The 57,671-nt window shown below is 35.9% G+C and carries 47 protein-coding genes and 2 tRNA genes (2 of these 49 cut by a window edge); 20 read left to right on the top strand and 29 right to left on the bottom strand.

Annotation, left to right across the window (positions count from 1 at the left end):
* From clpP to serB, 4 genes are all read left to right on the top strand, one after another.
* Positions 1-120, top strand: the 3' end of a protein-coding gene (gene clpP / locus ACXX8U_RS10860) for an ATP-dependent Clp endopeptidase proteolytic subunit ClpP (protein WP_166133171.1). Its footprint begins 555 nt before the window's first position; 120 of the gene's 675 nt are visible here — the last part of the coding sequence; the start codon falls outside the window, past its left edge; the stop codon is at positions 118-120.
* A 77-nt stretch (positions 121-197) separates the two neighbouring features.
* Positions 198-1,430: an ATP-dependent Clp protease ATP-binding subunit ClpX gene (gene clpX, locus ACXX8U_RS10855; RefSeq protein WP_458565860.1), complete on the top strand. Its 1,233-nt coding sequence runs from the start codon at positions 198-200 to the stop codon at positions 1,428-1,430.
* Positions 1,431-1,563: 133 nt separating this feature from the next.
* Positions 1,564-1,974 (top strand): SRPBCC family protein, encoded by a 411-nt coding sequence (locus ACXX8U_RS10850; RefSeq protein ID WP_458565859.1) that lies wholly within the window; start codon positions 1,564-1,566, stop codon positions 1,972-1,974.
* Between the two features lie 239 nt (positions 1,975-2,213).
* On the top strand, positions 2,214-3,446 hold the full coding sequence (gene serB, locus ACXX8U_RS10845) for a phosphoserine phosphatase SerB (RefSeq protein ID WP_458565858.1): 1,233 nt from the start codon (positions 2,214-2,216) through the stop codon (positions 3,444-3,446).
* A 30-nt stretch (positions 3,447-3,476) separates the two neighbouring features.
* Here the strand turns inward: serB and ACXX8U_RS10840 are convergent, their stop codons facing one another.
* Positions 3,477-4,985 (bottom strand): GH3 auxin-responsive promoter family protein, encoded by a 1,509-nt coding sequence (locus ACXX8U_RS10840; RefSeq protein WP_458565857.1) that lies wholly within the window; start codon positions 4,983-4,985, stop codon positions 3,477-3,479.
* Between the two features lie 145 nt (positions 4,986-5,130).
* Between ACXX8U_RS10840 and ACXX8U_RS10835 the strand changes: the two genes are divergently transcribed.
* On the top strand, positions 5,131-5,925 hold the full coding sequence (locus ACXX8U_RS10835) for a DUF2797 domain-containing protein (RefSeq protein ID WP_458565856.1): 795 nt from the start codon (positions 5,131-5,133) through the stop codon (positions 5,923-5,925).
* A 231-nt stretch (positions 5,926-6,156) separates the two neighbouring features.
* Here the strand turns inward: ACXX8U_RS10835 and ACXX8U_RS10830 are convergent, their stop codons facing one another.
* Positions 6,157-8,775: an AsmA family protein gene (locus ACXX8U_RS10830; protein WP_458565855.1), complete on the bottom strand. Its 2,619-nt coding sequence runs from the start codon at positions 8,773-8,775 to the stop codon at positions 6,157-6,159.
* A gap of 167 nt (positions 8,776-8,942) precedes the next feature.
* On the bottom strand, positions 8,943-10,703 hold the full coding sequence (gene sppA / locus ACXX8U_RS10825; RefSeq protein WP_458565854.1) for a signal peptide peptidase SppA: 1,761 nt from the start codon (positions 10,701-10,703) through the stop codon (positions 8,943-8,945).
* A 139-nt stretch (positions 10,704-10,842) separates the two neighbouring features.
* Between sppA and folK the strand changes: the two genes are divergently transcribed.
* Positions 10,843-11,988 carry a 2-amino-4-hydroxy-6-hydroxymethyldihydropteridine diphosphokinase gene (folK, locus tag ACXX8U_RS10820; protein ID WP_458565853.1) on the top strand — a complete coding sequence of 382 codons (1,146 nt, stop codon included), beginning with the start codon at positions 10,843-10,845 and terminating at the stop codon, positions 11,986-11,988.
* Positions 11,989-12,003: 15 nt separating this feature from the next.
* Here folK and ACXX8U_RS10815 read toward each other — a convergent pair whose 3' ends face one another.
* The 3 genes from ACXX8U_RS10815 to ACXX8U_RS10805 form a co-directional block, all read right to left on the bottom strand.
* Entirely contained in the window at positions 12,004-14,163 is a 2,160-nt protein-coding gene (locus ACXX8U_RS10815) for a T9SS type B sorting domain-containing protein (RefSeq protein ID WP_458565852.1), read from the bottom strand.
* A 15-nt stretch (positions 14,164-14,178) separates the two neighbouring features.
* Positions 14,179-14,730, bottom strand: coding sequence for an RNA methyltransferase (locus ACXX8U_RS10810; RefSeq protein ID WP_458565851.1), 552 nt, complete (start codon positions 14,728-14,730; stop codon positions 14,179-14,181).
* A 69-nt stretch (positions 14,731-14,799) separates the two neighbouring features.
* Positions 14,800-15,249, bottom strand: a complete 450-nt coding sequence (locus ACXX8U_RS10805; protein ID WP_458565850.1) for a DUF1573 domain-containing protein — start codon at positions 15,247-15,249, stop codon at positions 14,800-14,802.
* A 158-nt stretch (positions 15,250-15,407) separates the two neighbouring features.
* On the opposite strand from ACXX8U_RS10805, the gene mutS reads away from it, so the two are divergent.
* The 4 genes from mutS to ACXX8U_RS10785 all read left to right on the top strand — a co-directional run bounded on the left by mutS (position 15,408) and on the right by ACXX8U_RS10785 (position 18,827).
* Positions 15,408-18,044: a DNA mismatch repair protein MutS gene (gene mutS, locus ACXX8U_RS10800; protein WP_458565849.1), complete on the top strand. Its 2,637-nt coding sequence runs from the start codon at positions 15,408-15,410 to the stop codon at positions 18,042-18,044.
* Between the two features lie 142 nt (positions 18,045-18,186).
* Positions 18,187-18,259, top strand: a tRNA-Gly gene (locus ACXX8U_RS10795).
* Positions 18,260-18,274: 15 nt separating this feature from the next.
* Positions 18,275-18,360 (top strand) — tRNA-Leu (locus tag ACXX8U_RS10790).
* 119 nt (positions 18,361-18,479) lie between these two features.
* Complete coding sequence (locus ACXX8U_RS10785) at positions 18,480-18,827, top strand: YegP family protein (protein ID WP_166133199.1); 348 nt, start codon at positions 18,480-18,482, stop codon at positions 18,825-18,827.
* Between the two features lie 136 nt (positions 18,828-18,963).
* Here the strand turns inward: ACXX8U_RS10785 and ACXX8U_RS10780 are convergent, their stop codons facing one another.
* The 4 genes from ACXX8U_RS10780 to ACXX8U_RS10770 all read right to left on the bottom strand — a co-directional run bounded on the left by ACXX8U_RS10780 (position 18,964) and on the right by ACXX8U_RS10770 (position 22,470).
* Positions 18,964-19,197: a PG1828 family lipoprotein gene (locus ACXX8U_RS10780; protein ID WP_210787831.1), complete on the bottom strand. Its 234-nt coding sequence runs from the start codon at positions 19,195-19,197 to the stop codon at positions 18,964-18,966.
* A gap of 171 nt (positions 19,198-19,368) precedes the next feature.
* A complete protein-coding gene (locus tag ACXX8U_RS10775) occupies positions 19,369-21,567 on the bottom strand; it encodes a S46 family peptidase (protein WP_458565848.1) in 2,199 nt (732 codons plus the stop codon).
* A gap of 76 nt (positions 21,568-21,643) precedes the next feature.
* Positions 21,644-21,811 carry a DUF8622 domain-containing protein gene (locus tag ACXX8U_RS15150; RefSeq protein WP_505307832.1) on the bottom strand — a complete coding sequence of 56 codons (168 nt, stop codon included), beginning with the start codon at positions 21,809-21,811 and terminating at the stop codon, positions 21,644-21,646.
* A 125-nt stretch (positions 21,812-21,936) separates the two neighbouring features.
* Positions 21,937-22,470 (bottom strand): GNAT family N-acetyltransferase, encoded by a 534-nt coding sequence (locus tag ACXX8U_RS10770; protein WP_458565847.1) that lies wholly within the window; start codon positions 22,468-22,470, stop codon positions 21,937-21,939.
* A 437-nt stretch (positions 22,471-22,907) separates the two neighbouring features.
* Here ACXX8U_RS10770 and ACXX8U_RS10765 point away from each other — a divergent pair, with 437 nt between their 5' ends.
* The 3 genes from ACXX8U_RS10765 (at position 22,908) to ACXX8U_RS10755 (ending at position 26,897) form a co-directional block, all read left to right on the top strand.
* Positions 22,908-24,908 (top strand): S9 family peptidase, encoded by a 2,001-nt coding sequence (locus tag ACXX8U_RS10765; protein WP_458565846.1) that lies wholly within the window; start codon positions 22,908-22,910, stop codon positions 24,906-24,908.
* Positions 24,909-25,073: 165 nt separating this feature from the next.
* Entirely contained in the window at positions 25,074-26,168 is a 1,095-nt protein-coding gene (locus tag ACXX8U_RS10760) for a sensor histidine kinase (RefSeq protein ID WP_458565845.1), read from the top strand.
* Between the two features lie 6 nt (positions 26,169-26,174).
* Entirely contained in the window at positions 26,175-26,897 is a 723-nt protein-coding gene (locus ACXX8U_RS10755; protein ID WP_458565844.1) for a LytR/AlgR family response regulator transcription factor, read from the top strand.
* 59 nt (positions 26,898-26,956) lie between these two features.
* On the opposite strand, the gene ACXX8U_RS10750 is transcribed toward ACXX8U_RS10755, so the two are convergent.
* Positions 26,957-28,183: a 3-deoxy-D-manno-octulosonic acid transferase gene (locus tag ACXX8U_RS10750; RefSeq protein WP_458565843.1), complete on the bottom strand. Its 1,227-nt coding sequence runs from the start codon at positions 28,181-28,183 to the stop codon at positions 26,957-26,959.
* Between the two features lie 222 nt (positions 28,184-28,405).
* Between ACXX8U_RS10750 and ACXX8U_RS10745 the strand changes: the two genes are divergently transcribed.
* Together ACXX8U_RS10745 and galE are read left to right on the top strand one after the other, a co-directional pair.
* Positions 28,406-29,536 (top strand): DegT/DnrJ/EryC1/StrS family aminotransferase, encoded by a 1,131-nt coding sequence (locus ACXX8U_RS10745; protein WP_458565842.1) that lies wholly within the window; start codon positions 28,406-28,408, stop codon positions 29,534-29,536.
* 72 nt (positions 29,537-29,608) lie between these two features.
* Complete coding sequence (galE, locus tag ACXX8U_RS10740) at positions 29,609-30,622, top strand: UDP-glucose 4-epimerase GalE (RefSeq protein ID WP_458565841.1); 1,014 nt, start codon at positions 29,609-29,611, stop codon at positions 30,620-30,622.
* Positions 30,623-30,663: 41 nt separating this feature from the next.
* On the opposite strand, the gene ACXX8U_RS10735 is transcribed toward galE, so the two are convergent.
* Positions 30,664-30,915 carry a hypothetical protein gene (locus ACXX8U_RS10735; RefSeq protein WP_458565840.1) on the bottom strand — a complete coding sequence of 84 codons (252 nt, stop codon included), beginning with the start codon at positions 30,913-30,915 and terminating at the stop codon, positions 30,664-30,666.
* Between the two features lie 96 nt (positions 30,916-31,011).
* The gene (fabD, locus tag ACXX8U_RS10730) at positions 31,012-31,884 is read right to left on the bottom strand and encodes an ACP S-malonyltransferase (RefSeq protein ID WP_458565839.1); all 873 of its coding nucleotides are present in this window, start codon (positions 31,882-31,884) and stop codon (positions 31,012-31,014) included.
* Positions 31,885-32,047: 163 nt separating this feature from the next.
* Between fabD and ACXX8U_RS10725 the strand changes: the two genes are divergently transcribed.
* Complete coding sequence (locus tag ACXX8U_RS10725) at positions 32,048-33,691, top strand: hypothetical protein (protein ID WP_458565838.1); 1,644 nt, start codon at positions 32,048-32,050, stop codon at positions 33,689-33,691.
* A gap of 59 nt (positions 33,692-33,750) precedes the next feature.
* On the opposite strand, the gene ACXX8U_RS10720 is transcribed toward ACXX8U_RS10725, so the two are convergent.
* Positions 33,751-34,080 carry a DUF6370 family protein gene (locus ACXX8U_RS10720; RefSeq protein ID WP_458565837.1) on the bottom strand — a complete coding sequence of 110 codons (330 nt, stop codon included), beginning with the start codon at positions 34,078-34,080 and terminating at the stop codon, positions 33,751-33,753.
* A gap of 39 nt (positions 34,081-34,119) precedes the next feature.
* The gene (locus ACXX8U_RS10715) at positions 34,120-34,482 is read right to left on the bottom strand and encodes a DUF983 domain-containing protein (RefSeq protein ID WP_458565836.1); all 363 of its coding nucleotides are present in this window, start codon (positions 34,480-34,482) and stop codon (positions 34,120-34,122) included.
* A 91-nt stretch (positions 34,483-34,573) separates the two neighbouring features.
* On the opposite strand from ACXX8U_RS10715, the gene ACXX8U_RS10710 reads away from it, so the two are divergent.
* The gene (locus ACXX8U_RS10710) at positions 34,574-35,440 is read left to right on the top strand and encodes a helix-turn-helix domain-containing protein (protein WP_458565835.1); all 867 of its coding nucleotides are present in this window, start codon (positions 34,574-34,576) and stop codon (positions 35,438-35,440) included.
* A 96-nt stretch (positions 35,441-35,536) separates the two neighbouring features.
* Here ACXX8U_RS10710 and purT read toward each other — a convergent pair whose 3' ends face one another.
* From purT to ACXX8U_RS10690, 4 genes are all read right to left on the bottom strand, one after another.
* On the bottom strand, positions 35,537-36,697 hold the full coding sequence (gene purT / locus ACXX8U_RS10705; RefSeq protein WP_458565834.1) for a formate-dependent phosphoribosylglycinamide formyltransferase: 1,161 nt from the start codon (positions 36,695-36,697) through the stop codon (positions 35,537-35,539).
* A 352-nt stretch (positions 36,698-37,049) separates the two neighbouring features.
* Positions 37,050-38,918 carry a peptidase U32 family protein gene (locus ACXX8U_RS10700; protein ID WP_458565833.1) on the bottom strand — a complete coding sequence of 623 codons (1,869 nt, stop codon included), beginning with the start codon at positions 38,916-38,918 and terminating at the stop codon, positions 37,050-37,052.
* 259 nt (positions 38,919-39,177) lie between these two features.
* The gene (locus tag ACXX8U_RS10695; protein WP_210787815.1) at positions 39,178-40,365 is read right to left on the bottom strand and encodes a pyridoxal phosphate-dependent aminotransferase; all 1,188 of its coding nucleotides are present in this window, start codon (positions 40,363-40,365) and stop codon (positions 39,178-39,180) included.
* Between the two features lie 46 nt (positions 40,366-40,411).
* Entirely contained in the window at positions 40,412-41,509 is a 1,098-nt protein-coding gene (locus tag ACXX8U_RS10690; RefSeq protein ID WP_458565832.1) for a fatty acid desaturase family protein, read from the bottom strand.
* Positions 41,510-41,615: 106 nt separating this feature from the next.
* Here ACXX8U_RS10690 and rsmG point away from each other — a divergent pair, with 106 nt between their 5' ends.
* Positions 41,616-42,245: a 16S rRNA (guanine(527)-N(7))-methyltransferase RsmG gene (gene rsmG / locus ACXX8U_RS10685; protein ID WP_458565831.1), complete on the top strand. Its 630-nt coding sequence runs from the start codon at positions 41,616-41,618 to the stop codon at positions 42,243-42,245.
* A 50-nt stretch (positions 42,246-42,295) separates the two neighbouring features.
* Complete coding sequence (locus tag ACXX8U_RS10680; protein WP_458565830.1) at positions 42,296-42,868, top strand: PH domain-containing protein; 573 nt, start codon at positions 42,296-42,298, stop codon at positions 42,866-42,868.
* 100 nt (positions 42,869-42,968) lie between these two features.
* Here ACXX8U_RS10680 and pruA read toward each other — a convergent pair whose 3' ends face one another.
* The 3 genes from pruA to ACXX8U_RS10665 form a co-directional block, all read right to left on the bottom strand.
* Complete coding sequence (gene pruA, locus ACXX8U_RS10675; RefSeq protein ID WP_458565829.1) at positions 42,969-44,597, bottom strand: L-glutamate gamma-semialdehyde dehydrogenase; 1,629 nt, start codon at positions 44,595-44,597, stop codon at positions 42,969-42,971.
* 287 nt (positions 44,598-44,884) lie between these two features.
* Positions 44,885-45,271: a Co2+/Mg2+ efflux facilitator ApaG/CorD gene (apaG, locus tag ACXX8U_RS10670; protein WP_166133241.1), complete on the bottom strand. Its 387-nt coding sequence runs from the start codon at positions 45,269-45,271 to the stop codon at positions 44,885-44,887.
* A gap of 81 nt (positions 45,272-45,352) precedes the next feature.
* Complete coding sequence (locus ACXX8U_RS10665; RefSeq protein WP_458565828.1) at positions 45,353-46,618, bottom strand: type IX secretion system plug protein; 1,266 nt, start codon at positions 46,616-46,618, stop codon at positions 45,353-45,355.
* Positions 46,619-46,788: 170 nt separating this feature from the next.
* Here ACXX8U_RS10665 and ACXX8U_RS10660 point away from each other — a divergent pair, with 170 nt between their 5' ends.
* The gene (locus ACXX8U_RS10660; RefSeq protein WP_458565827.1) at positions 46,789-49,599 is read left to right on the top strand and encodes a M16 family metallopeptidase; all 2,811 of its coding nucleotides are present in this window, start codon (positions 46,789-46,791) and stop codon (positions 49,597-49,599) included.
* A gap of 53 nt (positions 49,600-49,652) precedes the next feature.
* Here ACXX8U_RS10660 and ACXX8U_RS10655 read toward each other — a convergent pair whose 3' ends face one another.
* The 7 genes from ACXX8U_RS10655 to ACXX8U_RS10625 all read right to left on the bottom strand — a co-directional run.
* A complete protein-coding gene (locus ACXX8U_RS10655) occupies positions 49,653-52,559 on the bottom strand; it encodes a DEAD/DEAH box helicase (protein ID WP_458565826.1) in 2,907 nt (968 codons plus the stop codon).
* Between the two features lie 114 nt (positions 52,560-52,673).
* Entirely contained in the window at positions 52,674-53,438 is a 765-nt protein-coding gene (locus tag ACXX8U_RS10650; RefSeq protein ID WP_458565825.1) for a methyltransferase domain-containing protein, read from the bottom strand.
* Between the two features lie 49 nt (positions 53,439-53,487).
* Positions 53,488-53,901, bottom strand: coding sequence for a GxxExxY protein (locus ACXX8U_RS10645; RefSeq protein ID WP_458565824.1), 414 nt, complete (start codon positions 53,899-53,901; stop codon positions 53,488-53,490).
* Positions 53,902-53,968: 67 nt separating this feature from the next.
* Positions 53,969-54,787, bottom strand: coding sequence for a type I methionyl aminopeptidase (map, locus tag ACXX8U_RS10640; RefSeq protein WP_458565823.1), 819 nt, complete (start codon positions 54,785-54,787; stop codon positions 53,969-53,971).
* Positions 54,788-54,830: 43 nt separating this feature from the next.
* Entirely contained in the window at positions 54,831-56,219 is a 1,389-nt protein-coding gene (locus tag ACXX8U_RS10635; protein WP_458565822.1) for a TolC family protein, read from the bottom strand.
* On the bottom strand, positions 56,219-57,565 hold the full coding sequence (locus tag ACXX8U_RS10630) for an HlyD family secretion protein (RefSeq protein ID WP_458565821.1): 1,347 nt from the start codon (positions 57,563-57,565) through the stop codon (positions 56,219-56,221). Before ACXX8U_RS10630 ends, ACXX8U_RS10635 begins: the two co-directional genes overlap by 1 nt.
* Positions 57,566-57,567: 2 nt before the next feature.
* Positions 57,568-57,671, bottom strand: partial view of a peptidase domain-containing ABC transporter gene (locus ACXX8U_RS10625; protein WP_458565820.1) — the final stretch only. The gene runs 1,564 nt beyond the window's last position; the window shows 104 of its 1,668 coding nt (coding positions 1,565-1,668); the start codon falls outside the window, past its right edge — the gene reads right to left on this strand; the stop codon is at positions 57,568-57,570.

The raw sequence follows: 57,671 nt of genomic DNA, 5'->3' as shown, positions 1-57,671 counted from the left end.
TCGCACCACTCTGGACAATCATTCGAAAAAGTACACGCTGATAGCGAACGCGATTACTGGATGAAAGCAGATGAGGCAAAAGAATACGGAATGATCGACGAAGTGTTGAGAAGAGGATAAAAAAATAGTTTCAGGTTTCAAGTTTAAAGTTATTATGGAAACTTTAAACTTGGAACTTTAAACTTGAAACAAAAAATATGGCGAAAGAAAAATTAGAATGTTCGTTTTGTGGAAGAAAAAAGCCAGAAACTAAATTATTAATTGCAGGTATTGAAGCGCATATTTGCGACAAATGTATTGAGCAAGCGCATGGTATCGTTTTGGAGGAATTAAGAACTTCAGGTAGCAGCGCGCTAGCAAGCGATTTGGTTTTGCAAAAGCCGAAAGAAATAAGAGCGTTCTTAGATCAATATGTAATTGGTCAAGACCAAACCAAAAAAGTAATGTCGGTAGCCGTTTACAACCACTACAAACGATTGATGCAACAGCAGCAAGACGATGAGGTTGAAATTGAAAAAAGCAACATCATCATGGTAGGGCAAACTGGAACCGGAAAAACATTGGTGGCTAAAACCATCGCGAAAATGTTAGATGTTCCTTTGGCTATTGTTGATGCTACTGTGTTAACCGAAGCAGGATATGTAGGTGAAGATGTAGAGAGTATTTTAACGCGTTTACTACAAGCTGCTGATTATGATGTGGCGAAAGCGGAACGTGGAATCGTATTTATTGATGAAATAGATAAAATTGCACGTAAAAGCGACAACCCATCTATTACACGTGATGTATCTGGCGAAGGAGTACAACAAGCGTTACTGAAATTATTAGAAGGAACCGTTGTGAATGTGCCACCAAAGGGCGGACGCAAGCACCCAGACCAAAAATTTGTTGAGGTAAACACACAAAATATTCTGTTTATTGCCGGTGGTGCTTTTGATGGTATCGAAAGAATTATTTCGAAACGATTGAACCGTCAGGCTGTAGGATATTCTACTTCAAAAACAGCAGATGCCATTGACAAGGACAATTTATTGCAATACATTATTCCAAAAGACATCAAAGATTTTGGATTAATTCCAGAAATCATTGGTCGTTTGCCGGTACTTACACACATGGATCCTTTAGATAGAGCAACTTTGCGTTCTATTTTGACAGAACCTAAAAATGCCTTGATCAAGCAATATGAAAAGTTGTTCTTAATGGATGATGTAACTTTTACCATTACCAACGAAGCCTTAGATTTTATTGTTGATAAAGCCTTAGAATACAAATTAGGTGCTCGTGGTTTGCGTTCCTTATGCGAAGCTATTCTAACTGATGCTATGTATGAATTACCAAGTTCAGATGATAAAGTACTCGAGATCAATCAAGAATATGCAGAGGAAGCTTTGAGTAAAAATCTGTTGAAACGTTTGGAGATTGCTTCATAATAAATCAATTTCTCAGTAAAATATAAAAACCTGTTCATTCATTTGAGCAGGTTTTTTTTGTTAATTTTAAAAATGAGAATCGATTTTAATTATTTTGTATTTTTATAATTCTAATTGATAAAAGCAACTTCAAATGATAACAGTACAAAATACTATAAACGCTTCCATAGAACAAGTATGGGAAAAATGGACAACACCACAACACATCATGAAATGGAACAATGCTTCTGATGATTGGCATACTCCTTTTGCAGAAAATGACTTGAAAGTGGGCGGGAAATTCAGATATACAATGGCTTCTAAAGACGGTACCATGCGCTTTGATTTTGAAGGAGTCTATACTGCTATTATAGATTTTTCGCTAATAGAATACGAAATATTAGATGGTAGAAAAGTAAAAATTACTTTTGAGCAAAATGAAACAGGTACCAAAGTGACTGAAAGTTTTAATCCCGAAACAGAGAACTCAGAAGAACTACAAGAACAAGGCTGGCAGGCTATTTTAGATAATTTTAAAAAGTATGTTGAAGCGGCAAGTATTTAATTTTTTTACAATTCATAGCCTGGAAGTTGATCACCTCATACGGTAGAAAAACCTAGATTACATTTTTTGGTTTACGATATAAATTGCGATTTTCGTAAAAACAGCAACCTGTTCATTCGTTTGAGCAGGTTTTTTTGTGCTTAAATTGTCGGATTTGTTTTTGTGAGCAAAAAGGAATTTTATTTTTTTTTATCCCCTTTCAATTGTCGATTTTTGTTTGGTATTTTAAAGCCAATCGCATGCAAGTAGCAGATAAAGAAGTCATTTTATTAAAAGTTTCAGGTCAAGATAAACCTGGAGTAACCGCTGGTTTAACTTCTATTTTAGCAAATTATGACGCTATTATTTTAGATATAGGTCAAGCCGATATTCATGATACACTTTCACTGGGAATTCTGTTCGAAATCAAAGCTGGCTCTACATCGGGACCTGTTTTAAAAGATTTATTGTTCAAAGCGTATGAATTGGGTGTGAAGGTGAAGTTCATTCCCATTTCTATCGAAGATTATGAAATTTGGGTCAAAGGACAACGCAAGCAGCGCTACACAATTAATGTTTTGGGCGAAAGCCTGACTGCGGTGCAAATCGCTGCTGTGACTCGTATTTTATCCAATCAAAACTTGAATATTGATGCGATCAAACGCCTTACAGGAAGAGTATCTATAATCGAAAAAGAAGAATTTCCTCGTGCTTGTATTCAGCTTTCGGTAACGGGAACAATAGTTGACAAGTCGTTTATGACGGCTAGTTTTATGGAAATTTCTCGAACTTTAGATGTAGATATTTCATTTCAAGAAGACAATATGTACCGACGAAACCGCCGCCTGGTGTGCTTTGATATGGATTCGACGCTCATACAAACAGAAGTAATTGATGAATTAGCAGAGCTTGCTGGAGTAGGCGAGCAAGTGCGTGCCATAACCGAATCAGCCATGAACGGCGAAATTGATTTTAGCGAAAGCTTCAAACAACGCATGGCTTTGCTTGAAGGTTTGAGTGAAGACGTGTTACAAACTGTGGCCGAAAATTTACCCATAACCAAAGGTGCGCATCGCTTGATGAAAGCCTTGAAATATTATGGTTACAAAACGGCTATTCTATCAGGAGGTTTTACCTTTTTTGGGAAGTATTTACAGAAAGAATTGGGCATTGATTACGTACACGCCAATGAGCTTGAAATCATAGACGGAAAATTAACGGGTAATTATTTGGGCGAAATTGTTGATGGTAAAAAGAAAGCCGAATACCTGCAAGCTATTGCAGATAAAGAAGGCATTCACATCAATCAGACTATTGCAGTGGGTGATGGTGCCAATGATTTACCGATGTTGAATTTAGCAGGTTTAGGCATCGCTTTTCATGCCAAACCAACCGTAAAGGAAAAAGCCGAAAGTTCTATTTCTAGTTTAGGTCTTGACGGTGTTTTGTACCTATTAGGTTATCACGACAGGCACATTGATATGATGGAGTAGGAGGACAATTTTCTTAAGAAAATAATCTTTTTACAAGTTTTTGAGCTGCTCCAAATAATCCCTTTGATTAGATAATCTTGGTATTTTGTGTTGCCCGCCTAGTTTGCTATTGTCTTTGAGCCAATCATAAAATAAATTTTTACGGGCTACATTAATTACCAATGGGTTTAAAGTCATGTTATTGTAGCGTTTGGCCTCGTAGTCAGAGTTGAGCGCTTGTATAGACTCATCTAAAATTTTCTGAAATTGAGCTACGTCAGCAGGTGGATTTTTGAACTCAATCATCCATTCGTGAGCACCTTTTTCTTTGCCTTCCATAAAAATGGGGGCCACGGTATAATCCACCACTTCGGTGTGGGTAATTTTACAAGCTTGTGCAATCGCTTGATCCGTGTTTTCAACCATTAATTCTTCACCAAAAACATTGATATGATGTTTGGTTCTGCCTGTAACTCGAATTCTATAGGGATTTAAGGAGGTAAAGCGCACCGTATCACCTATCATGTAGCGCCACAAACCAGAGTTAGTAGTAATTACAATGGCGTAGTTTTTAAACAATTCAACATCTGCCAGTCGAATAATTTTTTGATTCGGCGTACCAAAAGTATCCATCGGAATGAACTCATAAAAAATTCCGTAGTCCAACATCAACAACAAATCACTAGAATAATTTAAGTCTTGAATGGCAAAAAAACCTTCAGAAGCATTGTATATTTCGTAGTATTTAAAATCCTTTTTAGGAAGTATTTTTTGGTATTGCTCACGGTAAGGTTCAAAATTAACACCGCCATGAAAATAGACCTCTAAATTAGGCCAAAGCTCCAGTAAATTGCCTTTGCCGGTTTCCTCTAGCATTTTATTCATTAATACCAGCATCCAAGAAGGAACACCTGCAAAACTGGTCACATTTTCGTTTTTAGTTTCGTTGATAATAGCTGCAATCTTGGTTTCCCATTCGCTCATTAATGATGTTTTGTTGCATGGCGTGCTACTAAACTCCGCCCAAATAGGCATGTTTTCTATTAATATAGCCGACAAATCACCAAAAAAAGTATTCTTGTCTTCGTAAATTTGAGAACTTCCACCTAAGCGCAAACTCTTGCCTATAAACAACTCCGAATCCTCATTATTATTCAAATACAAACACAGCAAATCCTTACTGCCTTTGTAATGACAATCTTCTAAGGCTTCATTGCTTACGGGAATAAATTTACTCTTGGCATTGGTTGTACCACTTGATTTGGCAAACCATTTTATAGGAGTTTCCCAAAAAACATTTTGCTCTCCTTGACGCGTTCGTTCAATAAGCGGTTGCAATTCTTCGTAAGTAGAAATAGGTACGCGCGATGTAAAAGTAGCATACGATTTTATAGATGCAAAATCGTATTCCTTGCCCAAAACCGTATTTTTCGAGGCTTGTATCAAGTTCATAAGCAATTCCTCCTGAACCTCGTTCGGGTATTTTAGGAATAATTCTATCTGATGAATCCTTTGCTTTAAAACCCAAGAGGCAAACGAATTAATGATTGTTAAAGGCATTTTTTTTATTTACAATTTCTAAAAGTCAGGCGCAGTTTTATAGTTTCCAATTTGAATATCGGTACACAAATACTAACTTTACAACTTTACCAAAAATAACAAAATTTGTTTAACCTAAAAATTTAAACAACAAACTTTACGAATAATGACATACGAAGGTGTACTGGCCAAAATGCAAACCGAAATGGGAGCTCCCATTCAATACTATATCGTTTTTGAAAATAGTTTTTTAAACGTCAATCAATTTTTAAACAAAAATTTTTCGATACAATTTGTAGGCTACCAATGTCTCAATTGCAACAAAAAGAAAAAGATTTTTCGTCAAGGTTTCTGTTACGACTGCTTTTATTCGAGTCCAGCCGTGGGCGATTGGATCATGAAACCCGAACTCAGCACCGCGCATCTTGGTATCGCTGATCGTGATTTGGTCTACGAGCAAAAAGTACAATTGCAGCCGCACATTGTCTACTTGGCTTTGTCGAGCGAGGTCAAAGTAGGAGTAACACGCAAAACGCAAGTCCCAACCCGATGGATTGATCAAGGCGCCAACCAAGCCATTTCAATCGTTGAGGTTCCCAATCGCTATCTTGCCGGAATCACCGAGGTCGCTTTAAAAAAACATTATGCAGACAAAACCAATTGGCGCAAAATGTTAACCAACACGATTGAGCCAGTCGATTTGGTGGCAGAACGCTTAAAATTGGAACACTTAATTCCAACCGAAGTTAAGGAGTATTTTTACAATCAAAACAACGATCTGTATGAAATGAACTACCCTGTTTTGCAATATCCCGCGAAGGTAAATAGCTTGAATCTTGATAAAACACCTCAGTTCGAAGGCAAGTTAACAGGCGTAAAAGGGCAATATTTACTCTTTGATGACGGCACCGTTTTTAATGTTCGCGGCTCCGAAGGCTATGTGGTATCCATCACCGTGTAAAACAGTTGGGCGTACCCTTTTTTAAAATAGAAAAAATTTTAAAAAAAGGTCAGGCTGTTCGCTGTATCTTTTATTTCGCTGCGCTGCATAAAAGGATGCCGCTGCCATCCTTTACGCAACATATCATAAAATACCCGTTTTAGCTTTCAATGACAAAACGCCACTATATTTCATAAAAAAAAGAGGAATTTCAAACCCATTGAAATTCCTCTTTTTTTATTGTATTCCTACCTAGTTTACCTTTGTGGTATCGGCTGGCTTCTTTTTCTTTTTAAACAAACCATTCAATAAATCAGCAGCTTTGGCTTTTACTTCTTCTTTTGTGGCTGGTTTGGTAGGCACAGCTGTTTTTGTGGTATCTCCAGGTTTTTTATTTTTATTGATATAATCCGTTATTGCTGAGGTTCCTTTTTTTACCAAACGGTCTTTTTGTTGTTTCACCAACTGGTTTGTTAATTGTGTCACAGCCGTTTTGATATCTGTTGTTATTTTTGGATTGCTAAAATTACCACCCAAAATTGCATTGATAGGCAGGTTTTCTATTTTAGCAGCTTCCGCAGGAGTTAATTTTGCTAGCAAGGCATTCGCTTCGTTACCCAAATATTTAGCCGGAACATCAAATTTTAGGTTGTAACTCATGCTTTGATCAAAACCGTGTGTTCCGCCAATTGTAGCTTTGATGTCTTTGTACTTAATGTCAAATGGTTTGATATTTACTTTACCATCTTTAAAGGTGATTGCTGCTTTGATGTCATTCAAATTAATTTTGCTTACATCTACAAACTTAATGTTCGACCCAATAGCTTTCAATAAAGTCGAATTTTTATCATTGACAGTTGATGATAACAGTTGGCCTAATAAATCACCGGTCAAAGTCTTTAAGTCAGGCGTAAACTCGATGGCATCTAAATTTCCGTTTAGTTTAATATTCGAATTCAAACGGCCGTTAATAATTCCCGCAATTGGAGCAATTTTCTTCAGCATTTCCAATTGTGTAAATGACTGCGCAATATCGACTTGGTTTAATTTTAAATCCATATTAAATACAGGTACTTTTCCTTTTGTAGAGACCGCTCCGTTCACTCCAATTGTTCCACCAAAAATAGAGGTTTTCACATTTTCGAGTGTTACCTTTTGATCTCTCACAATTAACTTTCCTGCTACATTTTTTAGCTTTAGGTTGTCATACAATACCGTATTGGCTTTTGCGCTAAGCGTACAATTTAAAAAAGCAGGGATTTTCATAGCCTCGGCTTTTTTTCCAGGAGTGTTATCTTTTGCAGGTTCTTCAGTCGTCATAAAATCGTCTACCGCCAATTGATTTGACGACATGAAAAAGTTTCCTTTTAACTCCTGATTTCTAAAAATAAAACCATAAAAGTTTTCCAGAATTCCACTTACGCTAATATCACTTTTTCCAGTTGTGGCATTCAATTGTTTCAAATTTACTTGACTTGGATTGAATTGTACTACCGCCGTACTAATGTTCATGGTTTTACCATTTTCATCAGCATATTTAAAGCCAGACAAGCTCATGATACCCGCATTATTTATCTTTTCATATTCACTTTTTTCAACACTTTGCATGTCAAATTTTGTGGTAACATCGGCTTTTAAAATTCCAGATAATGGTTTGTCAAGCTTGATAGGGTAGGCCTTAGATAGATTTGCTAAATTGATAGTTCCTTTCAATGCGGCATCAACTATTGCGTTTTGGGTGATGTTTTTGATGTTTGCTTTGGCATTAAATACATCTTGATCAATTTGAAACGAGAGTTTATCTAAGTTGACATAAGTGTCATTAAGAATTCCGGTTTCATTGATAATTTTAGTATCAATAACAATTTTTTCAACCGTTTTAGGCAAGTTCGGGTATTTGAAAGAAGCATTATGGGAGGCAATGGCAATATTGAATTTGGGCACGCTGGTATCAGAGTATAATCCTTTTGCAAAACCAACAATGGTAAAATCACCTGTGGTTTGTACATTGTCTAAACTAGCTGCATAGGCCGCTGGTATCACACCCAAAAAGTTTTTAAATGACGAAGTTGGTGTTTTAAATTTCAAGTAGTATTCTTGTCCTGCATCAGCAATTTGTATGAAGCCATCAAATTCTAACGGAAGTTGATTGATTAATGCCTTGTTTTCTTTAAAGCTGTATTTGCTGTTTTTTAAATCGATTCCTAATACGGCATCAAGTGTTAATGCTACTTGATTCATGTAATTCAATTTATCCAGATTCAAGCTCACCTTAGCTGTAGTTTTGGTTGTTAAGTCTAGTTTTTCAGATGCAAAATCACCTGTACCTTCATGATTCAAGCTGTCAATAACCATTTTAATTTTTGAACTTTCGTCAAAATAGCGAAACTGAAAATTCTCAATTTTGTATTCTTGAATTTTTAAGGCCAGCGGATTACTTGTTGAGGCCTCTTCTTTTTTAGCATCTTTAAGCGCAATATCAAAGTTTCCAACACCATCTTTGTTAAAAATAATGTTGATCAGTCCGTCTTTTGAGGTAACTCCATCAATAGCAATAGCTTCTTTTTTATCTTTAAAAAGTTCTTTAATTGACATTTTAAGGTTGACTTCTCCCAGTGAAACCAAAGTGTCTCCTGCGAAGGGTGCTTTATTGATGATAACTAGTTTTTCAAGCGTTACATTAGCATTTGGAAAGTTTTTGAATAAACTTAAATCGGCATCGGCAAAGGATACCGTCGCGTCAACTTTTGCATTAATGGCATCAGTAATTTTTGCTTTTATTTGATCTTTAAATAAAAAGGGTGCTGCAAATAATGTTGCTATTAGCAACAAAAGGACTATACCTACTATTTTTAAAATTTTCTTTACCATGTGATGTTGCTTATTTTGAATTGCTTACCAACTACTTTATTGTACAAAAATACTGGATTTTGACTTTCTATCTTTCTAATGTTTTCATAAAAGCTTATATGATTTAAAGAAAAACCCGCTAAAGTAATGACAATAGCGGGTTTAAAAGTATTTTCAATCTTTTTAATTTAATTCATTTTGATTGCAAATGGAAGCATGGCTTGCACGCCTTGTCTGGCTTGAAGTTTTTTAATTTCGTTCAACATGCGATAGTTTTCTTCTCCTATTTCCTCTTTAATAAAACGCTCTTTTGATTGTGCAAAAGGGAATCCTGCTAGTAAATCATCGAAATTTTTGTCGTATTCTGGATAGTTTTGAGTTCGGTACTCTTTTACTTTTGCTAACGATGCCGCTTTTGCAATAGCATCATCCAAACCACCAATCTTATCTACAAGACCAATTTTTAGTGCTTCAGCTCCAGTCCAAACGCGTCCTTGTGCAATGCTGTCTACTTGTGCAAACGACATTTTTCGGCCCTGAGCTACTCGAGTTACAAAAGTTTTGTATATATGTTCAACACCTTCAAGCGTTACGGCTTTGAAATTTTCATCCAATGGTACAAACGGACTGTAATCAGCAGCGTTCGAGTGGGTTTTTACTTGTTCTGTATTAATACCAATTTTGGTAGCTAGAGTTGTAAAGTTAGGTAACACCCCAAATACGCCAATTGATCCTGTAATTGTACTTTCTTCGGCAAAAATAGTATTTGCATTACAAGCGATGTAGTAGCCGCCTGATGCCGCAAAATTACCCATAGATACTACTATTGGTTTGACTTTTTTAGTCAACTCAATTTCTCTCCAAATCAAATCAGAAGTTAAGGCGCTTCCACCGGGACTGTCAATACGCAAAACAATTGCTTTCACGTCTTTATTAGTTCTAGCTTCTTGTAAAGACCTGCGCATGGAACCTTCTCCAATTACAGTTACATCTCCTTCGCCGCCCATAATTTCGCCTTGCGCATAAATGATGGCAATTTCGTTTTTAGCGCTATTTACACTTGCAGTTGTTGCTGTTTTTTGAGCATAATCAAGTATCGAAACACTGTTGTAATCCTCGTCTTTATCGACTTTTAATGCTTTTTTAATGGCATCATGGTAAACATCTTCGTAAGCAATTACGTCAATTAGTTTTTGAGCCTTTGCCATTTCTGGCGTACGACCTAAAAGACCGGTAGCAATTTCATTCAATTTTGCCACACTTAAATTTCTGCTTTTTGCGATGTCTTTTATCATTGAATTCCAAACAGAGGTCAATAATGCAGTAGTTTGCTCTCTATTGGCTTCGCTCATTTGGTTTTCTAGGAAAGGTTCAACCGCACTTTTGTATTTACCATGACGAATAACCTCCATTTTTAAACCTGATTTTTCTTGAAAATCTTTAAAAAACATAATCTCTGAAGACAATCCTTTAAAATCCATTTCGCCCACTGGATTCAAATAAACGGTATTAGCAACCGAGTTCAAGTAGTATTCTTTCTGTGAGTAGGTATTGCCGTAGGCCATTACAAATTTACCTGACTGTTTAAAGCTTTCTAAGGCATCTCGTAAAGCTTTAGTCTGAGCCATTCCTAAAAACGAGTTGTTATTTAAAATAGAAATACCTTTGATATCATCATCCGTTTTTGCAGCCTCGATAGAATTAATGATGTCAATTACACCTATTTTTTCATTTTCTGAAAAAGCAGTAACCCAAGGATCGTTGTATTTACCAGCATAATCATTTTGAACGTTTTCCAGATTCAATTCAATAACTGAATTATTATCTACCACAACTCCATCAGATTCACCACCAAAAATGGTTCCTATTAAAACGATTCCAAAAAAGAATAACATAAAAAAGACAAATATCCCAATGACAGTTGCCAGTACATTTCCTAAAAATCTCATATAATTTATTTTTTGTATAAGTCGCAAAATTCTTGAAATGTTACAGTACAGTTGTATAGGATTTCAAAAATTAAGCAAGTAAAAGTGGGCGCAAATATATTCCTAATTCTAAAATTCTTTTAGTTAATTTGCATCAATTATGAAATCACAGCATCAAGTTATTCTATCTATAGGCAGCAATCAAGGCGATCGCTTGGCTTCGATTGAGCAGAGTCTTCAATTGATTCATCAACAAGTGGGCACTATTTTGCGTGTTTCTAGATTGTATCAATCACCTGCGTGGGGTTTTGAAAGCGATGATTTTTATAATTGCGCTGTCGTGATACATACGTATAACAGCGCACACAAAGTTTTGACCCAAGTTCTGAAAATTGAAAAACAATTGGGTAGGTCTCGTAATGGTACAGCTGGCTATGCTGCCCGAACTATTGATATCGATATTATTGCTTTTGATAACGAAGTAATTCAGTCTGAAAAATTACAAGTGCCGCACCCATTAATGCAAGATCGTAATTTTGTACTGTTGCCTTTACAAGATTTAAATTTAGATTGGGAGCATCCCGTTTTGGGCAAGACAATAACCCAAATGGTATCGATGTCAACCGATGTCAATGCTTGTACTGTTGTGCAAAATATGACACAACCTTTGCAAAGTATCCCGCTTGAACGCTACAATTATGTTGCTTTCGAAGGAAATATTGGAGCCGGTAAAACCACGCTGGCAACCAAAATCGCAGAGGACTTCAACGCGAAAACCGTTTTAGAGCGTTTTGCTGACAACCCATTTTTACCTAAATTTTATAAAGATCAAAATCGGTACGCCTTTCCGCTGGAAATGTCATTCCTTGCTGATAGATACCAACAATTATCCGACGACTTGGCACAATTCGATTTGTTCAAAGATTTTTTAGTAGCCGATTATCATATTTTTAAATCCTTGATTTTTGCAAAAATCACTTTAGCAGAAGACGAATACCGCTTGTATCGCAATCTTTTTGATATAATTTACAAAGAAATGCCTAGACCTGATTTGTATGTGTACTTATATCAAAATTCAGAACGTTTGTTGCAAAACATCAAAAAAAGGGGACGCAGTTACGAGCAAAAAATTCCAGCTGATTATTTAGATAAAATCAACAGCGGTTATTTGGATTATATCAAGTCGCAAACCAATTTAAACGTACTAATCATCGATGTTTCTGATCGTGATTTTGTAAAAAATCAAGAAGACTATCTTTACATTTTGGAGGAAATCAAGAAAAAAATGCTCTCCCAAAATTTTTAACTCCTTTCTTGGCTCTTATCTTTTAAGTGAAAAGTGCCCTCTTTTTTCTGGCGATGTAGCGTCTAGCTTAAGAACAAACCAATAATCATCAGCCGGCAGAGGAATTTTATTAAAAGTGCCATCCCAAAATGTTTTGGATTGGTTGAGAACTAAAATTAATTTTCCGTAACGATCAAAAATAGAGACTTTTGCTTTTGGATAGTTGCCTAGACCTTTGATTTCCCAAATATCATTGTAAGAATCGTTATTAGGGGTGAAGAATTTAGGAGCAATAACCACTACGAAAGGTTTTGAATCAATTCCGCAACCATTTTTTTCTCGTATAAAAGCAGTTTGTAAACTACTTGGAACATTAAAAAATACATTCGAATTTTGGTAAGTAATACCATCTACAGAGTATTCGTAATAATTCTGTTCCGTTTCGGGATAAATTACAACTCTATTTTCGTTTACATCAATTCGATCTATTGTAGGCGCTAAATATTCTACAACATTAATTTTTTTAACGGCGCTGCATCCTTGGCTATTGGTTACTTTTACAGTATATGTGCCGCCCGAGGAAACTTGAATAGTTTGAGTTTGTGCACCGGTTGACCACTCATAACTGGAATTGGTGATGCCTGCATCAAGAGTTAGGTTATCGTTTTGGCACAGAATTAAATCTTCATCAATAACTGATGTAGGTGTATTGATTTCAATGGTAACAGCTGTTCTAACGCCGTCAGTACAGCTGTTGTTAAAAGCTTGTGCGTAGTAAGTAGTATTTTGTGTTACGTTGGCAAATGTTACACTAGTTCCTGTGGCAATAATTTGAGTTGAAGTAGCGCTTTCGTACCAGTTGATGATTCCTGAATTTGTTGTTGCTTGTAGAGTTACGCTGCCAGCGCCACAGCGCGTAACGGGTGAATTAGTACTTGTAATACTAGGAATTTGTTGTACGGTAGCAATTACAGCTATACGATTTGTTGGACAGCCTGCTGAAACATAATAGGTTTTAGAATTTGTTAAAAACTCGGTAGTAAAGGAAGGACCACTAAAAAGTATATTCCCGCCAGTTGGTGTGTCGAACCAGTCAATTGTACTTGTAGTGGCGGTTGCTTGAAGGCTTAGTGTTCCAGAGCCACAACGGCTATCAGGTGTAGTGGTGGTGATTTTAGCAATAGTCATGGTGGTGCTTGTTGCAATTTCAAGTACGGGATCGCCTGGCATACCACCATATTCAACAATATATCCTTTGGGTTGATAATCTCCGCTAGTATCTCCGGTGTTAGATAAATCATTCCATGAACCTGGAATTCCAACACCAGACGCTGTGATATGTGCAAAATCTTCGTTACCTGAATTGTTTGGTTCATCCCTGTTCCAGAAGGAAAATTGATTAGCGGGTGCCGATCCATTGGCGAGTCCATTCCAAAATATAGTTCCGTTTTCAGGACCAGTTACCCATTTCCAAACACCTTCGGTTTCAGCATCACTACCTCCAATCCATCCTGTTCCTTGGGCTTGCTCTCCAGATATTTGTGCTTCATCTGAAGCTGTTAATGTGGCCAAATAGCCTCGTAATCCAAAATAAGTGCTATTTTCTGCTGCTGTTTTTGCATCCTGCCAAGGAATATTTATTGCTGAAATAAATCGGTAATAATGTCCATTTCGCGGTAAGTAGTTGGCTTGTCCTAAAGTTATAGAAAAAGTGCGGGTTGTTCCCGCTGGATTCAGGCTTGAGCTACTAAAGACAACATCCTTTACAGCGCGTACAAAATCTTGATACAATACTTTTGCACCACTTATTGGGCTTGACAGTTGTAGCTTACCTTCAGCGGAACTCCACGTAGCAATTATAGTGGGGTGCATACCGATGTTAGTTAGTGTAAGTAGATCTTGTCCGTTAGCGTAACCACCAGTAATTTGTATGTAAACTGCTTCTGTTCTTATGTCAGTTGCATCGGCGCCAGTAATGGTAATATCAGTAACTACATTTAAGGGACTTCCTGGGCAAAATATTTGATTCCCACTTGCTGCTATTCGAGGGGAGTTAACGGTAAGAGTTGTTTTTGTTTTTTTAGAAATTGAGTCACTTTCTCTTTTAAAAATGGAAACAGTAATCGCTGCGTTTGCTATCAGTGGACCAAATACGAGGAAAACTACCGCTATTTTTAAGAAAGTATTTAATTTCATGTGACGTAATTTACTTTATAGAGCCGTTTGGTTAACTGGCCAATGTAGTTTTTGAAATAAATCCCAAATCACAATTCCGGCACTCACCGCAATGTTCAACGAATGTTTGGTGCCCAATTGCGGAATTTCTATTGAGCCATCGCATAGTGCCACTGCTTCTTGTGAAACTCCGTGAACTTCATTTCCAAACACAATTGCATAGCGTTTTTGAGGTTCTATTTTAAAATTTTGCAATAAAATTGCACTTTCTACTTGCTCAATTGCAAGTGTTGTAATATTGTCATCTTTCAGTTTAGTGATTACGTCAAGAACGCTTTCACAATGCTCCCAAGCTACTGTTTCGGTAGCGCCAAGAGCTGTTTTATGAATTTCTTTGTTAGGAGGTGTGGCTGTAATACCACAGAGATAAATTTTTTCGATCAAAAACGCATCCGAAGTACGAAAAACAGAGCCAATATTGTGTAGGCTTCTTACATCATCAAGAACTACAATGAGTGGTGTTTTTTCTGATTGTTTGAAATCAGCAATCGATTTTCGGTCTAACTCGCTATTTTCTAGCTTTCTCATATTTTGTATTTTATCAAAAAAAAAGCTTCCAGATGGTTATGGAAGCTTTTCTAGTATGTTTGGTATTTCTTAGCTTTTCGCTGCCTCAAGAGGTAAAACGTTTCCTTTGATAGTTAATGTTTTACTTGGAGTTACTGCATTTGTAGTCAAAGTAACTGTTTTTGTAAACGGTTGTCCCGCTCTTGAAGTATCATATTTTACACCAATAACACCTTTTGCACCTGGAGCGATAGGTTGTTTTGGGTATGTTGGTACTGTACATCCGCAAGAACCTTGAGCGTTTGTAATAATTAACGGCTTGTTTCCGTTATTAGTAAATACAAATTCTCTTCTTCCGTCAGAATTAGCGGCAATCGTCCCGTAATCAATAGTTTCTGTAACAAAAACCATCCCAGCGCCATTTACTTTAGCGCTAGCAATTTTCGTGTTTTTAGCTTTTAATTTTTTTGAAGTCTCTTGCGCATTCGAAGCAGTAACTCCCAAAGTAACTAGCAAGGCTAGAGCAATTATCTTTTTCATTTCTTTTAATTTTTATTATGTTAGACAAATTTATGTAATTTTTCGTTTTGTAGGCCTAATTTTTTCTTAAATAACTTGTTTAATTTTTTTGAATCTCCTCATTTTTGGCCAAAAAACTATAAATTCGCCATGAAATTAAATTTAAAAAACTAAACACATTGGCCTCTAAAGATAAAGCAGTTAAGGAAACACCGTTGATGAAACAATACAATGAAATCAAAAGGAAGTATCCTGATGCTTGCTTATTGTTTCGTGTTGGGGATTTTTACGAAACCTTTGGTGAAGATGCTGTTCGGGCTTCGAAAATTTTAGGAATTGTTTTAACTAAACGAGGTGCAGGATCTGAAGGAGAAACTGCTTTGGCCGGATTTCCGCACCATTCTTTAAATACGTATTTGCCTAAGTTGGTCAAAGCGGGACTTAGAGTTGCTATTTGCGATCAGCTTGAAGATCCTAAAATGACAAAAACGATTGTGAAACGAGGCGTGACCGAATTGGTAACACCAGGAGTTTCCCTTAATGATGAGGTGCTTCAGTCTAAAACTAATAATTTTTTGGCAGCCATTTATTTTGCCAATAAATCGATTGGTATTGCATTTTTAGATGTTTCAACGGGCGAGTTTTTAACCGCTCAGGGCAATGCAGAATACATTGACAAATTACTTCAAAACTTCAACCCAAGTGAGGTTTTGATTCCGAAAAATAAAAAAGTAGAATTTAAAGAAACCTTTGGCGAAGATTTTCACTGTTTTTATCTTGAAGATTGGATTTACAAACAGGACTACGCATTTGAAACTTTAACCAAACATTTTCAAACAGTTTCCTTGAAAGGATTTGGAGTAGAGGAGCTGTCTGACGGAATTATCGCATCTGGAGCTATTTTGTATTACCTCTCAGAAACGCAACATAATAAAGTACAACATATTACTTCAATTCAGCGTATTGCTGAAGATGCTTATGTTTGGATGGATCGTTTTACCATTCGTAACCTAGAATTATACCATAGCTACAATCCAAATGCGGTCACATTGCTTGATGTAATTGATAAAACGCTTTCGCCAATGGGTGGACGATTACTCAAAAGGTGGCTAGCTTTGCCTTTAAAAGACAGTCATAAAATAAAAGGTCGACATGAAGTGGTGGCTTATTTGAAAAATAATCAAGAAGTTTTAAGAGATATTCAAAACCAAATCAAGCAAATTTCTGATTTGGAGCGATTGATTTCAAAAATTGCTGCCGGAAAGGTGTCGCCTCGTGAGGTAGTGTACTTGAAGGAATCGTTAGACGCGATAGTACCTATCAAAAAGTTGGCTTTGGCTAGCCCGCAGGAAGCTGTGAAAATTATCGGTGATAGTTTGCATGGTTGCGATTTGCTTCGTGAAAAAATAAATACGGTATTAAATCAAGATGCGCCAGTGGCTATTGCCAAAGGAAATGCAATTGCTACCGGCGTGCATGCAGAGTTGGATGAGTTAAGAGCAATTTCAACTTCAGGGAAAGAATTTTTAGAGGGTATTGAAAAACGCGAATCACAAGCAACAGGGATTTCGTCATTAAAAATATCATTTAATAATGTTTTTGGTTACTACATCGAAGTGCGAAACATGCATAAAGATAAAGTTCCTACCGAATGGATTCGAAAACAAACCTTGGTAAACGCAGAACGTTATATCACAGAAGAATTAAAAGAATATGAAACTAAGATTTTAGGCGCCGAGGAAAAAATTCACAAAATAGAAGTGGAGTTGTTCGAGCAATTGGTGGCTTGGATAGCAACTTACATCAAGCCTGTACAAATGAATGCTAATTTGATAGCGCAATTGGACTGCTTGTGTTCATTTACGCAACTCGCCATCGAAAATCAATATGTGTGTCCTGATTTAGATGAGAGTTTTGAGTTGGATATCAAAAGCGGTAGGCATCCTGTTATCGAAAAGCAATTGCCTGTAGGTACGCCATATATCGCTAATGATGTTTTTTTAGATCGCGATACGCAGCAAGTTATCATGATTACAGGGCCGAATATGTCGGGTAAGTCGGCTATTTTGCGTCAAACAGCTTTAATTGTATTGCTGGCGCAAATGGGAAGCTTTGTTCCTGCAGAGAGTGTTCGAATGGGCGTTGTAGATAAAATTTTTACGAGAGTTGGAGCAAGTGATAATATTTCGATGGGAGAATCTACTTTCATGGTTGAGATGAATGAAACGGCATCTATCTTGAATAACATCTCAGATCGAAGTTTAGTTTTATTAGACGAAATTGGTCGTGGAACGAGTACCTATGACGGAATTTCTATTGCTTGGGCTATAGCCGAGTTTTTGCATGAGCATCCTGCGCAGCCTAAAACGTTGTTCGCAACACATTATCATGAATTGAATGAAATGAGTGAATCACTAACTCGAATTCAAAACTATAATGTGGCTGTAAAAGAATTAAAAGACACCGTTCTTTTTGTTCGAAAATTGGTAAAAGGAGGAAGTGCTCATAGTTTTGGAATTCACGTGGCTAAAATGGCTGGAATGCCGCAAATAGTGATTTTAAAAGCACAAAAACTACTCAAGAAGCTTGAAAAAAATCATTCTAGTGAATCGCTAAACGGGAATTCAGTAGCAAAACGTGGCGCTAGTTTAAAAGAAGCGCAAACTGAAACCATGCAAATGAGTTTTTTCAACCTTGATGATCCTTTGCTAGAAGAAATAAAAGAGGAAATAATCAGTCTTGATATTAACACCATAACGCCTATGGAGGCGTTAATGAAACTCAATGAAATTAAAAGAATGTTGACTCGAAAATAATTTCTCTTTTTAAGCACACGTTATCAGATTGTTATCATTTTTGTTTAATTTTTTTAAAAAAAAGGCTTGTTTAATTCAATAAATGTCCTAAATTTGCAACCGCAATACAGAACAAGTGTTGTAGTTCTTACAAATACAAAACGCGAAAATAGCTCAGTTGGTAGAGCGCGACCTTGCCAAGGTCGAGGTCGCGGGTTCGAGCCCCGTTTTTCGCTCAAACACCTCTTAATGCTCGGATGGTGAAATTGGTAGACACGCTGGACTTAAAATCCAGTGAACAGCAATGTTCGTGCGGGTTCAAGTCCCGCTCTGAGTACAAAAGCCCCTTCAATTGAAGGGGCTTTTTTTATGGCCGAAAGTCAGAGTGTGTTTTGTTTTGATTGACAAAGAGGTAGAGTAATCAAACAAGGTTTAATTTTATAAATACAATCAAATATGGGGGCTTTTGTGATAAGCAAGCGCTACAATGACGAGTATAAGTTTGTTTTTACCTCAAGGAAAGGAAAAGTGATTTTTACAAGTTTGAGTTACGAATTGAAGTTCGAAGCAGAGGAAGCTATTGAGCATTTTAAAAAAGTACTTTCGTCAGCTGATTTTTTAAAATTTAAATCAACTAGTGGTAAGTTTTTTTTTAAAGTGGTTCTTGAAGGGCATCATTTTGCTACTAGTCGAAAATACACAACAGCTTTGCGTTTGCAAAAAGGTATTGATGAAATTGTGAAATATGGCTCGGCAGCAGAGATCTTGGATTTCTCAACCAATGACTGTATTTTTTTAGATTAAAAGAAAAGAGTCTTGAAAACGATAACGTATTCAAGACTCTTTTTTGTTTTGCGACATGAAATTATTTCATTTTATGGCATAAAAAAGCCATCTCGCTAAGCGGATGGCTTTAAAATCTTTAGAATTTAGATTCTAATTATTTTTTTACAGCTTCAGCAGCTTCTGTAGCAACCTCAGCAGCTTCAGTTCCAGCAGCAGCAGCAGAATCAACTACTTGAGCAGCAGAATCAACAACTTGTGCAGCAGAATCAACTACCATAGCAGCAGAGTCAACAGCAGTTTCAGTTCCTTCAGCAGGAGCATCAGCTTTTTTACAAGAAACAACAGTTAATACAGCAACAGCAGCTAAACTTAAAAATACTTTTTTCATCTTAATTTAATATAAAGGTTAATTATTAATTCGTGGCAAAGATATAAATTTTTTAATATGGAAAATATTTTTTCATTTATTTTTTAAAAAATATTATTCTTTCCCAGTGTCCAGCAAATTTACAATTATTGTGCCAGTTTTTGCACATCAAATGCAATTTTTTTTAAAGTTTTATTTGGACTTTTTTTCTGACTGCTTTTGTTTTAATGGTTTATTTATCAATGTCTTGTCTTTTTTTGGATGTACAAGCTTTAATTCGGCCATTAAGTTTTTTGCACCAGCGTATTTGTCTATGATAAATAAGACGTATCTAATGTCTACCATAATGTTTCTGCAGATACTAGGATCATAGTAAATATCACTCATTGTACCTTCCCATACACGGTCAAAATTTAGTCCAATCAAATTACCGTTTGCATCCACCGCAGGGCTTCCTGAGTTACCTCCTGTAGTATGATTTGTTCCAATGAAACAAACGGGCATTTTACCGGTAGCATCGCTGTAACTGCCGTAATCTTTGTTTTTGTACAACTCCACTAATTTTGAAGGAACATCAAATTCATAATCTCCAGGAATGTATTTTTCCATAACACCTTCTAGGTAAGTTACAGGAGTGTATAAAGTAGCGTCTTTTGGTTCGTAACCCTTTACTTTTCCGTAGGTAACACGCAAGGTACTATTAGCATCTGGAAACAAACGACCGTTAGCATTAAGTTCTAATTGCGCCTTCATATACGTGCGCTGCAAAGCAGTTATCGTTTGGTTGATTTCATCGTATTTCGGAGCAATTTGAGTGTTGTAACTATCCGCAAGTTCTTTTACCAATTGGTAAGCCGGATCTTTTCTTAGGTTGGCTAAAGCAGTAGCCGCATCACCAGAAAGTAATTCTTTTAAGCCCGCGTAGCTAGTGATTTTAGAAGTGCTGTATATAGCGGTAGCTAGTTTTTTTGCATCAACATTAGCTAGACTATTTGGTAAAAATTGTTGTGGCGATTTTGTAGCGTACAATGCAATCAATTGTTCAAAAACTTTTTCATCAACAGTTGCATTGAAGTTTTTATAAAAATCAGCTAAGCCACCTACTAAATTATTTTTTCGATCATTAAAGGCTTGTTCACCTCTTGCGTTGTAAACTTGCTCTAGTTGGTACAAGCGGTAAGCAGCACTTAACAACTCAGTGTTGCGCTGTACGGTTTCCATAAAATAATCTCTAGCAAGCGCGTAAGGAGCAATTGCTGCGTAGTTCTTGTCAAAATCAGCAAGTAAGGTTCCGTATTCTTTTTCTTTACCAGCTTTTTTTACTTTTTCTTGAAAAGTTTTTTCGTCATTGCGTTTTACAGCTACCGCATTCGATTTTTGAAGCCCTTGGGTTTCACCAATCCATTTTTTCCAATAATTAGCAATACTAGCATATTTAGAGGCATACTGAATTTTAATAGCATTGTCTTTACGCATGAATCCATCGGCTACTTTTAAGGCTTTATCACGAATTTCAATTTTTGCAGGATTAAGTTCGTTGACAATTTGTTCGATGGCTATAGAAGGTAGGTATTCATTGGTTTTTCCTGGATAACCAAAAACAAGGGTAAAATCATCTTCGGCAACACCGTCAAGCGAAATTGGTAAAAAGTGTTTTGGAGTGTAAGGTACATTGTCTTTGGAATATTTTGCGGGACGATTGTTCTTGTCAGCATAAATTCTGAACAACGAAAAATCTCCTGTATGACGTGGCCAAACCCAATTGTCTGTATCAGACCCAAATTTTCCTATTGATGTAGGTGGAGCACCAACCAAACGCACATCAGAAAAAGTTTCTGTTACAAAAAGAAGGTATTGATTGCCCTCATAAAACGTACGAATTTTGTTTTCTTGCCAAGATTCTTTCGGGAAAGAGGCGCTCAAGCGAGTGATGTTTTCTTGAATTTTTTTCTGTTTGTCGGCTTCGTTTGTAAGTGTCGCAGTGCCTTCAAGGATTTGCGTAGTTACGTCTTCAATTTTCACCATAAAAGTAACAGTTAAACCTTCGTTTGGCAATTCGTCTTCCATTTTATAGGCCCAAAATCCATCAGCTAAATAATCTTTATCAACTGAGGAGTGCGATTGAATTTGCGAATAACCGCAGTGGTGATTAGTAAGCAATAAACCTTTTGGCGAAATCACTTCAGAAGTACAGCCACCGTTAAAATGCGGCACTGCATCTTTCATGCTAGATTGATTCACATCATAAATGTCTTTGATTGACATTTTCATGCCTAGATTCTTCATTTCGGTTTCATTCATTCCTTTCAATAAAGAGGGAATCCACATACCGCCTTGTTGCGCTTGTGTTTGAATGACAAATAGTAATAAAAACAATTTTAAAAATTTCATTGGTATATAATTTAGTTTGAGAAAAGTGTGATACAAATGGATGATTGATTTGAAATATAATGGAACAGAAAATGACTCAATGTCGTTTTCCTTTCCAAGTTCCTCCGTATTTATATTGAGGCAATGATTTTGATTTTTCGCAGCAAGATTGACAAACGAAAATCCAATTTTTTCCCGAGGCGATTTGAACCCGAAACAGTGTACTGGCTGCAATAGAGCAAATTTCACATATTTTGGTTTTCATTTTATTAGCTCAATAGCGACGTTTCCTTTTTAAAATCAATACTTCCTTTTGAATAGGTTTCTACAAAACGAATCAATTTAGTATAAATTTTAAAAAGTCCCTATTTGGTTATTTTATTAGCAATTTCAATCAGTTTTAAGACGCATTAATTTTCGATTATGCATTTCGAAACCGCTGGCAAGATACAATTTTTGCGCTTTTTTATTGTGTGGCTCTACCTCAAGATAGATCAGTTTTAACGATAATTTATGGCTTTCGGCTTTTATAAAATCTACGGCTTTGCTGCCAATGCCTTTGCCTCGAGCTGTTTCTGCGACGAATAATTCATCTAAAAAAGCAATTTTTCCTTGGTATTCAAAACTAAACACAAAGGTTAGGATGATGTAGCCAACCACTTGTTCCTGCCAATAGATCAGCCAAGCTTTTCCTAACGTTGGATTGTCTATAAATTGATCTAGTAATTCTTTTGTCTTTTCAATAGCAATAGGATAACCATCAATGGTGTAAAAATCAACCATCAAAGCACTGACAGTATCTACATCTTGTTTATCTATTGGTTTAAAGTGAATCATATTGTTCTTTTTAGGAGCGTAAAGGTAGTTAATATCGAACTTGGTCTTGCCATAACCGTTCGTCATTTCGATACAACCGTTCGTCATTTTTCGGTAAAACAACAGCAGAAGCCCTTCTATATTTGTCTCATCAAAACAAATAAAAACAATTTAAAACAAATAAAAATGAGAACAGAAATTTTAAAAAAAGGAGTAGTTGTAGCAAAAGCAGTAGTAGGTTTTATTGTAGGCTTTGCACTGTATTATCTAGTTAAAATGTTAATAGGCTAAATTGAAATTGGCGTAAGCAATTCTATCATCAATCAATCAACCAATCACATAAAGTATGAAAACAGAATTTCTAAAAAAAGGGATAGTTGTAGTAAAAGCAGTTTTAAGTTTTACAATTGGAGTTTTACTAGCTTACTTATTGAAATTAATAATAGCTTAAAAAATAGATCATCAATCAAAATCATTCAATCAAAATCATTCAATCAAAATCAATCAATCAAAATCAATCAATCAAAATCAAATCAAGTTAAATCATGAAAAAAAACATCATAGCACTTGCGCTAGCAATAATGGGATTATCAAATGCCAATGCACAAACAGCTCAACCTGAAGCAAAAAAACCTGGCGATATTTCGCTGCCTTCGTCGAAAGGAGATCTAGAAAAATTAGCCTCTTTTGACAATGGAAATTACAAATATGCTGTTGAAGATTTCTTTACAAAAGCAAAAGCAAGAACGTTTAGATTATCACCTGACGGATTACGCATGTCTTATTTTCAAAAAATGGATAACGGCAAAACCAATGTGTATGTAAAAGACATTAAAACAGGCAAAGTTTCTCTGGTAATAGAGGAAAAAGATGAACTCATCAAAACGTATTTTTGGTTGAATAATGAGCGATTAATTTATGCCATGGATAAAGGAGGAAATGAAAACATACATGTTTATTCTGCCGGCATCGATGGTTCTGCTCCAATTGATTTAACTCCTTTTGACGGTGTACAGGCAGAAATTAATACGGTACTAAAAAATCAGAGAGATTTTATTATCGTTTCTATGAATAAGGAAAACAAGCAGCTTAAGGAACCTTATAAAATAAATACCAAAACGGGAGCGATAGAAAGATTATATGCCAATACGGACCTTAAAAACCCAATACTGGTCTATAATTTTGATCAAGATGGTAAACTAATAGGCTTTGTAAGAGTGGCTAATGGAATAAGTATGCAGTATTACTATAAGCCTTCAGGTGCTAACGATTTTAAATTGTTAAAAGAATTTGAATCTACAGAAATCTTCACATTTGTTTCTTTAAATTATCAAACGCCCAATCCAGATGATGCTTATGTAATATCAAATTTAGAATCTGATAAAACACAAATTATTTTGTATGATTTAAAGCAGAATAAGATGATTAAAGAAATTTATTCTAACCCGACCTTTGATTCTAATATTCTGGGGCTTTCTGAAAAAAGAAATTTTGAAGTGGACTACGTTGGTTTTAATGGAGAAAAAAACACCATCATCCCAATAAGTAAAACTTTTACAAAGATATATGACAATATTCAAAAAGAATTTAAGGATGCGCAATTTTCTATTGTTTCCCAAAGTGACGATGAAGAAAAAATGCTGATCATTGTTTCTAGTGATAAATTTTACGGGAAATATTATCAGTACGATTCAAAGTTAAATAAATTGACTTATATGTTCGATTTGATGCCAAAACTAGAGCAAAAAGATATGGCTGTAATGCAACCGATTTCGTTTAAAAGTCGTGATGGAATTTTAATTTATGGCTACATCACCTTGCCTAAAGAGGCTTTACAAGGAAAAAAGGTACCTTTAATTGTTAATCCGCATGGTGGCCCACAAACGTTAAGAGACAGTTGGGGATTTAGTCCAGAAGCACAATTGTTTGCTAGTCGTGGCTATGCCACTTTACATGTAAACTTCCGAATTTCAGGAGGATACGGAAAAGAATTTTTGAAAGCAGGATATGGTCAAATTGGACGTAAAGTGATGGATGATATTGAAGATGGAGTGCAATATGTATTGTCACAGGGATGGATAAATAAAGATAAAATTGCTATTTATGGTGCAAGTCACGGAGGGTATGCTACTTTGATGGGATTAGTAAAAACACCTGATTTATATGCGTGTGGAGTGGATTATGTAGGAATTTCAAACATTGAAACTTTTTTTAGTTCTTTTCCTGAATATTGGAAACCTTATACAGAAGCGACAAAGAAAATTTGGTATGATTTAGACAATCCTGCACAGGCTAAAATTGCCAAAGAGGTATCGCCTTTTTATCAAGTCGATAAAATCAAAAAGCCTTTGTTTGTTGTTCAAGGTGCAAATGATCCAAGGGTTAACATTGGAGAATCAGATCAAATTGTGACTGCTTTACGCAAAAAAGGATTTGAAGTACCTTACATGGTCAAGTACAATGAAGGACATGGTTTTCTTAGAGAAGAAAATCAAATTGAGCTTTATAAATCAATGCTTGGCTTTTTTGCACAACACTTGAAGTAGTAAAAATTAATTCGAAAAAGTTTACTTTTGGCGGAGTAGTTGTATTTCGCCAAAAGTTTTAAAAGGAATATTTTAATTTAAAACCCAAAATGATGGTAAAACTAATTTTGACTTTGGTAATACAACTTGCTGAGTATGGCTCAGCATTAATTTCATAATAAAACAATGAAAACGAATTCAATAGAAAAAATATCAAAAAGAAAATATACGTTTTGGATCATTCAAATTATGATTTGGACCATTATATTTGGATTTGTATTTCTGCCTTCAATACTAAATCCCAAAAGCAATGTTTTAGGATACGAAACCTGGCAACTGATCTTAGATTATTTTTCTCACACGGTTGCAATACTTTCGCTAACCTATGCAGTTCGTTACTTTTTTAAAAAGTACATTGATTTTGAAAGTTTTTCTAAAAAAGATTTCTTTAAATTATTGCTTGTTTTTTTAGTGTCAAGCATTCTGTTTTTTGTATTCGTTAATGGATATAATTACTTGATGGCCACTTTTGTTTACGACAAAGCCGAGATTATCGATCATCCTAGCCAAAATCTAAAAGCTGGTGCGTTTGTTATGTTGACAGTTGCATTTTTGTTTTTTATATGGATGATTGCTTACACCGTAATTAAAACAATTTTACTGCTAAAAGACAATAAAATGAATCGGTTAGAGCTAGAGTCTACACTCAAAGAGTCACAGATTAACGCTTTAAAAGGACAAATTAACCCGCATTTTATGTTTAACAGTTTAAACAATATTCGCGGTTTGATTCTGGAAAACCCGATGAAATCAAGGGAAATGATCACGCGATTGTCTGAAATGCTGCGGTATTCTTTGACAAAAAGTGAGGTGAATACCATTGCGCTTGAGGAAGAAATTGAAATGGTTGAAAATTTTATTGCCATTTCAAAAATTCAACTGGAGGATCGATTGCAATTTATTTCAGAAATAGAAGAAGAGACTTTAAAATTGCCTATTCCGCCAATGATCATTCAAATGTTGATTGAAAATGCCATAAAACATGGAATTTCACAGCTAAAAAACGGCGGTATTTTACTATTGAAAATCAAAAAAGAAAATACCGATTTACAAATTCAAGTCACGAATACAGGGAATTTATCGCAACAAACAGGAACTACACAATTAGGTCTCAAAAACATTCAAAGAAGATTGCAATTGATTTACGGCGAAAGCGCCACTTTTTCACTAAATGAATTTGAAAATGAAGTCATTGCTAAAATAACACTACCTATTTCTTAGTAACCGATGAAAAAAATAAAAGCTGTCATAGTCGAAGATTCTCGTTTGGCTCGCAATGAGCTAAAGGAATTAATTAAAAATCACTCTGAAATTCAAATAATTGGTGAAGCCGAAAATGTAGATTTGGGTTTTGAACTCATCAACAACAAGCAGCCTGATTTGCTTTTTCTGGACATCAACATGCCTGAAAAAGATGGTTTTGCCTTGCTTGAAATGCTCGATAATGTGCCTATTACGGTTTTTACGACTGCCTTTGATGAGTATGCTATCAAGTCTTTTGAATACAATGCGCTCGATTATTTGTTAAAACCAATTAATCCAAAAAGGTTTGCTCAAGCAATAGAAAAAGTAAATACAAACTTGATCGAAAAAGCCGAAAAAAATGAGAAGAAACTAGCTTTAGACAATCAGATTTTCATCAGAGATGGTGAAAAATGTTGGTTGGTCAAAATTTCAGATATTTACTTATTTGAAGTTGATGGAAATTACACCAAAGTATTTTTTCAAAATGAAAAAGCCACGATCAACAAATCATTAAATCAAATTGAGGAAAAACTTCCCGAGAAATATTTTTTTAGAGCCAATAGAAACCAAATTGTAAATGTGCAATACATTGGTAAAATTGAAACCTGGTTTAGCGGAAATCTTTTAGCAGAACTTCCAAAAGATATTAAAGTAGAAATTTCTAGACGACAAGCCAGTAATTTCAAAGACAAGCTAAGTTTGTAACCATAACAAGTTCAGCAGAATTTTAAAAAACGATTTTTTTTTTTGGTTTGAATTCGAGCTTAAATTCGACTCACAATCATTTGTGTTGCGCCTTTGTTCATTTGTACAAAAGTGCTGCACATATGTCCTTTTTCGTGACGGATGTCTTCATTTCGAATTAAATTTTCAAAAGCCTCGTTCAGTTCTTGTTGGTTGTTTATGGCAGTACACGCTTCCATTTTAACTAATGCGATTGCTTCTGCAAAATGCGAATAATTAGAACCAATAACTATTGGAACACCAAAAGTAGCTGGTTCTAAAACATTGTGCACGCCAGGATTTCCAAAGCCTCCGCCCACATAAGCAATATCGGCATAACTGTAGATTTTGGTCAAAATCCCAACGGTGTCAATGATAAAAACATCAAAATCGGCTAGGTTTTTATTTTCTTTTTCAGAGAATAAAACAGTTTTTCGGCTGATGCTGTTTTTGAGTTTTTGAATTTGCTCATCTTTAATATTGTGTGGAGCAATTATAAATTTCACATTCAAAATAGTCGAATTTAGGAAGTTTACAATGAAATCTTCATCCTTGGGCCACGAACTTCCCACAACAATTGTAACTGTGTTGTCCTTAAATTGAGCAATAAAATCCAGCGTATTGTCTTTTTCTAAAATAGTAGCCACACGATCAAAACGCGTGTCACCAGACACAATAACATTGGTTTTGCCTAATTGTTGCAAAAGTTTTTTAGAACATTCATTTTGTACAAAAAAGTAAGTAAAAGCATCGAGCGCTTTTCTATAAAAACCGCCATACCATTTAAAAAAGGCTTGGTTTTCTCTTAAAATTCCAGAAATCAAATAGGTTTTTATATTGCGTTTTTTGAGTTCGTTTAAGTAATTCGGCCAATATTCGTACTTGATAAAAAACACCATTTCAGGATGAACAAGGTCAAGAAATTGTTGTGCATTTTCCTTTGTATCCATTGGTAAATATACCGTAACATCAGCTACAGTATTGTTTTTTCGGACTTCGTAACCTGATGGGGAAAAAAAAGTAAGTACTATTTTATGACTTGGGAATTGTTCTTTAATTTTTTCAATCACGGGCAAGCCTTGCTCATATTCCCCTAGTGATGCTGCATGAAACCAAATGGTTTTGTCGGTTGGATTTATATGCTGTTCAAGTTGCGTAAAAACACCCTTTCTGCCGTCTACAAAAAGTTTCATTTTTGGACTAAAAAGCGCCACAATTTTTAAAATAAAACTCGCAACTAAAACTAATAAATTGTAGATAAAAAGCATGGCTAAAATTTTTGGGCTAAAATACGTTTTCTTTAAATGAATTTCTAACGCATCATTTTTTTAAATTTCAAGACTGCTAATTTTATTTTATTGTATTCCCCGCTTTTTAAGAAACGTTGCATTGGTATCAAGACATAAATAACTATTTTTGTTCTTCGTTTTAAGAAAGGAACAAGAATGCAATAGCAAGCTTATCTTTCGAACATTAAACTGAAAATCGAAATGAAAAAAATCCAAATGGTTGACTTGAAAAGTCAATATGAAAAAATAAAAGAGGTTGTTGATGCTTCTATTCAAGAAGTGTTAGACACCAATACGTATATCAACGGACCAAAAGTGCATGAATTTCAAAAATCACTAGAGGAATATTTAGATGTAAAGCACGTAATTCCTTGTGCCAATGGTACTGATGCTTTGCAAATTGCAATGATGGGATTGGATTTAAAACCTGGTGATGAGGTTATTACTGCCGATTTTACCTTTGCAGCTACTGTTGAAGTTATCGCGTTATTGCAACTAACTCCTGTTTTGGTAGATGTAGATATGTATAACATGAACATCTCTATTGACGGGATTCGCAAAGCCATAACTCCAAAAACAAAAGCCATTGTACCGGTTCACTTGTTTGGACGTGCAGCCAATATGGAAGCGATTTTGGCCATTGCCAAAGAACATAATTTGTACGTGATTGAAGATAATGCTCAAGCGATTGGTGCCAATTGCAAATTCTCTGATGGTACTAAAAAGAAAGCAGGAACTATTGGTCATGTAGGTGCTACTTCATTTTTTCCTTCTAAAAATTTAGGATGTTATGGTGATGGTGGTGCAATTTTCACCAATGATGATGCTTTGGCTCACAAACTACGCGGCATTGTAAATCACGGAATGTACGAGCGTTACCACCACGATGTTGTGGGTGTAAACTCAAGATTAGACAGCATACAAGCAGCAGTTTTGAATGCTAAATTACCTTTATTAGATCAATACGGAAAAGCCAGACAAGATGCTGCACGTAAATATTCTGCAGCTTTTGAAGGACACAAAAATATAATCGCACCAAGTATTTGTGATATTTGCGACTGTCACGTTTTTCATCAGTATACATTAAGAATTCTTGATGCCGATAGAAATGGATTGATGCAACATTTGTTAGACAAAGGCATTCCTTGTGCAATTTATTACCCAATTCCGTTGCATTCACAAAAAGCATACGCTGATACTAGGTATAAAGAAGAAGATTTTCCGGTAACCAATCAGTTGGTTAAAGAAGTGCTCTCTTTACCAATGCACACCGAGTTAGATGATGAGCAAATTGCTTTCATTACATCGAGTGTTTTAGAGTATTTAAAATAAGTTAAAGACGCGGTTTTCGCGTCTTTTTTATGATATAAATTAGCGTAATTTACGCATATAAAATAATTTAGTATGAAAATAGTAGTTACCGGAGGACTTGGTTTTATAGGTTCTCATACCGTGGTTGAATTGCAAAACGAAGGATTCGAAGTTGTGGTTGTTGATAATTTATCTAACACTTCTTTGGATGTATTAGATGGAATTCAAAATATTACAGGAGTAAAGCCTGCATTTGAAAAAATTGATTTAAGAGAGAAAGATAAAGTTCAAGATTTTTTTAAAAGACATGATGATATTGCAGGGGTAATACATTTTGCTGCCTCAAAAGCGGTGGGCGAAAGTGTTGAAAATCCGTTGTTATATTATGAAAACAACATCAGCGCTTTGATTTATCTGTTGCAAGAATTACAGCAAAAACCGGAAGCCAATTTTATTTTTAGTTCCTCTTGTACAGTTTACGGTCAAGCCGAAACAATGCCGATTACTGAGAACGCGTCTATTCAAACAGCGATGTCTCCATACGGAAATACCAAGCAAATCGGTGAAGAAATTATCACTGATACAGCCAAAGTTACCAATATCAATGCAATTTTATTGCGTTATTTTAATCCAATTGGATCGCATCCATCAGCTGAAATTGGAGAATTGCCATTGGGAGTTCCACAAAACTTAGTGCCTTTTATTACGCAAACCGGAATGGGATTGCGAGCTGAATTATCAGTTTACGGAAACGATTATCCTACGCCTGATGGTACTGCCATTCGCGATTATATTCACGTAGTCGATTTGGCGAAAGCCCATGTTATTGCATTACAGCGCTTATTGAATAAAAAAAATGAAACCAAAGTAGAGACGTTCAATTTAGGTACCGGTACCGGAAGTTCAGTTCTAGAAGTTATTGAAACTTTCGAGAAAGTAAGTGGGAATAAGTTGCCTTACAAAATTGTAGGTCGACGCGAAGGTGACATCACATCAGCTTACGCCAGTACTGAAAGAGCTAATGAGGTCTTAGGTTGGAAGGCGCAATCAACACTAGAAGAAGCCATGGCAAGTGCCTGGAAATGGGAACAGAAAGTAAGAGCTTAATTAAAAAAAGGCAGTCTACAAAGACTGCCTTTTTTATTGATTTATTTTTTCGCTGCTTCTTTCATCTTTGCAGCTGCTTCATCTAATTTTGCTGCACCTTTTTCAAGTGCTTTTCCAGTTTTTGATTGTAGAGTATCTACTGCTTTGTCCATTTTAACTTCAGCAGTATCTAGTTTTTGCTCAAGTTCAACTCCTACAGCATCTTTTGCATCGTCTAATTTTTCTTTGGTTTCTTCTTTACAAGATACAGTTACTAATGCTAAAAAGGCTATTCCTAAAATTACTTTTTTCATATTTTATTAATTTATGGGTTTGTATATTTTAAAGATATAAAAAAAATCCTCATAAAGGAATGCCTATGAGAATTTTTTATAAAACTGAAAAGTAGCTTATGCGTTGGCTGTAGCTGCTTCTTTATTGATTTTTCCAATTAACCCAGCAAGTACTTTTCCAGGACCAACTACGGTAAATAAGGTTGCTCCATCAGCAATCATTTGCTGTACAGATTGCGTCCATTTTACAGGGGCAGTTAATTGAATGATTAGATTTTTTTTGATTTCGTTCGGGTCCGAAACGGCATTTGCAGTTACATTTTGATACACCGGACATATTGGTGTCGAAAAAGTAGTGGCCTCAATAGCTGCAGCAAGTTCTTCACGAGCTGGTTCCATCATCGGAGAGTGGAAAGCACCTCCAACAGGTAAAATCAAGGCTCTTTTGGCACCCGCTTCTTTCATTTTTTCGCACGCTAATTCAACGGCTTTGTATTCACCAGAAATTACCAATTGTCCAGGACAGTTGTAATTGGCAGCTACCACAACACCATCGATAGAAGCGCAAATGTCTTCAACAATTTTGTCGTCTAAGTTTAAAACAGCAGCCATTGTTGACGGAGTAATTTCACAAGCTTTTTGCATCGCCAAAGCCCTTTGAGAAACTAGCTTTAAACCATCTTCAAAAGATAAAGCGCCATTAGCAACTAGTGCAGAGAATTCCCCAAGAGAATGTCCCGCTACCATTTCTGGAGTAAAATTTTCTAGAGTTTTAGCCAATATTACAGAGTGTAAAAAAACAGCCGGTTGAGTTACTTTGGTTTCTTTTAACTCTTCGGCAGTTCCTTCAAACATGATATCGGTGATGCGAAATCCTAAAATTTCGTTCGCTTTTTCAAATAATTCTTTTGCAAGAGGATTGCTCTCGTACAAGTCTTTACCCATACCTGTAAATTGTGCGCCTTGCCCTGGAAAAACGTATGCTTTCATGTGTTTCTTTTAAAATTGAAAAAAATAAGGATAGAAATTACGACTCTATCTCGCTGCAAAAATACTATTTTTTTGCATCATTCAATAGTGCCTTTTTAGCAGGCAAATGTGTAACGCTTTTTGATGTACCAAGACTAATCTGGTACACAAATAACTTTTCAAAATGAAAAAGACATTTACTTTTATTTTTTTACTGCTTTTAGGTTTTTTATTGGTTTACAATAACCTACCCGTTTTCAATTACTGTTTTCTGGGCTTTGCTTTTATTCTGCTCATTTTAGCGGTATTGGCTCTTTTGTTTTCGGCAGGTTGGGCGGTTTCAGGCTCTAATAATCAGCTCAAACTCGTTTCAAAGCCAAGTAAGTTCTTAGTATATGCTTTTTTCGTTGTTTTGGGTTATTGTACGGTTTTACCTTTTGTAACCAGTCTCAAAATGTTTCGTTCTGAGTCGTATCAGAAATTGCTTGGAACGGTCAAGACTGGTCAAAAAATTACCAATCATATTGCACCAATCGCTATTGATCAAATTCGGGTAGTTGATGAAGAGTTAGCGCATTTGTTAGGTGAAAAAATATTGGGATCGCAACCGGCTTTAGGTAGCCAAGTAGAGTTGGGTGAATTTTGTATTCAAAAAGTAAATAACAATTTGTACTGGGTGGCGCCTTTGTTACACTCTGGTTTTTTTAAATGGTTCAACAATCAAGAGGGAACAGCCGGATATGTGATGGTTTCAGCAACCAATGAACGTGATGTAAAATTGGTGCAAAACGTAGCGGGTAAAGCGGTTAAAATTAAGTACCAGCAAGGTGCGTATTTCCAAAGTGATATTCACAGACATGTTTACTTTAACGGAAATGCCACAGTGGGTTTGACTGATTTTAGTTTTGAAATTGACGATGCTGGAAATCCGTTCTGGATTATAACACAATACGATAAAAAAATAGGTTTTTCAGGAAAAGAAGCTACAGGAATCTTGGTTGTTGATGCTCAGTCGGGTGCAATTACCGAATATTCTATCGCCAATACTCCAAAGTGGGTTGATCGCATTCAACCTTTAGCCTTTATCGAAGATCAGTTGAATGATTGGGGCGAATACGTGCATGGATATTGGAATTTTTCGAATGCAGATAAACTTCAAATCACAGAAGGTTTGACATTGGTGTATGGTAAAGATAATAAGTCCTATTGGTATACAGGCTTAACTTCAGTGGGGAAAGATGAATCGGCGGTGGGTTTTGTATTGGTCGATACTAGAACCAAAGAAACTACTTTTTACAAACAAGGCGGCGCAACTGAATTTGCAGCCCAAAGTTCGGCTCAGGGAAAAGTTCAAGAAAAAGGTTATCGCGCCTCATTGCCAATTCCGTATAACATTAACAATATTCCAACCTACGTAATGACTTTAAAAGATGATGGTGGTTTGGTGAAAATGTTTGCTATGGTGGCCATTTCAGATTACACGATTGTAGGTGTGGGCAATACCATGCGCGAAACGCTGACTTCGTTTAAAAATGTCTACAATATGGCAGATAATAAAATAAATCCGAATGATGCTTCGACTCAAAAATCAATACAATCTATTGTGACGCGCATTCAAAATGATGTAAAAAACGGAAATAGCTTTTACTATTTCAAGGTTAAAGATTATCCTAATATTTTTGTAGGCTCATCACAAATATCCAATCAACTGCCTGTGACCATGGCGGGCGATAGTGTGATGATTTCTTTTGATGTCGATTTAGAAGAAGTGATTGATGTGGCAACATTCGCCAATAAGACTTTAAAGCCTAATTCAAAAGGCAAATAGAAAGAATAGTTTAAGATAAAAAACACCCCAAAAAGTTCAAGACTCTTTGGGGTATTTTTTTAGGATTTCTTTTTCTCTTTTGGCAAAAGGGTAAAGGAAGTTGCTTTGAAACGATTATTTACCACTTCTCCTTGTACAGAAGCCTGTCTAATAGCAGAGCAAAATCCATCTGTGGCATGTGCATCTCCGTGAGAATCGATGGAGCTGCCGTCAACAAAATAAGATTTTCCGTCTATGCGAACGGCTAAATCACAGCCGTGTCCGGTCATTCCAAATTGGCATTGACCACATGAAGCTTCAACAATTTTAGCTTTTTGGTTTTCTTTCTTATCCTGAGCACTGGCAAGCGTAGCCATAAATAGAAGTGCTAAACAAAGTATTTTTTTCATGGTAATAAAGTTATAAGAAAAACAAAGATACCGGTTTTTTTACATCGAATAGTTTTTGAACATGTAAATCCACAACAGTCGCGACAATCGGATGTTAAAAGAGGACAAGCTGATAATTACAAAAGCAATAATAGGAATGATTCTTAAATCAAAAGTCTCTTTGAAAAAAAATTGAGCTAACACATAAGTTGCAATTCCTTGCGCTACAGTTAGGCCATAATTGACATACATGGCTCCAAAAAAATAGCCAGGTTCTTTCTCAAATTTGTAATGACAATGCGAGCAATACTCGTTCATTTTAGGGAAACCAAAAGTAAAAAAGATACTTTTTTCATTAAAAACTTTTCCTTTTTGACACTGTGGACAATCATTATTTAGGATATGAGCGATAGCGCGTGACATGATATTTATTTTTATCAAAGGTATTTCTTATTGCTATGCGTAGTATTTTCTATCTTCGCTACTTCTAGGACAATAAAGACATTTAGAGATCATGGCTAAGTATCCCATTTACAATATTCAGCGGTTTAATTGCAATGCAGTCAACAGTAGTTTGTATATTAACACCTTTAAAAATCATTTGATTACGCACAGTTTTGTAGAGGAGCCGCACCGTCATAATTCTTATGTTTTAGTGTTTTTTACACAAGGCTCAGGAACGCATGAAATTGATTTTGATGTTTTTGATATTCAGCCCGGAAGTGTGTTTTTTATGCAACCCGGACAAATTCACCATTGGCATTTATCCGAAGATGTCGAAGGATATGTTGTTTTTTACTCGCAGGAATTTTATAATCTTTACTTTGGACAAAAAGACATTGCCGACTATCCTTTTTATTCTGCTGTGGATAATAAACCCGAACTTGTTTTACAAACTGCCGAAAGTCTTGCTATTGTACCGTATTTTGAAAGACTAATCGAAGAGTCGCAATCTCATCAGCCTTGGCAAAAGGATTATATTTTGAATCTACTAGACTGCATTCATATTCAAATTGCACGTAAGTACCAGAAATCGAATTTGCATCAAGCACATGCTTATAATGTAAAAATTAAAGCTTTGGAAACCGAATTAGAAAAGCATTACAAAACAGAGAAAGCGCCCTCTTTTTATGCAGCCCAGCTTCACATCACGCTGAAACATTTAAATAGAATTTGCAATGAAAGACTCCAGAAAACCACCACTGAGGTTATCACGGACAGAGTTATACTTGAAGCCAAACGAATGTTGTTTGACAAAGATTTTACGGTAAACGAAATCGCTCTACGTTTAGGATATGAAGATTACTCGTATTTTACCCGATTGTTCAAGAAACAGACTGGATTGACACCAACGAACTTCCGCAATTTTAAAAAGCAATGAGAAATTAGTTTATAAGACGCTTTTAAAGTCGGGCGCATTCGAGACCAACTGTTGCCTCTCGAATGCCCCCGATTTGAAAATATTACCGAAAGTAAATTACGGATGAACGGTGATTAAATTAGCTGCTTTCTTGGCTTTTTCTACAACCGTTTCAATTGGTGTTTCGAGACTATCATTTACCAAAGCTACACCCATGCGTCGGAAAGGTCTTGAAGTGGGTTTGCCAAAGATTCTAAAATCAGTTTTAGGTAAAGCGGCAATTTTTTCTATTCCTGTAAAACTTGGATTTTCAGAGTTTTCAGATGCTAAAATCACAGCACTAGCGCCTGTTTTTTCTAACTTAATTTCAAAAATAGGCAAACTTAAAATAGCACGTAAATGCAATTCGAATTCGTTAAAGTTTTGCGTTCCCGCCAAAGTTACCATTCCTGTATCATGTGGTCTTGGCGATAATTCTGAGAAATAAACACCATCATCTGCCAAAAAAAATTCGACTCCAAAAAGTCCTGCGCCTCCCAAAGCTTCAGTAACTTTCTCGGCCATATCTTGGGCTTCGTACAAGTCTTTGTCGGATATCAGGGCAGGTTGCCAGCTTTCTTGATAATCGCCACGTTCTTGTCTATGACCAATTGGAGCACAAAAAAGCGTAGGATTATTATTTTGCGTGACGGTCAATAAGGTAATCTCCGAATTGAATTTGACAAAAGCTTCTACAATTACTTCAACTACATCACCACGAGAACCGTCAACAGCGTATTGCCAGGCTTTTAAAATATCATCGGAAGTTTTGATGGTGGATTGTCCTTTTCCTGATGAAGACATTAAAGGTTTTACTACACATGGCATTCCAACCTCGGCTACTGCCTTTGTTAATTCTTCGGCGGTCGTGGCGTAACGATAGTTGGCGGTTTTTAGTCCAAGATCTTTGGCTGCCAAATCACGAATGGCTTTACGATTCATCGTAAAGTTGGCTGCTTTTGCGGATGGAACTACGGTAATACCTTGTTTTTCGTAATCATAAAAACGTTCGGTGCGAATGGCTTCTATTTCAGGAACAATAAAATCGGGTTGGTGTTTGGCAACAATACGGTCTAATGCCTCTCCGTCAAGCATATTAATGACTTCAAAACCGTGCGCAACTTGCATAGCGGGTGCATTTTCATAACTGTCTACCGCAATTACAATCTGCCCAATGCGTTGGGCAGCTATTACAAATTCTTTGCCTAATTCGCCTGAGCCAAGGAGTAGTATTTTCATTTTGAATTTTTGTGTTGTTGTGAGATGTTAGAATAGTAAAAGTAACTAAAAATGTTTTTAACCGCAAAGTCCGCGAGGATTTACGCGAAGATCGCAAAGCTTTGTATTGAATTAAAAAAGGTTCACAAAGACTTTTATTTAAAATCTCTGTGAGCGTTGCGTAAGCTTTGTGCCCTTTGTGTTTAAGTTTTAATCGCGAGGGAAGTAACTAAAAATGTTTTTAACCGCAAAGTCTGCGAGGATTTACGCGAAGATCGCAAAGCTTTGTGTTGAATTAAAAAAGGTTCGCAAAGACCTTCTGAAAAAATCTTTGCGAACCTTGCGTAAGCTTTGCGCCCTTTGCGGTTAAACTTTAATGAAAATGATCTTCTTCAATTTCGAATTCAGCGTCTTTTTCCCAAATCTCCATTTCGCACGGTTTGCAATTGAATTTGAGTTTGTATTCTAGTTCGCCCTGTTTCAATACCAAAGGTTCTTTTACCTTCTTGTCCATATTTTCACGATGGTATTTTGGGCAACGTTCTAATTCGTATTTAATACAATATTTCGTGGTCATCACACGTGATTTTCCAGGATCCCATTGCAATTCAAAGGCTTTTTCGATTTCGGTTACGCCGTGACGTTCGTAGAATTTACGTGCCAGTTTGTTCGAAACATTGTACATAAAATCCAATTTGGTCTCTGGATATGGATGCGATGTTTTAACCAATTGGTGTTCCTCAACTTTGTAATTAGCCAAACGAATTTCCGACAGTTGTTCGTAAACTGTTCGTCGCATTTCGTTGATTTTGGATATCGGTAAGAACCAATTTTCAGAAAATGCAATTGTAATTTCATCAGCTGTGTAAGGCGTGAAACCCGTTTTGGCTAAGTTAATTTTGAAGTTTTCTTCAATCGACTCGTTGTTCTTGGTTCTTTCTTTTGGGTGTGCCAATTGAACCTTGCTCACATTACCATCTTCGTCAGTAGCTTTTAATTCAAAGCCATTTTCGGTTTCGGTTAGGTGCAAAGTGGTACTTATTTTACGAACCGCACTGTCTTCACGTTCTACTATTTTGATAAAAGCTGCGTCGTTGTTACGGTATATAAAAGTGCCTTCTTTTAGTTCTTTTAATACATTTGGGTAAGCCAAGCCGTTTTCGACTTTGTTTACATAAATTCCATCAGCCTCGTTGTTCTCATTTATGTAACACAAACCGTCGCCGTTGTTGAGTAATTCGCCGTTTTCTATTTCATAAGCGTTACCCACAGTACGAATTAGTTTCCCGATGTATTGCCCTTTTGATTTTGGACTTTCCCAAGAACCGATAGATTGATGTCTTTCGTTTACAAAATAATCGGTGTATCCACGATTGAAACTTTTGTTCAAAGCAGACTCAAAAGTGTAGGTACATTTTCCAGAAGAAGCTTTAGTGTACTTTTCATTCCCTTCCAAGAAAGCATCTAATTTTTGACGTAAATACGAAACGTTATTTTTTACATAAACGATATCTTTTAAACGTCCTTCGATTTTAAAGGACATCACGCCAGCTTCAACAAGATTTGGAATTTGATCCGAAACATCAAAATCTTTAATAGAAAGTAAGTGACTGTTTTTGATTAAAGTCTCGCCATTCCCATCGATTAAGTTGTAAGGTAAACGACAGTTTTGGGCGCATGAACCACGGTTTGCAGAGCGTTCGCCATTGGCCACACTCATATAACAGTTTCCGCTGAACGACACACAAAGCGCACCAGTTACAAAGAATTCTAATTCAACATCAGCAGTATCTGCAATTTCTTTGATTTGGTGTAAATTCAATTCACGAGCCAAAACGACGCGTTTCATTCCGGCATCTTTCAAAAATTTAATTTTATGAGGATCGCGGTTGTTGGCCTGCGTACTCGCGTGCAGCACGATAGGTGGCAAGTCCATTTCCATGATGGCCATATCTTGTACAATTAAAGCATCAACTTTAATATCATACAATTGCCAAATCATCTGACGGCAAGTTTCTAGCTCGTTATCGTACAAGATCGTGTTGATAACCACAAAAACTTGTGCGTTAAAAAGGTGTGCGTACTTTACTAGCGCGGCCACGTCTTCGATAGAGTTGGTGGCATTTGAGCGGGCCCCAAATTGTGGAGCACCAATATATACAGCATCAGCACCTGCGTTAATGGCTGCCATACCGTGAATGAGGTCTTTGGCGGGTGCTAGGATTTCTATTTTCTTTTTCATCTTTGGGATGATAATGGGTTAATTGCTAAAACATTAGGTTTTTGGGCTTTCGCCGAAAAAAGTGTGCAAAGGTCTAATAAATTATTCAAGATTTCTAATTCAAAACCGTATTTTTTGGATTTTATCTTTTACCATCAGCTTATAAATGAAACAGAACAATTGATATTTAAAAATTTGCTCGCATTTGGCGTTGATTTTGGCTTTAAATAACAAAGCCTCTTGTTTGATCAAGAGGCTTTTAGGTATGTGTGTGAGGATATTAAACCGTTAATGCATTTTTGATTCGAGAAAGTGCTTCGGTTAAAAGGGCCTCGCTTGTGGCGTATGAAAAACGAATACAGTTAGGGTTTCCAAAAGCATCTCCGGTAACGGTAGCTACATTGGCTTGCGCCAAAAGATACATCGATACATCATTGGCGTCTTTAATTTCGGTTCCGTTTAATGTTTTTCCAAAAAATGAAGATACATCTGGGAACACATAAAAAGCACCTTCAGGAACATTGATTTTTACACCCGGAATTTCTTTTAACAATCCAACTACTAGGTCTCTGCGACTATGAAAAGCATTTACCATCTCTTTTAATACACTTGGGTCAGCGTCAAGAGCGGTAATTGTAGCGCGTTGTGCGATAGAATTAGCTCCAGAGGTAACTTGACCTTGAATTTTAGTACACGCTTTGGCAATAAATTCAGGTGCTCCAATGTACCCAATTCTCCATCCTGTCATGGCAAAAGCTTTGGCTACACCATTTACAGTGATAGTTCTTTCTAGCATTCCCGGGATGGATGCAATACTGCAAAAAGTTCCAGAAAAATTGATGTGCTCGTAAATTTCGTCAGCAACTACATAAATGTTTGGATATTTTTCTAAAACTGCTGCAAGCGCCGTTAATTCTTCGCGACTATATACCGATCCTGATGGGTTACATGGCGATGAAAACCACATCATTTTTGTTTTTGGTGTAATGGCAGCTTCTAATTGCGCAGGTGTGATTTTGAAATCGGTTTCTACAGATGTAGGAACTTCAACAGGAACTCCACCTGATAATTTTACAATTTCGAAATACGATACCCAATACGGCGCTGGTAAAATTACTTCGTCACCGTCATTCAACATTACTTGAGCAATGTTGTACAATGATTGTTTAGCTCCTGTAGAAACTACAATTTGAGTCGGTTTATATTCTAAATCATTATCTCTTTTAAACTTTCTGCAAATAGCCTCCTTTAGTTCTAAGTACCCTTCAACAGGTGAATATGTACTGTAGTTTTCGTCGATGGCGCGTTTTGCTGCTTCTTTGATGAAATCAGGAGTATTAAAATCAGGTTCACCAAGGCTAAGGCTAATAATGTCTTTTCCTTGTGCTTTTAATTCTCTGGCTAAAGCCGCCATGGCAAGGGTTTGCGAAGTTGATAAGTTGTTAATTCTATCGGATAATGGATTCATTAGTATATAGTTGTAGTTAGTTTTATTCTTTTGCTGCTATTGAGAATTAAGCAGTAATTGCTGGGTTTTGCCCCAATTCTTTCAAATGTTTGAAGTGAGCAATGACAGCGCTTCGCATTGTTTTGTATTCGTAATAAGGTAAATTGCACTCCTGCGCCGTTTCTTTTACAATTTTTGCAATTTTACCGTAGTGAATGTGACTGATATTCGGGAAAATGTGGTGCTCAATTTGATGATTCAAACCACCTGTGTACCAGTTTACAATGGCGTTTTTAGGTGCAAAATTAGTAGTGGTAAACAATTGGTGAATAGCCCAAGTATTGTCCATTTCGCCTAATTCGTTTGGTGTTGGATTTGTTGTTTCTTCCACAACATGCGCTAGTTGGAATACTACACTTAAAATCAAACCAGCAGTATAATGCATCACAAAAAAACCTATTAGAACTTTCCACCAAGTGATTCCAATTACAATTGGTAATGCAATCCAAATAGCAACATAAATAACTTTAGTAATAATTAAAGTAGTCCATAATATTTTTGGACTCTTAGCTTCTCCGTAAGATAATTTTCTTTTTAAATAGTTACGCATTTGCTTAAAATCGGTTGTGATTGCCCAATTGAACGTCAATAAACCATACAAGAAAATAGAGTAATACTGTTGAAAACGGTGAAAATTATACCATTTTGCTTCTTTCGTAAAACGGATTACACGACCAGCATCTAAATCTTCGTCATGACCAGGAATGTTTGTGTAGGTATGGTGTAACACATTGTGTTGCACTTGCCAATTGTACACGTTTCCAGCCAATACATATATGGTACCACCCATAAATTTATTGATCCATGATTTGTTCGAATAGGATCCGTGATTTCCATCATGCATTACATTCATTCCAACGCCGGCCATACCAATTCCCATGACGATTGTTAATAAAAGGTGTGCCCAAAATGGCATATCAAGTGTTAATATTAAGAAGTAAGGAGCAAGAAAAACAGTAAATAAAATGATGGTTTTTAAATACAGTTTCCAGTTTCCTGTTTTTTGAATGTTGTTTTCTTTAAAGTAGTTGTTAACCCGTGAGTTAAGTGTTCTAAAAAATTTCAAGCTATCTTGCTTAGCAAAAGTAGGCGCAGTGTTATTCATATAATTTTGATAAAGTTCAAAGGTAATTATTATAAATTTTTGGATATACAAAATTGGCATAAATATTTTAACTGTAAAGTATTACTTTTGTTAAAAAAAAGAAGAAATGGACGAGATTCTTAAGTGTTTTCCTAATTTGACACCAATTCAAATCGAACAGTTTCAAAAATTAGATGCGCTGTATCACGATTGGAACCAAAAAATAAATGTGATTTCTAGAAAAGATATTGATGCTTTGTATACCAAACATATTTTACACTCACTTGGTATTGCAAAAGTGATGACTTTTGAACCAGGGACTTACGTTTTAGATGTGGGAACGGGTGGTGGATTTCCGGGAATTCCATTGGCGATTCTTTTTCCTGAAACGCGTTTTTATTTAATTGATGTTATTGCCAAAAAAATAAAAGTAGTTCAAGCTGTTGCCGAAGGTTTAGAGTTGAAAAACGTAAAAGCAGAGCAAATGCGCGCTGAAAATGTAAAAGGTGATTTCGATTTTATCGTGAGTCGCGCCGTAACCAACATGCCTGATTTTGTTTCTTGGGTAAAAACAAAAATTAAAAAACAAAACAAACACGAATTGAAAAACGGAATCCTCTACCTAAAAGGAGGCGACTTAACCGAAGAATTAAAAGATTTCCCAAAGGCTACCGAGTACAACTTAGCAGATTATTTTGAAGATGAATTTTTTGAAACTAAAAAAGTAGTACACTTGCCGTTGAAGTTTCAATCATAGTACTAAGGTCTAGTATTTTAAAGTTTGTAATAAGTCGATGTTTTAAATAAATGAGAGAGAATGAAAATGTAATTATAGAAATAGATCCGTTTCGAGCTGTTCCTTTACGCTTAAATGATCTTGTTACTGTGCCTGCTTTTATACTAATAGGAATAACCATTCTGTTTTTATTGAAACCAGACCCAAGTAGTGTCGAAACGTATCAGCGATTGTATTACCTATTTATCCTTCCTCTAGTAATATTAATGACCTTGTTTTTAACATTGGGAAGGATTTTTAGGAGATGGTATGACGTAAAGTCATGGAAATACATTGTTACAAACCAGAGGATATTATTTCTTGACAAACAATTTAACAATGTGGTTAAAGCTTTTGAATTGGATAAAATAGAAATAGACTACACAGAAAATGTCTCAAATAATGGATATATAGTGATCAAGGTTTCTGAGCCAAAAATAGATGTTGATGCACTCGAAGTGATTGGATTTTTTTTTACGAGAAAAACCTATGGAGTTCCAATTTTTGAAAATAGTAATATAATCTATAATATTTCCAATGTCCATTTAGTATTTAAAAAAATTATTCAAATTCAAAAAGAACACAAACAAGCGCTTGATCGATAGTATGACATAAAAAAGCCGAATCTAAAACTTTAGATTCGGCTTTTTGGTATTTGCTAAAGTACTTGAAGGACTTTTGACTTTAAAACTTTATGACTAAAAACTACTCTCCTAAAAATGGGTATCTGTAATCAACTGGAGTTACAAAAGTTTCTTTGATAGTTCTTGCAGAAGTCCAACGCAATAAGTTTTGCATAGATCCTGCTTTATCATTTGTTCCTGATCCTCTTGCTCCACCAAACGGTTGCATTCCTACAATTGCTCCTGTTGGCTTATCATTGATGTAGAAGTTACCAGCAGCGTTTTGTAATTTTACTGTAGCTTCTTCAATAGCATAACGATCTTGACTGAAAACAGCTCCTGTCAAAGCATACTCTGATGTAGTGTCTACTAATTCTAGAGTTTCTGCCCATTTAGCATCTTCGTAAACATAAATAGTCACAACTGGTCCGAATAATTCGGTTTCCATTGTTGCGTATTTTGGATTGGTAGTTAAAATAACCGTTGGTTCAATAAAGTACCCTTTTGATTTATCATAATTCCCACCCATAATAACTTCTGCATCGCTATCAGCTTTAGCTTGGTCAATAGCTTTAGCCAATTTATCAAATGAACCTTCAGAGATTACCGCAGTGATAAAATTGCTCATATCTTGTGGTGATCCCATTTTCATTGATTTTAAATCAGCTTCTAGTTCAGCTTGTACAGCTGGCCATAAACTTTGCGGAATGTATACGCGTGAAGCAGCGCTACATTTTTGACCTTGGTATTCAAATGCGCCACGAGAAATTCCAGTACTTACTTGTTTTGAATGCGCAGAAGGGTGTGCAATAATGAAATCTTTACCACCAGTTTCACCCACAATACGCGGATAAGTTTTGTATTTGCTAATATTGGTACCAATTTTTGCCCAGATATCATTAAATACTCCTGTTGATCCTGTAAAGTGAACTCCAGCTAAATCACGGCTAGCCAATAAGGTTTCGGTGATCATTCCTGAATCGCCCATAACCATGTTGATAACACCATTTGGTAAACCTGCTTCTTTGAAAATTTGCATTAATAAGTTAGCAGAATACACTTGAGTAGCTGCAGGTTTCCAAACCACAACGTTACCCATTAAGGCAGCACTTGTAGGTAAGTTTCCGGCAATTGCTGTAAAGTTAAAAGGAGTAATAGCGTATACAAATCCTTCAAGAGGTCTGTATTCAACGCGGTTCCACATATCAGCAGTAGATTTTGGTTGCTCGTTGTAAATTTGTGTCATGTACTGTACGTTGAAACGTAAAAAGTCAATGAGTTCACAAGCGGCATCAATTTCTGCTTGGTATATTGTTTTTGACTGTGCGATCATTGTTGCGGCGTTGATCTTAGCTCTGTAAGGTCCAGCCAATAATTCTGCTGCTTTTAAGAAAATTCCAGCGCGCTGTTCCCAAGCCATATTAGCCCAAGCTTCTTTTGCTTGAAGTCCAGTGGCAATAGCGGCTTCAATATGTTTTTTTTCGGCTTGATGATACACACCAACCACATGCTGATGGTCGTGTGGTGCAGTCATGTTTTTTGTATCTCCAGTTCTTATTTCTTCGTTTCCGATATAAAGGGGTACGTCTACTGTGCTGTTCCACATTTCAGCGTATGCTGCAGAAACGGCTGCGCGTTCTGGCGAATTAGGGGCATAGCTTTTTACAGGTTCGTTGACCGCATTGGGTACGTGAAAAAATCCTTTTAACATATTGATGTTTTTATTGGGTTAAAAATAGTGTTGTATTGTTTTTTAAACTAAAAACAAAAGTACAAAGGTTTCTTTAAAGATTTATTATTTTTTGAACTTATGTGAAGCTTTTTGGTAAGAGTAATGTAGTTGTAGCCCTGATTGTAGAGGAAAGCTTTTTGAAGTGGAAAGCCACATTTTTAAGGACTAAAAAAGCGACTGCAAAAAGCTCTTTTTAGGACTATAAAAAAGGGCTTGACACAAAAAAACTTGTAGCGAAAAGCAGGATTAGCTCCTGATATTAGGATTTAGTTTAATGCAAATGGCGCACAAAGTCTAAAAGTAGGAACCATGACTTTGAAGTTTCGGGTGGTGGTAAAGTTAATCATGTTGAAATAGCCTTTCATAGCGCCATAAGGCGATGACAAGAGGCAACCAGAGCTATAAGTGTGCTGTTCTCCTGGTTTAAGGACTGGTTTTTTACCAATTACTCCCTCGCCATCGACAATTTCGAGGTCATTAAGCGAGTCAGAAATCTCCCAATGACGGGTAATAAGTTGAACAGAATCTTTACTGTGGTTTTCGATAGTAATTACGTAACTAAAAGCAAAGTGAATCTTGTAGTTTTTGAAGTAGGTGCCTTCAAAACTAGTTAATACTGAAATTTTTATGCCTCTTGTTATTTGAGAAACCATATTAAAAGGATGAATATGTGTTTATTATTGACAAATTTACAAAAAAAGGATGTTATTTTAATGGTTATTGCCAAAGTTTTTTTAATTGATGATATTTATTGAACTTGCATTTCCTTTTCCGATAACGCGGTCGTAACGGTCGATGGCTTCTCGGTAATATACTAGAATGGTATAGTCGTTTTCTGTTTCAAAGAAATTACCATCTATGGCGTTTTCATAATCGATATTTCCTTTAGAGTCTGCAATGGTGTACTGAAAATTAGTAAACCCTTGTTTGATTAAAATGGCTTTTTCGTAAATGGCTTTTTCAGGATTGTAATCCATTTTATTTTCATCTGTAAGGGCGTAATTGTTGAACATTCCTGTCACGTAAATGTTTTTGTTGAGTCTAAAAGTAGGTGCAGATACGCTAAAATGTACCCAAACATAATCGGCTTCGATTTCGTTTTTTTGCGCGTTGAGGTTGTTCACCACAAATCCGCCGTTGACATCTTGCATGAAAGTGTAAGGTGTGTTGGCTCGTGCGGCACTAGTGTACAAATACGCGCTATAAATATCTGTTTTGGCATTGATTCTTGCTACATTATTTGTTGCAGATCGAATGTCTTTGTTTTCAAAAAACAGAAATTCGTTTCCGGCCCAGAATTGTGTTTCGGTATCGTATTTATAAATCAAATCGTTTCCGATAGTGTATTGTGGAACTATGTTTTGAATTGCTGTGTGCCATTGTCCGTTTTGTAGCAAGACTACTTTAACATTTTTAAGCGGATTTTGAAATGTAAGGCTGTTGCTTTTTACGCTAAAATCTAAGTTGTGTTTGCTGCCTAGAGTGTTCACGGTACGTGCTCTTTTTACTTGAATGGGTACTGTGGCTAGATCTTCGTATAAAATGAATTTTCTACTAAACACTACATCGCGGTTTTCGTCTAAAATTTTAAGGATGTAGTTGCCGCTTATTTTGAGCTGTTGCGTAAATTGATTAGGAATGGACAACTTGTAATGCGAATACAGTTGCAGGGCATTAAAGGAGTTACTGTAATCTTGAATGCGTTGGTTATCGAATCCTTGTAAGTATTCTATTTTTGGAATGGGAGAGGGTTCCCATTTAAAATTGCAGTGAACAATTTCGTAATAATAGTTTGCTTCGTTGCCGTATAAGTCGTCAAATTCCAATTGAAAACCTTCGCCAAGCTGAAAAATAGGCACTTTGTTTTGATCGTTTTGTACAAAAGCAACTGTTTTAATGTGAAAAGGCGGCGGGATCTCTTTTTCAACTTGTGCAAAAAGCGTAAAGTTGCCAAATAAAATTAGAGATAGGATGGAATATATGAGTCGGATCTTTGACATTTTTTGTAAATGAGTTCAAGATTTAAAGGTACAAAAAAACGTAAAATAGGAAAGATTTATTTTGATTGCTTCTTAATTGTGTTTTCGTGTGTAAATTCTGTTAATTATTTTTAAAAATAGTAATAAAGTAGAAAAATACTCGTTAGTTTTACAGCAAACAAAATAAACATATGAAAAAAATCAACCATTTATTAGTAGGAATTTTTATTATTCCTGCTGCGCTTTTTGCGCAAAAACTAGATTATAACGCTGCCATTCCGCTCGATCCAAGTGTCAAGACAGGTGTTTTACCGAACGGCTTAACGTATTACATCAAGAAAAATGCCAAACCAGAAAAGAAAGTAGATCTTCGATTAGTAGTTAACGCAGGTTCTATTCTCGAGGAAAATGATCAGCAAGGACTAGCACATTTCATGGAACACATGTGTTTTAATGGAACGAAGCGTTTTCCTAAAAACCAATTAGTAGATTACCTTCAAAGTATTGGAGTTAAGTTTGGTCAACATTTAAATGCATATACTAGTTTTGATGAAACTGTATATTTTTTACCAATTCCATCAGATGATCCTGAAAAACTTGAAAAAGGATTCCAAATCATTGAGGACTGGGCGTTCAATACGGTTTTGACACCAGAAGAAATTGATAAAGAAAGAGGCGTAGTCTTAGAAGAATATCGTTTAGGTCTTGGTGCTGGAAAAAGAATGATGGGTCGATATCTTCCTAAAATGATGCACGATTCAAAATACGCCACTCGTTTGCCAATTGGTCAAAAAGAGGTGTTAGAAAAGTTCAAACATCAGTCTTTAATTAATTTTTACAAAGATTGGTACCGTCCTAACTTGATGAGTGTTATTGTGGTAGGTGATATTGATGTAGCTGAAATGGAGAAAAAAATTGTTTCTCACTTCTCTGCTTACAAAAATCCTGCAAATGAAAAACCAAGAAAAGTATTTGAAGTTCCTAATCACAAAGAAACTTTTGTAGCTGTAGAAAGTGACAAAGAAGCCTCAAGTACTCAAGTACAATTGTTGTACAAAGATTATGCTGCACCTAAGAAAATGGTAAATCTAGGTGATTTTAAAAATTATATGATCGAGAATTTGTTTGCAACGCTTTTAAATACACGTTTAGATGAGTTGACTAATTCTTCGACACCACCTTTTACTTACGGCTATTCGTACTATGGTGGTACTTTTGCCAGAACTAAAAAAGGATATCAATCTATTGCCATGTCATCAGAAGATAAGCAATTGAGTGCCTTGAAAACATTGGTGACAGAAAATGAGCGTGCTAAGAAATTTGGATTCACACAAGGAGAATTAGACCGTGCTAAGTCTGAATTCATGGCCTCTATTGAAAAAGCATACAATGATAGAAGTAAAACGAATTCAGAAAATTTTGTAGGCGAGCTTCAAGCAAATTTCTTAGAAAAAGAGCCAGCTCCGGGTATTGAATGGACTTTTCAAACCTTCAAGCAAATCTTACCGTTGATCGAGCTAGCAGATGTTAATGGCTTAATTAAAGAGTACGTTAAAGAGGATAACCGAGTTATTATTTTAACGGGTCCTGAAAAAGAAGGCTTGAAAAAAGTTACAGAGCAAGAAGTATTAGCTGCCATAAAAGTAAATACTGACGAATTAAAACCTTACGAAGATGCTGCAGTAGCTACTAGCTTGCTTAGAAAAGAGGTAAAAGCAGGAACGGTAGTAAGCAGAAGTAGTAATGAAAAATTGGGTACAAAAACTTTAGTTCTTTCTAATGGTGCTAAAGTGACTTACAAAAACACCGATTTTAAAAACGACGAAGTGCTTTTTGAGGCAGTAAGTTTAGGAGGGTCTAATTTGTACTCAAATGAGGAGATGAAAAAAGTTCAGTTTGCCAATGGAGCACTTGCTGAAGCTGGTTTCTCTGGATTAAAATTGAATGACATCAACAAATTCATGACAGGTAAAATTGCAAGAGTGAATCCTTACATTGGAGGTACTAGCGAAGGACTTAGAGGTACATCAACTCCTAAAGACTTAGAGTATTTAATGCAAATGACGCATGCTTATTTTACAGATTTAAATTTTGACCAAGAAGCTTTTGAAGGATTCAAACAAAAACAATCAAGCTTTTTCAAAAACATGGCTTCTACGCCACAGAATTACTTTCAACAAGAATTTTATACCTATTTGAACCAGAATAATCCACGCTTTTTTGGAATCATGCCTACTGATAAATCATGGGCAGATACCGATTATAAATTGGCTTACGAAAAGTACAAAGAGCGTTTTGCTAATGCTGCTGATTTTGAATTTTTCTTCGTAGGAAATGTTGATGATGCAACAATCGAAGCTATGGCTACTAAATATATTGCTTCATTACCAGCGAATGATAAAAAAGAAAAAGCAGTAGATCTAGGTTACCGATTGCTGAAAGGCGACTTGAAAAAAGTAGTAAATAAAGGTGCAGATCCAAAGAGTAACGTGACCATCATGTTTTATGGAGATGCTAAATATTCTGCTAAAGATGCTATGAGTATGCAAGCGCTAGGTGAAGTACTTACTATCAAACTGGTAGAGCAATTACGTGAAAATGAAAGTGGTGTTTATGGTGTAAATGCTAGAGGAAGTATGAACAAAATGCCTTACGGATCGTATACTTTCTCAATAGGTTTCCCTTGCGGACCAGAAAATGCTGAGAAGTTGACTGCATCAGCCTTGAAAGAACTTCAAAATATTATTGACAAAGGACCAGATGAAAAAGATGTAGCTAAATTCAAAGAAGGTGAATTAGCCGATTTTAGAAAAGATAGTAAAGAAAACCGTTTTTGGTTGTCTAACTTAACAAGATCGTATTTAAATGCATCTAATCCTGAGGATGTTTTGAAAATGGAAGAAATGGTAAATGCTGTTACTGCCAAAGATATTCAGAACATCGCCAAACAATATCTTACTAAGGATAAAGTGATCGGTATTTTGATGCCAGAGAAAAAATAATTTTTTTAGTCTTAAAACTAAAACCTGCTATTTCATTGAAGTAGCAGGTTTTTTTATGCTAATATAAAATCTAAATTTTCTTCAATTTCAGGGCTGATATGGTTTTCATCAAGCAGTGCATCCGAAAGCAGTTTTTTGTTTTCTTGTAAACGAATGATTTTTTCCTCAACGGTATTCTTGGTAATGAATCGTACGACATTTACTTTATTCAACTGTCCAATACGATGCGCGCGACCAATTCCTTGCTTTTCGGCAAAGGGATTCCACCACGGATCTAAAAATAAGACATACGAAGCTTTGGTAATATTTAGTCCTACGCCACCCGCTTTTAGGGAAATGAAAAACAATTTTGAGCGCTCTTGTTCCTGGAATTTCTGAACTTGATACGCTCGTTCATTTTGCGGCGTTGCGCCTGTTAATTCACAAAAATCAATTTTGTTTTCGATGCTCCATTTTTTATAAAATTCCAAATTCGACACAAACGAACTGAACACTATCGTTTTTTGATTGGATTGTACCAAAGTTTCTAAATAACGCGTTACCGCAATATATTTTCCTGAATCAAGTTCTGATTTTTTATCAATCATTTTAGGATGATTACTCAATTGTCTTAAGCGCATCAACGTATTGATAATATTGATTTTGTCAATACCAGAACCATCGGTTTTTAAAAGTGCATTTCTCGCTTTCGACTTTTCTTCTTCGTATAGTTTTTCTTGTTCGGGTTCCATATCACAATAGAAAACTTGCTCAGAAAGTTCCGGTAAGTCTTTTAAAACTTGTTCTTTGGTTCGACGCAAAATAAACGGACTGACTAGGTTTTTGAGTTCCAACAGACTGTTTTCATCTTGTTTTTTCTCAATGGGAATTTTGTAATGCTCCGCAAAAAATGCGTAACTCCCCAAGATATTTGGATTGATGAATTGCATTTGTGACCACAAATCGTCTAATGAGTTTTCTATTGGCGTACCACTCAACGAAATTTTATGGATTGTTTTTATTTGATTGATCGCTTGAAAAATTTTCGAGTTTTTATTTTTGATGTATTGACTTTCGTCCAAAATCAAATACCGAAATTGATACTTTTCTAAAATGGAAAGATCTCTCGCCACCACCGCATAACTCGTAAAGATCAAGTCGTATTTTTCTAATTTTTTAGAAATTAGTTTACGCTCTTGTCCCACATATTGAATTCTCCTGAAATGAGGCGTAAATTTTCTAGCTTCGTTGTACCAGTTGAACACCAAAGAGGAGGGAAGCACAATCAAGGCTTTTAGGTACTCTTTGGCAACAGTAATTTCATTACCAAACAAATCGAGTTGAATGTTTTCGGCTTTTTCAAAATCTAATTTTTCTTGTACCGCGACCAGTGTTGATAGGGTTTGCAATGTTTTTCCCAATCCCATATCATCGGCCAAGCAAGCGCCTAAACCATTGTTGTTATGTTCTAAAAGCCATTGTACGCCTTCTATTTGGTACGGTCGTAACGTTGCTTTAACCAAAGGCGAAGGTTGGTATTGAACGGTTTCTTTTACATGCAAGGTCTGTTTTAATTGCGGAATTTCTTCAAAAACGGCAAAATTACTTTTGAGCACTGCCATAGTTCCGTTGTTGATTTTAGCCAGTTTGGCCATGGCTCCGTAGCTTGTCATCCATTCAATCGGAATTAAAAAATAATGCCCGTTTGGTAAAAGAAACAATCGGTTTTGGCTCTTTATATTCGGAATTAAGTCGCTGAAATTGAATTCAAAATCATCACACACCACAGTCATTTTAATATCAAACCAATCGTTTTGTATGGTGTTGGAGAATGTAATGGTGACTGTATTATTATCAATATTTTTTCCGTCGATTTTGAGATTCTCTAACGAAAAACCCAATGACTCTAATTTCACGCGATTTTCTAATGCCCATTGCACACAAGCATAAGTGTCTTTTTGTTCTGTTTTTTGCAAAAGTCCAAAAAGCTGATTTTCTTGTTTGCCAAGACCAAGTGTTTGCAGAGATTCCGTAAATTGATCCTCAGCTTGACTGCGCTTGTATTGGATTAATTTTATGTTCTCTAAGTCATTTAAATCAATTTCCGTATAAGTGTTTTTGGTTTTAGTAGCATCAAAAACGTATCCATCATAATCAAAAGAAAGACTTATGAAATAGGTGTTTTTAAAAAAATCATGCACCAATTGAAGGTTGCAAGAACGAATGCTGGTTTGGGTGATCACCTCAAATCCCGTAGCGCTGATATCTACTTTTTGGGCAATGTCTTTAATGAATTTTTCAAAATAGTCTGGAACTAGTTTTGAAGGAATTCCGACTGTTTTTTTATTTAAAAAAGGGGTGATTTTTTTGGAATTGATGCTGTTTAATGCATACAATTTGTGATGTGCCACCAACCATCCCGGTTCATCTAACAACAATGTTACTGTTGTGTCCGAAGGATAAAAAGTGAGGTCTCTTTCCTTTAGTTTTAAGGTGTATGAAATTCCGTTTTCGTGTTTATCAAAATGCAGTTCAGTTTCTAAAGCTGGATTTTGAGTGCCAATACGACTGATGCGAAAATCTTTTTCTTTACCTAATTGAAACGAAAGCGGAAAATCATGTTCGCGAACTAAAGCATAAAAGGACGCTAATTGCAGTTGTATGAATTGTGTAATTCCGAATTTTAATTTCTCGTCTTGCAACAAGTCTTCAATCTTTTTGGCAGCTTTACTTTTCGTACGGTATTTTTTAAACAAGACTTCTGGTTGCAAGCTTTCGCAAATGCTAAGTGTTTTTTGCGTTGCAAGTGGGAGTTGTTTTGTCTCAACGCCCATACTCTGCAGCACTTCTGAACTTGCTTTTTTTTCTAAATACGTGATGGTATCGCAATGTCCGACCACATAGACAGTAGGAATGTAGCAATTAAGTTTAGCTTCAAAACTAAGATCAAAGCAAAACTGGAAATGATTTTCGGCTTGCAAAAGTAAAACGTATTTTGATTGTTAAGTTATAAAGACACAGATTCCACAAATTCACACAGATAATTTTGTGCAAATTTGTGGAATCTGTGTTGGATTTTAGTCTGTTTGAAAAAATTATTTAAAACAAACCGGTATAATTTCGCCTTTGGCTAAACAGTATTTTTCAACGAGTTCATGAGCAATTTTACTGGTGTAATCTTCTTCAACAACTGTAAAACCGATACTTCTTAACTTGTCAAAATAATCACGACCGTAAATGCGCACGTGGTCGTATTGTCCAAATATTTTGGCACGTTCTTTTTGGTCGGTAATGGTATCATCTGCAAACGTTACCTCTCTTTTTAAGTCCTGTGGAATTTGTAAAATGGCCATTCCGCCGGGTTTCAATACGCGGTACAATTCCTGCATGGCTTTGGTGTCGTCTGGAATGTGTTCCAAAACGTGGTTGCACAAAATCACATCGTATTGATTGTCCCCAAAAGGCAAATTACAAATATCTGCTTTCACATCTGCTAATGGAGAAAACAAATCGGTAGTAGTGTAATCAAGGTTCTTTTGCTTACGAAACAATTTATAAAAAGCCTGCTCGGGTGCAAAATGCAAAACTTTTTTTGGAGCTGTGAAAAAATCGGTTTGCTCGTTGAGGTACAACCACAATAAACGGTGTCTCTCTAAAGAAAGCGTACTTGGCGAAAGCACATTGTTACGCTGCGTTTCGTATCCATACGGCAACATCGATTTGAAACTTTTGCCATCAATTGGATCAGTAAATTGGTCCCCTTTTAAGGTAAAAGCAATGATTGGTCTAGCGATATAACTCAAGCGAATTAATAACGGACGTGGAATGGTATTGAGTACGGTTTTGAAAAGTCTTTTCATGATTTATGACACGGAGATTAACAAAGAAATCGCAGAGGTTCGCAAAGTTTTACAATTCTCTAGCGGTGTTTATGAATCGTTTAATATTGTTTTTTAAAATTTTTGAATTATAATTGATTAGTAATCCTAGTGGATACTGTCCCAGTTTCAAATAGGTTATAATTTGAGCAAAATGTACCGAAGTAAAACTTTCAACAGTTTTCAATTCTACGACTAATTTGTCTTCAATTAATAAATCAATTCTATAGCCATGATCAATTTTTATTTCTTTGTAAATAATTGGCAGCATTACTTCTTTTTCAACTTTCAAACCTGCTTTTTTTATTTCATAAAATAAACATTGTTGGTAAGCTGATTCTAATAGACCAGGCCCTAATTGTCTATGAACTTCAATTGCTAATCCTATTATTTTGTATGAAAGTGATTCTAAATCAGCAGGAATTTTTGATAGCTCTTCTTGCATTTGTTTACCAGTGTTGAATAGAAATTTGTGAATCTCTGCGATTTCTTTGTGAATCTTCGTGAAATAATTAAATCACCAAAGGCACTTTTCTAAACTCATCTTCTTCGTTACTAACAATCCCCAAAGCTTTGTACACGTAGGCGAAAGTAGAGAGCAATTCTGGTTTTCCATCGATGATTGCTACATCATGCTCGAAATGAGCTGATGGTTTTCCGTCGGCAGTGGTAATTGTCCAACCGTCTTTGTGTTGTTTGATGTTACGCGTTCCCATGTTAATCATTGGTTCAATGGCAACAACCATTCCTTCTACCAATAATTTACCGCGTCCTTTTTTACCATAATTTGGCATTTCTGGATCTTCGTGCATTTTTTGGCCAAGACCGTGTCCTACTAATTCTCGAACCACACCATAACCGTGCGCTTCGTTGTATTTTTGAATGGCATTACCCACATCTTCTACACGATTGCCCGCACGAAGTTCGCGTATACCTACATATAAAGATTCTTTGGTAACCTGTAAAAGCTTTTTAGTTTCAGGTGCTACTTCTCCAATTTCAAATGAGTAGGCGTGATCACCATGGTAACCGTTTTTAAAAGCACCACAATCTACTGAAATGACATCGCCGCTTTTTAAAGGAGTATTATTTGGAATTCCGTGAACCACTTGAGAGTTAGGGCTCATGCACAATGAATTTGGGAAACCATACAAGCCAAGGAAACTAGGTACAGCGCCATGATCACGAATGAAGGCTTCTGCTAATTTGTCTAGGTATAAAGTAGTTACACCTTCTTTGATTTCAGAGGCTATCATTCCTAATGTTTTAGAAACGATTAGGGCACTTTCGCGCATTAATTCAATTTCTTCAAGAGTTTTTTGAATAATCATATTTTCGAATTTTCAGTTCGCAAAAGTACAATTTTAAAATTATTTAATCCGGATTGGCCATAATTTTAAAAAGTTCGGAGTTAGAAATGAAAAAACGGTTTTCTATTGCAATTTTAGAGAGTTGCGCCGTAACTAGATTATTTTCACGAGTGTTGATTAAAAACAAGGAACTTTCACCAAATGAAAAAAGTCGCTCTTCTGATTTTAGCATTGTTAAATTATCATTCACCAAGCCTTTTATCAACTCTTTCTGTTTTAACAGTGATTCTATTTCCGTTTTTTGAGCGTTGATTTTATTGGTTAATTGTACTCTTTCAAGATTTAATTCAAATTCAGTTTCTTGAATTTTGAACTTGGCTATTTTAAGACTACCACGCTCTTTGCGAAGAAATAGCGGAAAGTAAAAGTTGAGGCCAATTTTGTAATCTTCAAAGCGGTAATTATCAATGTAACTTGGCTCCGAAAGATAACTATAGCCTACATCTATCTTAGGAAGAAGCATATTGGCTTTTAAATTTTTGTCAACATTCAACATTCCAATCTTACTTTCAAGGGCGTTAATCTTTGGGTGATTGGTAATTGAAAAGTCCTGGTTCACCAAGTCATTAGTTCGTAAACTCTCTTGAATGGTGAATTCTAATTGTGCCTCTGGAATTAATTCCTCAGCAAGTTCAAGCGGAATATTGTTTTCTAACCATAAAAAGTTAGACAACTCTAGTTTTGCTTTTGTAAGTTTCAATTGAGAGTCTTCTAAACTCAGCGCTCTGTTTTTTACAATAATACCAGCCTCTACGCTATCAATTGCAGGTTTGTCTCCTTGAACAATTAAGGATTTAATTCCTTTAAATCGGATTTGAGCATTCTCATTATACTCTTTATATAAAACAACTTCGTTAAAGTTTTTTTTCCAGTTGAAGTACGCAATCGAAGCATCGTACAATACGGCAATCGCTTGTAGTTTTTGTTCAGCGGCACTCAATTGCAATTGCATTTTTGCTTTGCGCACATCGGCCATTCGTTGATTAATCAGTAATCCTTGACCCAAAGGCACCGTGATTCCCAGTGAAGTGAGTCCTTGATTAGGTACTGTATTTTCGGGATTGAGGTAAATACCTTCGTTGTTATCAAAACCAGCTTTAATCTCTATACCGTACCAAGTTGGAATTTTAAAACTACTGTTTAAAATGGAATAATACTCGCTGTCTTTGAATTGTTTTTTGCTAAAATCGACTTCTATTTTTGGATCAAAACCACCTCGTGCCATCATTAAGTTGGCTTGCGCTCTACTGATTTCAAGATTAGCATTTTTTACTAACGGATGGTATTTTTTTACATAACCTAAGAATTCAGTGTATGTGAATTCTTTTGAAACAGTAGTTTGTGCGGATAATGTGATACTAAAAAATAAAAACGCTACTAGTATTTGTTTCATTACTTTTTATCTTTTGTAGGCTGTGCAGCAGGTTTGTAATAATTTGGTGGAAATCCGTTGAGTGTTCTCCAGATTTCAAACCATACGGGAACATTGTTTAACAACGCAAGTGTTTGTGCACCTGCACCTATGCTTAGTTGTTTAGGCCATTTGTGATCATTTTCGTCAGGAGCAATTAAAACTCGGTATTTTCCGTTTGGACTAATGAAATTTTCGATAGCTACAATTTTTCCACCAAAAGTTCCGTAGGACATATTAGGCCAACCTGAGAAAACGATTGTTGGCCATCCATCAAACCATACACGAACTTTTTCGCCTTTGCTTAAAAGGGGTAAATCTATAGGATTCACATACGTTTCTACAGCAATATCATATTTGGCAGGCATGATTGTAGCAATAGGTGTACCTTCTTTAATTGTTTCACCAATCCCTGATTGCAAAGCCCTGTTTACGTAACCGTTTTGAGACGCTTTGATGTAGTACATTCCGTTTCTAATACTGTAGCTAGCGTACTGATTTTGTAGTTTGTTTACTTGAGCATCAGTGTCAAATTGATTGCTTAAGGCTGTAAATTTATCACTAGTTGCTTTCGAAACTTTTTCTGCGTATTCAGCTCCAATTCGGTTAATTTCAACTTTGGTATTGATCAACTCGTTTTTGCTGGTTAGCAATTTGTTTTCCTGAGTAATGATTTTAGCTTCAACCTCTTGTAATTTAAGTCGTTTTTCTTCGATATCAGTTAAAGGTTTTAATCCTTCTTTGTTCAGTTCAACAGTTCGATTGTATTGTGTAGTTGCAATTTTAAGTTGTGTTCGCACTGCAACTAAATCGATACTATCACTTTTTATTTTCAGCAAAGCTTGTTTAATTTTATTATCTGCTTGCTGAAGCTTTAAAACCTTTTCGCGTTCAATTGCCTCTATTTGACCTTCTAAAGTGGTTACTTTTGATTCGTATGAAAGTAAGGATTGTTTCTTTGCATTCATTTGGTTCGCGGTATTTTGTACCAAGTTCGGGTCCATGTATTCTTCTTTAATCTCTGAGATAAAAAGAATGGTATCGCCTTTTTTTACATAATCCCCTTCTTGTACGTACCATTTTTCCAGTCGTCCTGAAATCACACTCTGAATAGATAATGGTCGTTGATTAGGTTTAAGAGTGGTCACACTACCGCTTCCAGATATGTTTTGTGTCCAAGGTAAAAACAAGGCAATAACCCCAATTATAGATACTCCGCCAATTATTTTGTTTAGAATTTTATAATGTGGCCTATTAACTAAATTTTTTACAGTAGTAAAGCGTTCTAATGAAGGCAGCTTGGAGGAGTTTTCAGATATGTTTAGCATGTCTAAATATTTTTTGAATCAAGTTGTATGATGCCATTTTGCATGGTTATTCTTCGAGTACATTTTGTTTTCCAATACGGATTTTTAGAGGAAACAATGATGGTCC

Source organism: Flavobacterium sp. GNP001, from assembly GCF_054343775.1.
This window is presented reverse-complemented; position numbering and strand designations above follow the sequence as displayed.

Bases quoted from the DNA above. Each gene is read 5' to 3' on its own strand.
- clpX (WP_458565860.1), top strand. From the start codon at position 198: ATGGCGAAAGAAAAATTAGAATGTTCGTTTTGTGGAAGAAAAAAGCCA.
- ACXX8U_RS10850 (WP_458565859.1), top strand. From the start codon at position 1,564: ATGATAACAGTACAAAATACTATAAACGCTTCCATAGAACAAGTATGG.
- serB (WP_458565858.1), top strand. From the start codon at position 2,214: ATGCAAGTAGCAGATAAAGAAGTCATTTTATTAAAAGTTTCAGGTCAA.
- ACXX8U_RS10840 (WP_458565857.1), bottom strand. From the start codon at position 4,985: ATGCCTTTAACAATCATTAATTCGTTTGCCTCTTGGGTTTTAAAGCAA.
- ACXX8U_RS10835 (WP_458565856.1), top strand. From the start codon at position 5,131: ATGACATACGAAGGTGTACTGGCCAAAATGCAAACCGAAATGGGAGCT.
- ACXX8U_RS10830 (WP_458565855.1), bottom strand. From the start codon at position 8,775: ATGGTAAAGAAAATTTTAAAAATAGTAGGTATAGTCCTTTTGTTGCTA.
- sppA (WP_458565854.1), bottom strand. From the start codon at position 10,703: ATGAGATTTTTAGGAAATGTACTGGCAACTGTCATTGGGATATTTGTC.
- folK (WP_458565853.1), top strand. From the start codon at position 10,843: ATGAAATCACAGCATCAAGTTATTCTATCTATAGGCAGCAATCAAGGC.
- ACXX8U_RS10815 (WP_458565852.1), bottom strand. From the start codon at position 14,163: ATGAAATTAAATACTTTCTTAAAAATAGCGGTAGTTTTCCTCGTATTT.
- ACXX8U_RS10810 (WP_458565851.1), bottom strand. From the start codon at position 14,730: ATGAGAAAGCTAGAAAATAGCGAGTTAGACCGAAAATCGATTGCTGAT.
- ACXX8U_RS10805 (WP_458565850.1), bottom strand. From the start codon at position 15,249: ATGAAAAAGATAATTGCTCTAGCCTTGCTAGTTACTTTGGGAGTTACT.
- ACXX8U_RS10785 (WP_166133199.1), top strand. From the start codon at position 18,480: ATGGGGGCTTTTGTGATAAGCAAGCGCTACAATGACGAGTATAAGTTT.
- ACXX8U_RS10780 (WP_210787831.1), bottom strand. From the start codon at position 19,197: ATGAAAAAAGTATTTTTAAGTTTAGCTGCTGTTGCTGTATTAACTGTT.
- ACXX8U_RS10775 (WP_458565848.1), bottom strand. From the start codon at position 21,567: ATGAAATTTTTAAAATTGTTTTTATTACTATTTGTCATTCAAACACAA.
- ACXX8U_RS15150 (WP_505307832.1), bottom strand. From the start codon at position 21,811: ATGAAAACCAAAATATGTGAAATTTGCTCTATTGCAGCCAGTACACTG.
- ACXX8U_RS10770 (WP_458565847.1), bottom strand. From the start codon at position 22,470: ATGACGAACGGTTGTATCGAAATGACGAACGGTTATGGCAAGACCAAG.
- ACXX8U_RS10765 (WP_458565846.1), top strand. From the start codon at position 22,908: ATGAAAAAAAACATCATAGCACTTGCGCTAGCAATAATGGGATTATCA.
- ACXX8U_RS10760 (WP_458565845.1), top strand. From the start codon at position 25,074: ATGAAAACGAATTCAATAGAAAAAATATCAAAAAGAAAATATACGTTT.
- ACXX8U_RS10755 (WP_458565844.1), top strand. From the start codon at position 26,175: ATGAAAAAAATAAAAGCTGTCATAGTCGAAGATTCTCGTTTGGCTCGC.
- ACXX8U_RS10750 (WP_458565843.1), bottom strand. From the start codon at position 28,183: ATGCTTTTTATCTACAATTTATTAGTTTTAGTTGCGAGTTTTATTTTA.
- ACXX8U_RS10745 (WP_458565842.1), top strand. From the start codon at position 28,406: ATGAAAAAAATCCAAATGGTTGACTTGAAAAGTCAATATGAAAAAATA.
- galE (WP_458565841.1), top strand. From the start codon at position 29,609: ATGAAAATAGTAGTTACCGGAGGACTTGGTTTTATAGGTTCTCATACC.
- ACXX8U_RS10735 (WP_458565840.1), bottom strand. From the start codon at position 30,915: ATGAAAAAAGTAATTTTAGGAATAGCCTTTTTAGCATTAGTAACTGTA.
- fabD (WP_458565839.1), bottom strand. From the start codon at position 31,884: ATGAAAGCATACGTTTTTCCAGGGCAAGGCGCACAATTTACAGGTATG.
- ACXX8U_RS10725 (WP_458565838.1), top strand. From the start codon at position 32,048: ATGAAAAAGACATTTACTTTTATTTTTTTACTGCTTTTAGGTTTTTTA.
- ACXX8U_RS10720 (WP_458565837.1), bottom strand. From the start codon at position 34,080: ATGAAAAAAATACTTTGTTTAGCACTTCTATTTATGGCTACGCTTGCC.
- ACXX8U_RS10715 (WP_458565836.1), bottom strand. From the start codon at position 34,482: ATGTCACGCGCTATCGCTCATATCCTAAATAATGATTGTCCACAGTGT.
- ACXX8U_RS10710 (WP_458565835.1), top strand. From the start codon at position 34,574: ATGGCTAAGTATCCCATTTACAATATTCAGCGGTTTAATTGCAATGCA.
- purT (WP_458565834.1), bottom strand. From the start codon at position 36,697: ATGAAAATACTACTCCTTGGCTCAGGCGAATTAGGCAAAGAATTTGTA.
- ACXX8U_RS10700 (WP_458565833.1), bottom strand. From the start codon at position 38,918: ATGAAAAAGAAAATAGAAATCCTAGCACCCGCCAAAGACCTCATTCAC.
- ACXX8U_RS10695 (WP_210787815.1), bottom strand. From the start codon at position 40,365: ATGAATCCATTATCCGATAGAATTAACAACTTATCAACTTCGCAAACC.
- ACXX8U_RS10690 (WP_458565832.1), bottom strand. From the start codon at position 41,509: ATGAATAACACTGCGCCTACTTTTGCTAAGCAAGATAGCTTGAAATTT.
- rsmG (WP_458565831.1), top strand. From the start codon at position 41,616: ATGGACGAGATTCTTAAGTGTTTTCCTAATTTGACACCAATTCAAATC.
- ACXX8U_RS10680 (WP_458565830.1), top strand. From the start codon at position 42,296: ATGAGAGAGAATGAAAATGTAATTATAGAAATAGATCCGTTTCGAGCT.
- pruA (WP_458565829.1), bottom strand. From the start codon at position 44,597: ATGTTAAAAGGATTTTTTCACGTACCCAATGCGGTCAACGAACCTGTA.
- apaG (WP_166133241.1), bottom strand. From the start codon at position 45,271: ATGGTTTCTCAAATAACAAGAGGCATAAAAATTTCAGTATTAACTAGT.
- ACXX8U_RS10665 (WP_458565828.1), bottom strand. From the start codon at position 46,618: ATGTCAAAGATCCGACTCATATATTCCATCCTATCTCTAATTTTATTT.
- ACXX8U_RS10660 (WP_458565827.1), top strand. From the start codon at position 46,789: ATGAAAAAAATCAACCATTTATTAGTAGGAATTTTTATTATTCCTGCT.
- ACXX8U_RS10650 (WP_458565825.1), bottom strand. From the start codon at position 53,438: ATGAAAAGACTTTTCAAAACCGTACTCAATACCATTCCACGTCCGTTA.
- ACXX8U_RS10645 (WP_458565824.1), bottom strand. From the start codon at position 53,901: ATGCAAGAAGAGCTATCAAAAATTCCTGCTGATTTAGAATCACTTTCA.
- map (WP_458565823.1), bottom strand. From the start codon at position 54,787: ATGATTATTCAAAAAACTCTTGAAGAAATTGAATTAATGCGCGAAAGT.
- ACXX8U_RS10635 (WP_458565822.1), bottom strand. From the start codon at position 56,219: ATGAAACAAATACTAGTAGCGTTTTTATTTTTTAGTATCACATTATCC.
- ACXX8U_RS10630 (WP_458565821.1), bottom strand. From the start codon at position 57,565: ATGCTAAACATATCTGAAAACTCCTCCAAGCTGCCTTCATTAGAACGC.